The sequence below is a fragment of the Stenotrophomonas sepilia genome (assembly GCF_003244875.1).
GTDB lineage: Bacteria > Pseudomonadota > Gammaproteobacteria > Xanthomonadales > Xanthomonadaceae > Stenotrophomonas > Stenotrophomonas sepilia.
In genome coordinates this window covers 1-55547 of the sequence record NZ_LXXZ01000073.1, presented here as the reverse complement: position 1 = coordinate 55547, position 55547 = coordinate 1, and the positions used below count along the sequence as shown (strand labels likewise).

Here is a 55547-nt window from a genome sequence, read left to right as displayed (position 1 = left end):
CAGGGCGCTGCACAGAGTGCCGAGTCCGCCAACCAGTCGGCACAGCAGGCCAACCAGCGCCTGGACCAGATCGAAGGCCGCGTGCAGCAGCTTGAAAGGGCACCCGTCGGACGCAAGCCGCGCGGCTGATCGCTCCCTCACCGTTTGAATTGATCCACCTCTGTATCGGGAACCAGTGGCCCTCGCCGGCCACTGGCCTCCTTCCACCAGGATTGCATTGCCAGGAGCCTTCCCATTCGTACCTCCTCCTCCCCTGCACGCCGCGCCTTCCATGCCGCTCTGGCCATGGCACTGGCCGTTGCATGCAGCGGCGCAGCCAACGCCAGGGACAAGGACGCACCCGCAGCACCGGCGGCCGCCGTTGATGAACTTCCGCCCGACCAGAGCGTCTCCGAAACAGTGATCGAGCTGGCCGGCTGGGTGGTCGCCAGCAAGGACAATCAGGGTTATCCGTTCGCGATCATGGACAAGGCCGCGGCGCAGGTCCTGGTCTTCGGCGGCGACGGCAAGCTGCGCGGCGCCGCGCCGGCGCTGTTCGGTTCGGCCATCGGCGATCATTCCGCACCCGGCGTCGCCAAGCTTGCCCTGAGCGCGATTCCCGGCCACGACCGCACCACGCCTGCGGGCCGCTTCATCGGCGCCTATGGCCCCTCCGACGATGCCGGGCGCGTGCTGTGGGTGGACTATGATTCCGCCGTGTCGATGCATCCGCTGCCGCCGGGCACCCCGAAGGAAAAGCGCGCCGAACGACTGGCGACGCCGACGCCGGACGACAACCGCGTCACCCACGGCTGCATCAACGTCTCGCCGGCGTTCTACGAGCAGATCGTGCACTCCACGTTCGAGAAGGGCGGCGTGTTCTACATCCTGCCGGACAAGGATTCGATCGCGAAGACCTTCCCGGCGTTCGCGCAGAGCCGTGGCGATGCAAAGGACGAGAACAGCAAGGGCGCGCAGCGCGCGAGCAGGTAGCGCGCGTGCTGGAACTCAGGAAGCCGTAGCCCCTGCAGCCCGCGCCAATGCCGCGGCGTGCGCGTCGCCCTTCCGCTCGCTGTAGCGGTCCACCAGGTAGTCCGACCGGCCCCGCGTCAGCAGCGTGAACTTCACCAGTTCCTCCATCACGTCCACCACCCGATCGTAGTACGGCGAGGGTTTCATCCGGCCGTCGTCATCGAATTCCTGCCAGGCCTTGGCCACCGACGACTGGTTGGGGATGGTCAGCATGCGCATCCAGCGGCCGAGCACGCGCAACGTGTTGACGGTATTGAACGACTGCGAGCCGCCGCTCACCTGCATCACCGCCAGCGTCCTGCCCTGCGTGGGCCGCACGCTGCCATCTTCCAGCGGCAACCAGTCGATCTGGTTCTTGAACACGCCGGTGACCGTGCCATGCCGCTCGGGGCTGACCCAGACCTGCCCTTCCGACCACTGTGACCATTCGCGCAGTCGCTGCACTTCGGGGTGATTCCTGTCCACGCTGTCCAGCATCGGCAGCGCATGCGGATCGAACACCCGGGTTTCGCACCCCAGGTGGCGCAGCAGCCGCTCGGCTTCCAGCGCAAGCTTGCGGCTGAACGACTGGGGCCGCAGCGAGCCGTAGAGCAGGAGAATGCGTGGCGGCCCCAGATCTGCCGCGGCGAGCTGGTGATGATTGGGCTGGGGCAATGACGATTCCAGCAGGTTGGGCAGGTCCAGGCTTGTGATTGGCTCATTCATTCGACTATTCTAGAAATATGGAAACATCGAATGCAATCACCGCCCTGACCGCCCTCGGCCATGCCACCCGCCTGGCTGCCTTCCGACTGCTGGTGGAGGCGGGCCCGGCAGGGCGGATGGCGGGCGACATCGCCACGGCCCTGCAGGTACCCCCAGCCACGCTCAGCTTCCACCTGAAGGAGCTGGTGCAGGCCGGGCTGGTGGAGAGCGAAAGCCAAGGCCGCCACGTCTGCTACCGCGCCAACTTCGATGCGATGAACGGCTTGGTCCAGTACCTGACGCACAACTGCTGCGCGGGCTCCCCGGATGAGCGGTGCACGGTGAACGAACCGGCATGCAGGTGCTGAGATGAAACCCGATCCGTTGATTCGTACCGGCAAACGCGACGACCTGTCCTACATCCGGGACCTTCTGCGGCAGGCGCAGTTGCCCGTGGCCGATCTGGAAAGCAGCGAGGTGGCGTTTCTCGTCGCAGACCTCGAAGGTGTTCCCGTGGGTGCCGTTGGATTGCAGATCTTCGGCGCGTCGGCCCTGCTTCGCTCCCTGGTGGTGTCCGACGACCGACGCAATACCGGCCTTGGGCGCGCGTTGCTGTCAGCGGCCGAGGACATGGCCCGCCGCATGCAGGTCAGGGAACTGGTGCTGCTGACGACGTCGGCAGGCCCGTGGTTCGCGCGGCACGGCTATGCCGGATGCGATCGCGCGCAGATAGCGGAGGCGATCCGCAGCTCTGCCGAGTTCACTCGTCTCTGCCCGGCCAGCGCGCTGTGCATGTCCAAGCCACTCACTGACCACGGAAGCCACATGACCCGCAATGTCCTGTTCCTCTGCACCGGCAACAGCGCGCGCAGCGTGCTGGCTGAAGCCACCCTGCGCGCCTGGGGCGGCGATCACTTCAGCGCATTCAGTGCGGGCAGCCAGCCCACTGGCCAGATCAATCCCTTCGCGCTCGCCCAGCTGCAGGCCGAAGGAATGCCCGTTGAAGGGCTGCGCAGCAAGTCGTGGGATGAGTTCGTGGATGCAGCCCCGATGGATCTGGTGATCACCGTGTGTGACGCGGCCGCTGCCGAAGCCTGCCCTGTGGTGTTCGGTGACTTCATCCGCAGCCACTGGGGCCTGCCTGATCCGGCCGCCGTGGCAGGCAGCGATGCCGACAAGGCCGCGGCCTTCGCACTGGCCCATGCCATCGTGAAAACGCGCCTGCGTGCGCTGCTCGCACTGCCCGAATCGGTGTGGTCCGAACGCGAAGCGCTGCAGCACGCGCTGGACCGGATCGGCCAGCTGCTGCCGACCGACGGCGCACAATGACGGTGCCACTGCCATGAGCCTGTTCGAGCGACACCTGACGCTGTGGGTTGTGCTGTGCATTGCGATGGGCACGCTGCTGGGCCACGTCCTGCCCGATGCCTTCGCGGTGCTGGCCTCCGCCGAAGTGGCCAAAGTCAACCTGCCGGTTGCGGTGCTGATCTGGCTGATGATCATCCCGATGCTGCTGAAGGTCGACTTCACTGCGATGCGCCAGTTGCAGCAGCACTGGAAGGGCATCGGCGTGACACTGTTCATCAACTGGGCCGTGAAGCCGTTCTCGATGGCGCTGCTGGGCTGGCTGTTCCTGCGCCATGCCTTCGCGGACTGGCTGCCCGCAGCACAGATCGACAGCTACATCGCCGGTTTGATCCTGCTGGCGGCCGCGCCCTGCACCGCCATGGTGTTCGTGTGGAGCAACCTGTGCCGCGGTGATGCCAACTTCACCCTGAGCCAGGTGGCCTTGAACGACGCGATCATGGTGGTCGCGTATGCGCCGGTGGTTGCGCTGCTGCTGGGCCTGTCGGCGATCACTGTGCCCTGGGACACGCTGCTGTTGTCGGTTGGCCTCTACATCGTGGTGCCCGTGCTGGTGGCCGCGTTGCTGCGGCGCTGGATGCTTTCGCGCAGCGGCGAGGCGGGCCTGCAGCGCGCGCTTCGACGGCTGGGCCCGCTGTCCCTGTCCGCGCTGCTGCTGACGCTGGTGCTGCTGTTCGGGTTCCAGGGCCAGCAGATCGTGAAGCAACCGCTGGTGATCGCGCTGATTGCGGTGCCGATCCTGATCCAGGTCTATTTCACTTCGGGCCTGGCCTACCTTCTGAACCGCCGTCTGGGCGTGGCGCATTGCGTGGCCGGCCCGTCAGCGCTGATTGGTGCGAGCAACTTCTTCGAACTGGCTGTGGCCACAGCGGTGGGACTGTTCGGCGTGCACTCGGGAGCGGCGCTGGCCACCGTGGTGGGTGTGCTGATCGAGGTACCGGTCATGCTGTCCGTGGTGCGGATCGTGAACCGTACGCAAGCCTGGTACGAGAGACGCGAAGAGCACTGACAGATCAAAGTGTGTGGGAGTCGAATTGCGTTCTTCGCCCCGCACTGTCGTCATCGACTTGGTGGGGTGCCCGTACGCCACGTCATCAACTTCGACCCATGTCGCATATTCCCCATGCCGCTACGGCCGTTGCGGCGCCTGCGTCTGCGACAGCTTAACAGCGTGCAAAAATGCCGAAAGCGTCTTTGATCAAGCGTTGAATGCAACTGTTCTGATTGGCACCGCGCAGCAGCACGCGTACAGATGACGTGCCATCGAAAAAGGATGGCCGGGCTTCGAAAACCCGTGCGCTTGTTTAACAACGCTTGCCCGCCGGCGTCACCCCTCGTGGCGCCGGCGGGCAATCCGTCTGCCGGCTATGGCGGGCGGAGCGTGGAGGCCCTGTGCCTGCCGGTTTCAACAAGCGCCCGGTTTTCGAGCCACGTCTCCGCCCGCCACCTTTGTGTGGCGGCTGCCGTCTGTCCTGCACGGAGCATTGCCATGAGCACACCCGAATCCTCCCGACTACGCACGCAATACGTGCCCGCCAACGCGGACGCGCCTTCGGAAGCACCGCACCAGCAGGATCCTCTCGGTTTCATCGCCACCCTCGACCGCATCGGCAAGGGCGCCGCCGCCGACGGCCAACCCTGGCCCGAACGTCATCAGATGCCCGGCCGCCGCATGGCGCTGGCCGACGCGGATTGCGCATTGACCGGCCTGCGCGTGGCGCTGGAAATGCTGCTGGCTGCCGAGCGCGTGCGCCAGAACGGTCCCGACGAGGAGTACGTGGGCGACCGCGTGATGGAGGGCCTGATGATGGCCAGTCTGTCGCTGACCGCACAGGTCAGCGCACGCATGCGCCCGGAAGGGTGACACGGGGAACAACGCTCACTGCAACGCCGGGCACGGCCCGGCGCTGCGGCGCGCGCCACATCACCCGCAAAGCGCGCTGTCTTCCTTCAGCGCGGCATCCTGCAGTGGCTGGCGCTGTTCGATCTGCACACGCTGTTCCGCCGTCGGCTCGCCCAGCCACCACACACGGCAGCGCGCAGTAAGACGGCCGACCATCTTCGCCTGCGTGGGTGAGTACAGCATCGCCAACGCGGTGCCGGGGCAGTCGTGGGCCTGGCAGGCGGTGTAGAACCACCACGGCTCGCCCTGCAGCACTACCAGTTCGCCAGGACCGCTGGGCCCGCTCAACAGGCGTTCGCGCAGCGATGGAATCTCCTTGTCGGCGGATTCGGCTGCGGCCGTGTTCTTCATCAGGGCGTTGAACGCGGCCAGCACCTTCGGATCCTTGCGGCCACAGTCGTCCACGGTGTTGCCGCCCACCAGGGTGAAGAAGTGGGTCGCCAGCGGGTTGTCCGCGCAGGTCAGTTCGCCGCCGGCGCCCGGGTCTTCCGGTTCGCCTTCGTTGTCCCACACCGAGGGGGCCACGCCGTCTTCGGCGGACGGTTCCTCCTCGACCACCGTCGCCGCGGCGGCCGGTGCTTCGGTGGTCGGCGCTGGCGCCGCAGCAGGTGCAGTCCCGCCAGTCTTCTCCGGTGCCTGTCCGCAGGCTGCCAGCAGCGCGGCCATCATCGCCATCCCTGTGATTCGCATCTTCATTCCGTGTCCTTGTCTGATCTGCGCTGCGTCCGCCAAATCGGCGGCCGCGTGATTCTAACCAGCACCGCGCCAGGATGCGTTCGCAGCTTCCCGTCATCGCCTGGAGCCGGACGCATGCGCCGTACACCACTCGCCATGATCTTCTGCAGTGCCCTGCTGATGGCATCGCCGGCAAATGCCCACGATGCAGAAGGCGCGGAGCCCGCACAGCCGCTTCCCGATATCGCGCTGCCCGCACCGCTGGACCGTGTACTGCGCGACTACGAGCAGGCGTGACGCACGGGTGATGCCAAGGCACTGGCTGCGCTGTTCGCCGAGGATGGCTTTGTGCTGCAGAGCAACCAGCCGCCGGTGCGCGGCCGCAGTGCGATCGAGGCCGCGTATGCCGGCCAGGGCGGCAGCCCGTTGCGGCTGCGTGCGCTGGCGTATTCGATGGAGGGCAACACGGGCTACATCGTCGGTGCGTACAGCTACGGCAACAACGTGGGCGATACCGGCAAGTTCACGCTCACGTTGAAGCGCGTGGACGATGGGCCGTGGTTGATCTTTTCGGACATGGACAACACCAGCGCGCCGCCGCGGGCGCGGTGATTGCTGCCGCCGGGCGCCAACCAAGGTTGGCAGCTACCAGAAGCGGGTTCGGCAGTAGATCCACGCCATGCGTGGATAGGGCACGCACATAAAAAAATCCCGGCGCGTGGCCGGGGTTTTTCGATTCACTTGAACAGCGTGTCCGGATATTCCGGTTTCTGTTCCCGCGCCAGCAGTGCGCGCAAGCCTTCTTCCGGGGTCTGCTCGCCATGCAGCACGGCACGCACACCGTCGGAGATCGGCAGGTCGATGCCATGACGGCGCGCCTGTCGCATCACTTCGTCGGCGGTCTGCACCGACTCGACCACCTGGCCGATCTCGCGCACTGCATCCTGCAGCGTCTGGCCGCGGCCCAGGGCCAGGCCCAGGCGGCGGTTGCGCGACAGGTCGCCGGTGCAGGTCAGCACCAGATCGCCCAGGCCGGCCAGGCCCATCAGCGTTTCCGGCTTGGCGCCGATCGCAGCGGCCAGGCGCAGCATCTCGTTCAGACCACGGGTGATCAGGCCGGCACGGGCGTTGAGGCCCAGCTGCATGCCATCGGCCACGCCGGTGGCCACGGCCAGCACGTTCTTCATCGCGCCGCCCAGCTCGGCACCGACCATGTCGTCGCCGGTGTAGGCGCGGAACGCCGGGCCATGCATCGCCTCGGCCACCGTCTGCGCGAACTCGGGCACGTCGCCGTGCACGGTGATCGCGGTCGGCAAGCCCTGGGTGACTTCCTTGGCGAACGACGGCCCGGTGACGACGGCCAGCGGCACATCCTCACCCAGCACTTCGCGCGCCACTTCATGCAGGAAACGGCCCGAACCGGGTTCGAAGCCCTTGGTGGCCCAGGCCACGCCGGCACCGGCCGGTCGCAGCGGCGCCAGCGCACGCACGGTCTCGCCGAACGCGTGCGACGGCGTCACCACCAGGATCCAGGCCGCGCCCTGCACCGCCGACGCCAGATCGGTGGTGGCACGCAGGCTGTCCGGCAGCGGGATGCCCGGCAGGTAGCGCGGGTTCTCGTGGCGCTGGTCGATGGCGTCGACCACGGCCGCGTCGCGCCCCCACAGCACGGTCGGGTGACCGTGCCGTGCGAGCAGGCTGGCCAGGGCGGTTCCCCAGGAACCGGCGCCGAGCACGGCGATCTTGTCAGCGGGAGTGCTCATCCGTGACGTCGCGGCAGGAATCAGGCGTTGCCGGCCGGCTCGGAGTCAGCCAGCGACGGTGCGTCGCCCTGCTCCTGGCGCTGGCGCAGGGTTTCTGCGTACAGGCCTTCGAAGTTGATCGGCTGCAGGAAGAACGGCGGGAAGCCGCCGGCCTGGATCAGGTCGCTGATCAGCTGGCGCACGTACGGGAACAGGATGTTCGGGCACTGGGTGCCGAGCAGCACGTCGATCGACTGCGGGTCCAGGCCGACCAGGCCGAACACGCCGGCCTGCTTCACTTCGGCCACGTAGGCGGTGCGCTCACCGGCCTGGCAGGTCAGGGTCACGGCCAGCACGACTTCGAAGGCGTTCTCACCCAGGCGCTGCACCTGCTGGTTCAGGTTCAGCTGCAGCTCCGGCTGCACCTGGTCATTGAAGATGGTCGGCGCGTTCGGCGACTCGAAGGAGACGTCCTTGACGTAGATCTTCTCGACGGTGAAAGCGGGGCCGGTAGCGGCATCGACCGGCGCAGCGGCGCCGTTGGTGATCTCTTCGGACATTTCCAGTAACTCCAGGTGAATGCAATGAAAACGATGGTCTAACTACTGCGATGGGGGCGGGACCCGGCCCAGACAAGGCGGGATCCGCCACCTGCGACAATCAGTTGCGGCCCTTGACCAGCGGCAGTTCGGCCTGCTGCCAGGCGGGAATGCCGCCGTTGAGCACGTAGACCTTTTCGAAGCCGGCCTTCTTCAGCGCCTTGGCGGCGGTTTCCGAGGCGTTGCCGCTGCGGCACACCAGCACCACCGGCGACTGCTTGGCGTTGGCCACCAGCTTGTTTTCCGGGCCGAAGGCACTGGCCTGGGCATTGCGGCTGCCGGCAATGTGGCCCTTCTCGAAGTCACCGCTGGCCGACAGGTCGACCACCACCGTGCCGCCCGCGTTGATCAGCTGGGTCAGTTCGGCGGGCTTGATGCCCTTGAAGCCCCGGAACAGGCGGCGGATCTCGGTGACGATGATGGCCACGGTCAGGCCGACCAGGGCCGCGGACAGCATCGGGTTTCGGCCTGCAAAGGCCAGCAACTCTTCGTAATTCACTCAGGTCACGGGTCGATTAAGCGGGCGCCGATTGTCGCACAAGCCGGACGCGGCCCGTCACTGCCCCTTCCACAGGTCCGGCAGGCCGGCGGTCTGCCACCAGCGCTTGGCCTCCGGGTCCCAGCGCCAGCGCTCGACCACGACCACGGTGCGCTCGGCCTGGGTGTTCTGGTTTATCACCCCGATTTCGACCCGGCGCTCGACCAGGCCACCGTCCAGCGAGGCGCTGCTGCGCTCGCGATAGGACGACACGCGCAGCTGCGCGTAACGGTTGAGCTCGAACTCGGTCGGCGGCTTTTCCTTGCGCAGCTTGGGGTCGAGGTAGCCGATGGCATCGTCCATGCTGCCCCAGCGGATGGTCGCCCCGTAGGCGATCTGGGTCTCTTCCAGCAGCTTGCGCTGCTTGCGGCTGAGGTCGTCGGCCGAGGCCACGGCACTGGCCAGCAGCAGGGAATACATCAGGAACTGGATGAGGCGGCGCATCGGTGGTTTCCCCAGGACGTCAGCCTGCCATCCTACCCTTTGGCGAAGGCAACAAAGCGACCGCTGAATTCGGCGGCGGGCTTGCCATCGGCACCGGGCTGGGTGGCGATGATGCTGATGCGGGCCTTGCGGCGCTGCCGGAAGGTATTCAGGAAGGCGTCCCAGCCGGTGGCTTCGGCCGCTTCGGCGTGGGCGTGCAGGTCCTCATAGACCGGCGCCAGATAGCGCAGGTTGCTGTCGGCCACATAGACCTCGGCATCGTGGCCGGCCAGGCGCAGGCGCAGGCTGACCAGCGCCCAGCCGGACAGGGTCAGCACCGAGGCCAGGCTGCCGCCGAAGGCGTTGCCCTTGTCATTGACGTTGGCCGCCAGCGGCGCGGTGATGCGCAGCACGCCATCGGCATAGCCGTCGAGCTGGATCTGCATGGCGCGCACCGCCGGCATGCAGTCCAGCACGTCCTGCAGGGCGGCCAACGAGGAAGTCAGGGCATCAACGGACATCGGAGCAGCGACCACGACAACGAAGGGCCCGCATAATGCAGGCAATGGTCGACCATACGATACCCACTGGCGCCAGCCGTTCCGGCCCACGCTGGACCCTGATCTCGCTGCGCCCGCGGGGCCAGAACGTGGCGCTGCGCCGCGCCGTTGCCGGGCTGGGCGGGAATGTCCTGGCCCTGGCGCCCTGGCGCCTGCAGCGCCTGCATGGCACGGCTGTGGTGCGCCAGCTGCAACGCGCGCTGAACTGCGACCGGGTGGTGTTCACCAGCCCGGCCGCCGTTGCCGCAGCCGCGTCCCTGCTGCCGCTGGCCGGCGTGCAGCGCAGCCCGTGGCTGACCGTGGGCGAAGGCACTGCGCGCGCATTGCAGGCACATGGCATCACCGAGGTGCACGCGCCGCAGCGGATGGACAGTGAAGGCCTGCTGGCGCTGCCGGTGCTGGCCGACGTACAGGGCCTGCGCGTCGGACTGGTGACCGCGCCCGGCGGGCGTGGCCTGATTGCCGCGCAGCTGCAGGCGGCGGGCGCCACGATCGAACGTGCCGACGTCTACAAGCGTCGCCTGCTGCGACTGCCCCCGCGAACGCTGGCGCGGTTGGCGCATTCAGCACAGCCGTGGGTACTGGCCGTGAGCAGTGGCGAAGCGCTGCAGCATTTCTGGCAACAGCTTCCGCCGGCCGGGCAGCAGCGCCTGCGGGCGTCTGCCCGCGTGGTGGTTGCCAGTGACCGCCTCGGCGAACAGGCGCAGGCGCTCGGCCTGCAGCGCATCACACGCAGCGCCGGCCCCACCGCTGCGCAGCTGGTGGCCGCTGCACACGCCACGCTCACCGTCCCGGCAGCGACCTGAACAGGGACGTGGGTCACGCTTGCCGCTGTCGTCGGCAACGGTGATGCTGTGCACAACGCGGCCTGCCGGCCCCCGACCGGCGACGTTGCCGACAAGGAAGCCCGATGAACGATACTCCGCCATCCCCACCCCATCGACCCGTGCGCTGGCTGCTGCCGCTGGCCGCCGTGGTCGTGCTCGGCGCGGGCGGCTATGCCGGCTGGTACGTCTGGCAGCAGCAACAGCGCGAACAGGAAGCGCAGGCACAGACCACGGCCGTACAGCTGAAGGGCCTGGAGGCCACGCTGGATGCGCTGCGCCGTGACCAGCGCGCGACCAGCCAGCGCCTGCAGGATGCGGCGACCACCAACCGCGTGCTGCGCGACGAGATGCTGGGACTCTCACAGCGCAGCGCGCTGCTGGAAGAGAACGTGGCCAAGCTGGCCGACAGTGCCAACCAGGGCCGCCAGGCGGTGCAGCGCGATGAGGCCGAGCTGCTGCTGACCCAGGCTGCGCAGCGCCTGAACTACGCCGACGACGTGGACGGCGCACGCCGCCTGTATGCACAGGCCGCCATCGCGCTGGCCGATCTGCCCGACGCCGACGGCCTGAACCTGCGCCAGGCGCTGGTGCAGGAGCGCGAGGCACTGGATGCGCTGGGCAGCGGCCCGCGCGTGCAGTCGCTGCAGCGCCTGGATGCTGTGGCCCGGGCGCTGCAGGGCCTGCCCTCGCAGATCACCGGCACGACCGGCAGCAGCACCGCCAAGCCCTGGTGGCAGGCCACGCTGGCACCGTTCGTGGACATCACCCCGAGCCGCCAGAACGGCCCGCTGACGGCCGCCGAAAAGCGCAACGCCGACGATGCACTGCAGCTGGAATTGACGTTGGCGCGCGCCGCGATCGAGCGCGGCGACCGCGCGGGCCGCAACACCGCTCTGGACCGCGTGGAGCAGTGGGCACAGCGGCGCTGGCCGGATTCACCGGCCCTGCGCGCGCAACGTGCTGAACTGAAGGCCTTGCGCGAACTGCCGCTGCAGGCCAACGACGCTGTCCTTGGCAGCACCCTGCAACAACTGCGCACCCAGACCGACCGGAGGTAAGCCCGCATGAAACCCCTGCAATCCCTGGTCGTGCTGTTGCTGGCCGTGGCCATCGGCGTGGTCGCCGCGCAATGGCTCGGCGCCGATGACCTGAACCGCTTCGGCGAAGTGACCCTGCGCTACGGCGGCTACGACTATCACAGCAACCTGCCGAAGGTAGCGCTGCTGGCGGTGATCACGGTGCTGGTGCTGTGGCTGCTGTGGAGCCTGATCGCTGCACCGTTCCGTGCCTGGGGCCGCTACCGCCGCAAGCAGGGCCGGGTGCGCCTGATCGACGGCCTGCAGGCCTACGAGCATGGCCAGTGGCAGCGTGCGGAGAAGCTGCTGGACGGCGCCGCCAAGGACCCGGAAGTGAGCGCGGTGGCACTGGCCACCGCCGTGCGCAGCGCGCAGGCACGGGCCGACGGCCCCGCCGGAGAGGCGCTGCTGCAGCGCCTGGGTGAAAGCGACGCCACCCTGCAGGCGCTGCTGCGCGCCGAACAGCTGCTGGCGCGCGATCTGCCGGTCGATGCGATCAATGCGCTGGACGTAGCGGCGATCCAGCCGCTGCCGCCGCGCGGCCTGTGGCTGCGTACCGAAGCGCTGGCACAGGCCGGCCGCGCCCACGAAGCGTATGGCCAGCTGGGTGCGCTGCGCCAGAGCAAGGTGCTGCCGGCCGACGCGAACAGCGAACTGGAAGCACGCCTGGCCGCACAGGCGCTACTGGAAGCGGCCGACGTCAACGCGCTGGCCGCACAGTGGGAGGCCACCCCGAAGGCACTGCGCCCCACCCCGGACGTAGTGGGCGCCTATGCCAGCCGTGCGGTGGCGCTGGACTGGGATGAGCCGGCGCTGCTGGCGCTGGAACAGGCACTGGACCAGCGTTGGAATGACGATCTGGTGGCGCTGTATGGCCGCCTGCCCGCCGAGCGCCTGGCCACCCGCCAGGCCAATCTGGCGCGCTGGCGCAACGTGCACGATGACTCGGCCGCCCTGCGCCTGGCACAGGGCCGCGTGGCCCTGGGCCAGCAGCAATGGGATGCCGCCGATGCGTTCCTGCACGAGGCCATCGCCGCGGGCGCCGGTGCACCGGCGTGGGAAGCGCTGGGTGAAGTGTTCGCCCAGCGTGGCGAACACGCGCTGGCCGCGCAGTGCCTGGCCAATGCGCTGCGCCTGCAGCGCGGCGAGGACAGCGTGGAACTGGTGCGTGGCACCGAGACGCCGCTGCGCGCCACGGTGGAGGAGCAGCCCATCGTTGCACAGCCGCCGGTGTATGACGCCAACGAAGAGCGCGACGAGTTCGGCAACCCGCGGTTACCCTGATGGGTAGTGCCGGCCGCTGGCCGGCATCCACCGGTGAATTTGGCACCCACCAGAGCAACAATCCGAACAAAAAAAACGCCGCCCGATGGGCGGCGTTTTCAGTTCCAGGAGTGCCGGCCGGATCGTGCCGACCAACGGTCGGCACCCACCGATGGATGCGATCAGCGTTCGACGATCGCCACCACGCCCATGCCGCCGGCGGTGCAGATCGACACCAGTGCGCGGCCACCGCCGCGTTCGGCCAGTTGCTTGGCTGCCGTGGCGATCACGCGTGCGCCGGTAGCGGCGAACGGGTGGCCGGTGGCCAGCGACGAGCCCAGCAGGTTGATCTTGTCCGGGTCGATGCGGCCCAGCGGCGCGTCCAGGCCCAGACGGTTGCGGCAGTAATCCTCGCTCTCCCACGCACGCAGGGTGCACAACACCTGCGCGGCAAAGGCTTCGTGGATCTCGTAGATGTCGAAGTCCTGCAGGGTCAGGCCGTTGCGCTTGAGCATCTCCGGCACCGCGATGGTCGGTGCCATCAGCAGGCCTTCGCCATGCACGAAGTCCACTGCCGCCACGTGTGCGTCACGCAGGTAGGCCTGCGGCTCATGGCCATGCGCGCGCGCCCACTCTTCGCTGGCCAGCAGTACCGCAGCGGCACCGTCGGTCAGCGGGGTGGAATTGGCGGCGGTGAGCGTGCCACGCCCGGAAACCTTGTCGAACGCCGGCTTCAGCGTCGCCAGCTTTTCCAGCGAGGTATCCGGGCGCAGGATGTTGTCGCGCTCGACGCCACGGAACGGTGCGATCAGGTCGTTGAAGAAGCCACGCTCGTAGGCGGCAGCCAGCTTCTTGTGCGACGACACCGCCCACTCATCCTGCGAGTCGCGCGAGATGTTCCATTCCTTGGCCATGTCCTCGCAGTGGTCGCCCATGCTCTTGCCGGTGCGCGGCTCGGCCACGCCCGGGAACTCGGGCTTGAGCTCGGAGAACTTGAAGCCGGCGGTGAGCGCACGGATCTTCTCGCCGGTGCTCTTGGCGCGGTTGGCCGCCAGCAGGCGTGCACGCAGCTTCTTGCCGTAAACGATCGGCACGTCGGAGGTGGTGTCCGAACCACCGCCGATGCCCGATTCGATCTGGCCCAGCGCGATCTTGTTGGCCACGGTGATGATGCTGTCCAGCGAGGTACCGCAGGCACGCTGCAGGGTGATGCCCGGGGTCAGCGGCGACAGGCCGGACGACAGCGTGGCTTCGCGGCCCAGGTTCCAGTCGCTGGAATGCTTGATCACCGCGCCCATCGCCACTTCACCCAGCTGCTGGCCATGCAGGCCGAACCGTTCGACCAGCGCACCCAGCGTACGGACCGACATGCCGAGGTTGCCGACATCCGAATACGCGGTGTTCTGGCGGCAGAACGGAATGCGGACGCCACCGAGGATGGCGACGGGACGAGCGTTGGGCATGGAGATACCTGGCATGGATGAGGGTGTCTGCAACATGGCCTGCACGACGGAGCAGGCATAATGGAGCCAAGTGTAGCTGCCGCCCTGTGATGGGCCAACCGTGGAACCATGAGCAAACCCGACCCCGCGATGAATGCCCTTGGCGTGCTGGCCCTGGAACTGGCCGGCGGCGAAATCCCCCGCCAGGCGGTGCTCAGCGCTGAACAGGCCGGTGAACTGGCCGAACGCGTCGGCCGCGACCTGGCCAAGCTGGTGCCGCAGGTCGCCGAGCTGGACCTGGTGTTCGCCGCCGCGCATTTCGACCCGGCTGAAGTGCTGCGCCCGGGCTGGCCGATCCATCGCCGCCTGGAAGAACTGCAGATGCGTGCCCCGGGCCGCAACCAGGGCCCGCGCCTGCTGGCCTTCGGTACCGATGCCGAGGGTGACGTGCCACTGCCGTTCCAGGCCGATGCCACGCTGGTGGGCGGTGGCCTGCGCGTGGTGCCGTTCCTGCTGACCGGCAGCGACGTGGCCACCACCAGCGCGGTCGCCGATGCGCTGGAAGAAACCTTGCTGGCCAACGGCATGGCGCACGCCGACACCGCGCTGATGGCGCAGAACACCTTCGGTGCCCGCATCGAGCACGCGCGCTATTTCACCGTGAACGACCTGGCCGCGATGATGTCGATGCAGTACGACAACCAGGGCCTGGCCGCACTGTGGCCGCTGATCGAGACCGCGATCATGGCGCCGGGCGAGGACGAGTGGCTCAATGCCGCGCCCGAGCCGCTGCTGCGCTATACGCATGGCGAAGCACGCATGGCGCTGTTCGACCCGGCCGGTTGGTGCGCGCACTACAGCCACAGCAAGAACGACTGCGATCGCCTGAAGGGCATCTACGAGCAGTTCCTGATGCGCCAGCGACAGATGGCCGCGGTGCTGGAAGCACATGGCGTGCCGGTACTGTTCGTGCACTGCGAGGCCGGGCAGGACGCGCGCGAACTGCTGGCGCGCTGATCCGGGTGATATGTGGGTAGTGCCGGCCGCTGGCCGGCACCCTCCGGATCTGTGATTGCCGGCCAGCGGCCGGCACTACCCATCAGGAAAAACGCCGGCTTGTGCCGGCGTTCTTTGTTTCTTACGGGGCCTTCTGGATCACCGCACAGGCCAGGCGCGCGCCGGCGTTGCCGGTCGGCTGGGTCTTGTAGTCGTCCGCGTCGGCGTGGACGATCAGGCCGCGGCCGATGATGTCGAAGTCATCACCCTTGCCGATGTTGACGTTGCTCGACACCGGGCCGTCGATGGTGGCCACGCCCTTGTCGTCGGCCTTGATGTTGGGCATGTCGCCGCCGTGGTGCGGATCGGTGGCGACGTTGCCGTGATCCTGCTTGCCCGGGTTGAAGTGGCCGCCGGCGCTCATGCCGTCCGGCGCGCTGCAGTCGCCCTTCTCGTGGATGTGGAAGCCATGTTCGCTGCCCGGCTTCAGGCCGGTGATCTGGCCGGTCACGTGGACCTTGCCATCAACCACCTTGAAGGTGACGCTGCCCTTGGTCTCGTTGCCCTGGGTCGGTGCCAGTTCGGCCGTTGCCGAAGCATCGCCCGTCGGTGCCGCCGCCGGTGCCGGGGCTGCAGCCGGCTCGGTGGTGGCGCCGTCAGCCGGCGCGGCCGGCGGGGTTTCAGTCTGCGGCGCGGCGGGCTGCTGGTTGCAGGCCGCCAGGCCCAGCGCGGCGATGGCCGCAAACAGCGAAGTGTGGATCAGACGCATTGGAATCTCTCCCTCGATGATGCCTGCAGTGATCAGCGGACGACCCGGATCACGCCACAGGCGATGCGGACGCCGGCATTGCCGGCGGGCTGGCTGCGATAGTCGTCGGCGTTGGCATGCACGACCAGTGCGCGTCCGGCGATATCGGTGGCGGCGCCTCCGCCAAGGGTAACCCCCTTGAGGTGGATATCGACGTTGGCGCGGCCCTGGGCATCGGCACGCAGATTGTCCATGTCGCCCAGGTGGTGCTTGCCGGTGCCGGCGCGGCCATGCGCAGCACCACCGGGATTGAAGTGATTGCCGGCACTGCTGGCATCCACCGCACTGCAGTCGCCGCGCTCATGGATGTGGAAGCCGGCCTGCTGCATCGGCTGCAGGCCACCGACCAGGCCGGTGATGTGGATGCCACCGGGCTCCACCATCAGCGCGATGCGGCCACTGACGATGCTGGCCGAGGCCGGTGCAAGATTGGCCTCGCCCTGCTTCGCTGCGCTGACCACGGTCGGCGGCGGCGGAGTAGGTTCGGTCTTTTTCGGCGCGCTGCCGCAGGCAGACAGCAGCACGGCGGCGGACAACGGCAGGATGGCAAAGGACAGACGCATCAAAGACTCCTTGCAGATGACACTAAGCGTTGCATCGTCCATGAACGATCAACGGTTCGGCAAGCGGGCGCGAGGATCGCGTGCATGGGCCGTTCAATGGCCCCCGCGGCGGCGTCCGGCGCCCAGCTTGCGGGTAAGGGTATTGCGGCCAAGGCCCAGGCGGGCCGCGGCTTCGGCACGGCGGCCGTGGGTGATCTGCAGCGCGGCCTCCAGCAGGGCATGGTCGACCCGCTCGCGCACCTGCGCGTGCAGCCCTTCCACGCCTTCGGCCAGCTGACGGCGTGCCCATTCGGCCAGCAGCGCTTCCCACTGCCCCGGATCGGCGATGGTGGTGCTGCTGCGACGACCGCGCGTACGGTTGAGCGCGGTATCGACGTCGGCCACGCCGATGGTGTCGGCGGCCGCCAACGCCGCCATCCGCCAGCACACGTTTTCCAGTTCGCGCACGTTGCCCGGCCAGTCGTGTTCGCGCAGCGCCTGCAGTGCGGCCGCGGTCAGGCGCTTCGGCGGCGTATCCAGCTTGCGCGCGGCGGCGGCCAGGAACGTACTGGCCAGCTGTGCGATGTCCTCGCGGCGCTCGCGCAGCGGTGGCAGCTGCAGGCGCACCACGTCGAGGCGGTGCAGCAGGTCGGCGCGGAACTTTCCTTGTGCAACCAGCCCTTCCAGGTCCTGGTGGGTGGCGGCGACCACGCGCACATCGACGCGGATCAGTTCGCGGCCACCGACGCGGAAGAACTCGCCCTGCGCCAGCACGCGCAGCAACCGGGTCTGCAACGGCAGCGGCATGTCGCCGATCTCGTCAAGGAACAGCGTGCCACCGTTGGCCTGCTCGAAGCGGCCGATATGGCGGCGCTGCGCACCGGTGAAGGCACCGGCCTCGTGGCCGAACAACTCGCTTTCCAGCAGCTCGGATGGGATTGCAGCGGTATTGAGCGCGACGAACGGACCCTGCGCGCGCGGCGATTCGCGATGCAACGCATTGGCCACCAGCTCCTTGCCGGTGCCGGTCTCGCCGGTGATCAGCACCGCCAGCGGTGCCTGCGCCAGGCGACCAATGGCGCGGAACAGCGCGCGCATCGGCGGGGTATCGCCCACCAGTTGCGGCGGTTGGTCGCTATGCGCTTCGGCCGCAGGTGTGGCCGCCGCCAATGCCGGTGCGACGGCCGGCAGCACCCGTTGCGCCAGTGCCACCGCATCGTCCAGATCGAACGGCTTGGACAGGAATTCATGCGCACCACCGCGGAACGCGCCGGCCGTGCTGGCTACATCGGTATAGGCCGACATCACCACCACCGGCAGCTGCGGCAGCGCGGCCTTGAGCTTGTCCAGCAGCACAAGGCCATCGTCGCCGGGCATGCGCACATCGGTGAACAGCAGCGCCGGTGGCGGGCCTTCGCTCAACGCCTGCAGGGCGGGTGCGGCGCTGTCGAAATCGAGGACCTGGTAGCCCGCCTCGCGTAGCGCGGTGCACAGCACGAAGCGCACGGCCCGATCGTCATCGACCACCCAGATGCGCTGCGGGGACGAAGAAGACTCAGACATCGCGCGGGGCCTCCTCGGCCGGGGCGGCGCCGTTGCCGATCGGCAACAGCAGGGTGAACACGGTATGGCCCGGGCGCGAGCGGTAGGTCAGCGTGCCGCGATGCTCGCGCGCCACCTGCTGGGCCAGCGCCAGGCCCAGGCCAGTGCCTTCGGCGCGGCCACTGACCAAGGGCAGGAACAGGTGTTCAGCCAGTTCCTCGGGAACGCCACGGCCGTCGTCGGCGATTTCCAGGCGCAACGCCAGCGTGTGCAGCTGCTCGGCAATGCGCACGCCATGCTCCACGCGGGTACGCAGGGTGATGTTGCCGGCGCCGGCCTGGATCGCGTTGCGCACCAGGTTCCAGACCGCCTGGGTGAGGCGGTCGGCGTCACCATGGAATTCGGGGATGCTGGGGTCGTAGTCACGCTGCAGGCGCACCGCCCAGCCGGCTTCGCTCTCGGCCAGGCGCAGCACGCGTTCCAGCGCGGCATGGATGTTCAGTTCGGCATGCGGCGCGGCCGGGGCCGGCGACAGCAGCTGGTCGAGCAGGCCGTTGAGGCGCTCGATCTCCGAGCCGATCAGTTCGATCAGCTCACGTTCGCTGGCATCGCGCTGGGCCGCGCGGCGGGCCAGCAGCTGGGCCGCACCCTTCAACCCGGCCAGCGGGTTGCGCAGCTCGTGGGCCAAGCCCTTCAGCGCCGCGCTGAGCGCGCTGGGCAGGGCCTGGGTCGGGTCCAGCCCGGGGAATTCGTCGACCGGATGCGCCTCCAGCAACCAGCCGCCATCGTCGCGGCGGCTCATCCAACCCTCGGCGAAGCGCGGCGCCTCGCCGGGCACCGCCAGCGCCAGCCGGTTCAGGCGCAGGCTGTCGCGCTCGTCGCGGGCCAGGAAATGGGCCAACGCCTCGCCCTGCACTTCCAAGGCGGCCAATGGCCGACCCAGCAGGCGCCGGACGCTGACGCCCAGCCAGCGGGCGAAGGCCGGATTGCAGCCGGCAATGCAGCCATCGGCCCCGGCCCAGGCCAGCGGCGTGCCCAGGGCATCGAGGGTCGGCGGCGGTGCGGGGTCGGACATTGCACCAATGTAGTGCAAAACGCGGGGTTCGGGGTCGGATCCCTTTCCGCCTGGAAAGGGCTCTGACCCCCTGCTGCAGGTCGAGCAAGCTCGACCACTACCAGATGCGTGGCCGGTTACAGCTTCATGTTGAGGCCGACGAACACGCTGCGACCCGGGGCCGGCGAGAACATCGGGCGGGCGCTGTCCCAGAAGAAGCTGTCGTACCAGGCGTAGGCGTACTCGCGGCCGGTAACGTTCTTCAGCTGCAGGTCCACGCTGAAACGCGGGGTGAGCTGGTAGGCCGCGCTGAGGTCGAGCACGGCGAAGCCTCCGAACTTGCCGGCCACGTTGCGCTCTTCCAGGTAGTAATCGCCCTGTGCACGCGCCTGCAGGCCCAGCCGCAGCGCATCCGTGGCGCGGTAGTCCACGCCCAGGTTGCTGATGTGGCGCGGGGTGGCGGCCACTTCCCGGCCCTGCAGGGAAATGCTGGCATCGCGGTCGTCGCGGGTGATCTTCGCTTCCTGGTAGGCGTGCGACGCCCATACCGTCCAGTCGTCGCCCAGCTGCAGGCTCAACTGCGCATCCACGCCGCGCCGGCGGGTCTTGCCCAGGGTGACCGTGGTGCCGGGGGCCGGCATGTTGGACACCTCGTTTTCCGCGTCCTGCTGCCACACCGCCAGGCGTGCCTGGCTGCCGGCAAGCGGCTGGAATTTCAGGCCCAGCTCCATGCCGGTGTTGGTGGACGGCTGCATCGGTGCCTGCCCTGGGGTGAGGTAGGCCGGTGCGGTGGAGCCGGTCAGTACCTGGAAGGTGCGACCCCAGTTCGCGTAGACATGGGTGGTCTGGCCCAGGCTGTGGATGACGCTCAGCTTGGGCTGGCCGATGCTGCCGTAGTCCTGCAGGCGGCCGCTGACGCCGTTAATCAGGTGCGTGCTGCCACTGAAGCGATCGATACGATAGGCCGGCACGATCTTCCAGGCCTCGACGGGCTGGTAGACGGCCTGCACGTAGGCGCCCCAGTTGTCGAAGCTGTGGCGATCATTGTTCTGCACCCGCGCTGGGGGCTGGCTGAAATCAGTGGGTTCGGCGTAGGCGTAGCGCTCGCGGAGGTAGCCGTTGTCCTGCTGCTCGTAGTTCAGGCCACCTTCGACGGTGAGCGTGGGGCTGGCCTGCCAGGTGAGCGTGCTGAGCAGGCCATGCTGCCGCTCGTCCCATACGCGGCGCTGGCGCGGCAGGTTGCCGGTGGGCAGGTCGCTGAAGGTCACGCGGCGGTCGTCTTCGTAGCGGTTGTAGTACAGCCGGGTGCCGAAGGTGATTGCGTCGGACAGTTTCATGTCCAGGTGCGCAGCAAGCTGGCGCATGTCGCGGTCATCGCCATCGTTGCCGTTGCGCAGCTCGCTGCCACGGCGGTGCGTGCGCAGCTCGTCGGCGGTCATGAAGCCGGGTTCGTCGGCTTCGTGGTGGTACGCACGGGCGGTCAGACCCACGCGCAGGCCGTCGTCCAGCGAGCCGAAGAACCACTTGCCGCCCAGTGAGTACTTCTTCGAGGTGTCGTGGTCGCGGTAGCCATCGCTTGCCTGGGTGCCGACAAAGTAGTTCTGCGCGAAGCCATTGGCTTCGCGGCCAATCGCCAGCTGCGCATCACGGGTGTTGTAGCTGCCGTAGGCCAGGCGCGCATCGGTGTAGCTGCCACCCTGGCGCGTACCGAAGTTCACGTTGCCGCCGATGTTGTGCAGGCCATAGCGCGGATCGTTGGTCCCGCGCACTACTTCGATGTAGCTGATGTCCAGCGGGAACAGCATGTCGATGAAGCGCTGGTTGCCGCTGTTGACGTTGCTGGGAATGCCGTCGATGAGGGTCTTGATGGCGTTGAGGTAGCCCTCGCCGTTGAAGGCGCGGAAGCTGACCTTGCCCGATTCGGCGCCCTGCCGGGTTTCGGTGAGCTGGATGCCGGGCATCTGCCCGAGCAGTTCCCAGCTGTGCGAGACGTTGCGGTTTTCGATCTGGTCTGCACCCAGGACGTCCACCGAGGTCAGCACCTGGTGCGCACTGAGCTGGCCTTCGCCGTGCTGGTGTACCTGCACCTTGCCGAGGGTGAGCGCGGCGTCGGCCGACTGCGCGAAGGCTTCAGGGGCGAACGGTGCGGCCGCGAGGGCGGCCACCAGGGTGGGAGTCTTCATGGGAAGGGGCGGTTACAGTGAAATGTAATCATATAACATTTCACATGCCCACTTTTGCAGCGTCGAGCAAGGCTCGGCACTACAAGGGCGGGTGCCGGGGGGATTACACCGGGTAACCGGTGGCTTCCCGTGCCTTCTTCCAGGCGGCTTCGAATTCACGCGCGGAGATTTCGTCGTCCTCGTCGAAATCCAAGAACGACACTGGCTGGTCGGCCAGCAGGAAGCGGTCGTCGCTGTGGGCATGCTCGTCGGCCCAGACCATCTTGGTGCCGTAGATTTCCACCTGCCGCACGATCTTCTCGCCGCGCGCTTCCATCAGCACGTTGCCCTTGCCCAGGCCCGATTCGGCCCAGTGCTTGTAGTACTTCTTTGCGGCGGATTTCGCGCCGGATTTTGCGTTGTGCTTTGCGTAGGTCATTGCAGGAGCCCTGGCCGCAGGCGCGGCCGGAAAGTACGGAATGGCGCCATTATCAGGCATCCGGGGTCAGAGCCCTTTCCTTTGGAAGGGATCCGACCCTTGCCGGTTCAGTTCGGCAGGGGCACGCCCTTCGGCCACAGCATCCAGATGTTGCCCTTCTGCTTCATGTCGCCAGCCAGCTTGCCGGCGGCATCGCCGCTGCCCCAGTACAGGTCGGCGCGCACTTCGCCGGCGATGGCGCCGCCGGTGTCATGCGCAGCCACCGGGCGCACCACCGGGGTGCCGTCAGGGCGCGTGGTGGACAGCCACAGCAGGCTGCCCAGTGGCACCACGGTGCGATCCACTGCCACGCTGTAGCCGGCGGTGAGCGGCACGTTCAGTGAACCCCGCGGGCCCTCCGGGCTGTCCGGGTTGCGCACGAAGAACACGTAGCTGGGGTTGCTGCGCAGCAGTTCCGGCACGCGCGCGGGGTTGGCCCGTGCCCAGGCGCGGATCGCGTCCATGGTGACGTCTTCCTTCTTCAGCTGGCCCTGGTCCACCAGCCAGCGACCTATGGGGCGGTAGGGATGGCCGTTCTGTTCCGCGTAGGCCAGCCGCACCTGCTTGCCATCGGCCAGGCGCACGCGGCCGGACGCTGCAGGTCCATCGGGTCGGTCAGCCACGCCAGCACCGGGGCCTTGGCGCCCTTGGCCGCGATGGTGCCGGCGTCGTCATAGGGCTTGAGCACCTTGCCTTCGACGCGACCGCGCAGGCGCTTGCCCTTCAGTTCCGGGTAGAGGCTGTCCAGCTGCACCACCACCAGATCATCGGGCGTGCCGTAGACCGGTACCGTCGCCTTGTCGGTGCGGGTGAGGCTGCCGGGGTAGATCGGCTCGTAGTAGCCGGTGATCAACCCGTCGGCCTGATGGCCACCGGCACGCAGCGCGTAGGCATCGAGGTCGCGCTGCAGGAACTGGCGGATCGCGGCCGGGTCCTTGTCTGACACCGCTGCGGCGGTGGCGCAGGGTTTGGCCCAGACCGCGTCGTTTTTCAGGCGGGCGCAGCTGCTGCGCCAAGCCACGAAGCCCGCCTGCAGATCAGCGTCGGAGACTGCGGGCAGGGCTTTCCAGTCGACCTTGGCGTAGGTGGCCGCCGGCGGCGGGGTCGGCGTGGGCGCTTCGGAGCCCGTGCGGGGAGCGGTGGTGGCGCAACCGGCGAGCACCGCCGCTGCCAACAGGGTCCAGTGCTTGCGCTTGAAGAAGGTAGCGGAATCGATCATGCCGCCATGGTGGAGTGCCGGCCGCTGTGCGGCAACCCAGCGCGGGGTCAAGCGTTCATGCGCGGTGTCACGGCATCTGCAGCAGCAACGAATGCAGGATACGGGCGTCCTCGGCATCCAGCGTCTTCGGCAGGTCGTCGCGGCCACGGAACCGGCGGTGGAAGGCGGCGACGGTGGCGTCGCGGTTGTCGAGCGGATAACCGAAGCGGGCCAGCGCATTCCACCCATCGAAGCCTTCCGGTGCGGCACCATCGGCCGCGCGCGGCCAGACGCCGAATCCGGCCTCGGCCAGCTGCTGCCATGGGAAGAAGCGGCTCGGATCCTGCTTGCGCGTCGGCGCCAGGTCGGCATGGCCGATCACCTGGCGCGGCGGGATGTTCAGGCGCGTGGTGAGATCGCGCAGCAGCACGATCAGCGATTCGATCTGCGCTGCACTGAACGGGCTGCGGCCATCGTTGTCGAGCTCGATACCGATCGAAGCCGAGTTGAGATCGGTGATGGTGCCCCAGCGCCCGGCGCCGGCGTGCCAGGCGCGGCGCTCATCAGCGACCAGCTGGTAGCGATGGCCATCGGCGCCGATCAGGTAGTGCGCACTGACCGGCCCACCGCTGTTGGCGGTACGCAGCGTATGCAGGCTCTGCTGCACCGACTTCTGCTCGGTGTGATGGATGACGATGATGAGCGGGGTACGCGCGTTCTGGTTGGGTGACGGCACCCAGGTGGCGAGCGGGTTGTGCTGTACGGGCGCGGTAGCCGTGCAGGCCGAAAGGGCCAGCGCCAGCAGTGCGGAAACCAGAAGGCGGGGGCTGATCATGGGCAGATTGTAACCATGGACTGCGGCCGTGGTTCGACGCAGCGTACCGATCGACATCGCCGGTGGCTCCGCAGTCCGCGTGCTGATGGCTGTGCCTGATCATGAAGATGTAGCGAATCACATGGAAAGAGCGAAGCGGCACTACGAGGCAGCAGGACCCGGAAAGATCAGATCCTGCCCAAATCTTGCGGCATAGATGCTCTCGAACTGGAAGGAAAGCACGAACCGCGATTCACATGCCGCAGCATAGCGCTTGATGAAACGGCAAATTTCCTCCCAAGCGCATTCAAATCCGCCTGCGCGGAAATGGAACGAACCCATCAGCCCCACACGCCACTCGGCCTCCTGCCCTTCCGCGACGACAGCCTCCGGCGGTTCAACGATACGGAAACCGAATCCCGTGTTGGACGCTGGGAGATACCGCTGTAGCTTGTCCAGATCATCGGAATATGCGAACTGGATAGAATCCAAGGCTTGTAGCACGACCTCGAGGCTGGAACCGACCTCGACTTCGAGCGAAATGCTCATCGTCGAACCTTTATAGCGGCGCCATCATCAAAGATCTTGTGCTGCGGCAGAGCGGTCTCATCCGCCTATCGGGCAATCGGACGCAATGATCCTCTTATCCGCTGATCTTACCCATGAATTCCGCAATCAACGCCCGATCCGAATCATTCTTTCCAGCCCGATCCAGAACTGGACCAATATGGTAGGCAAGAAGGTCACGATAGGCACCGGCCTCTGGAATGAAAGCATCAAGACAACTCAAGAACGATCTCACCGACATAAACGAAAGAAACACCTCGTAGGGATATGAGCTCGCAAAAGGAACACCCTGCAAATAGTAGTTTGCCAGCTTCTTTTGCTCTGCCCTTGGCCAAGAGCGGCACTTCATCAGAACAAATGCATCCCGATAATTGTCCGACTTCAATGGCGCGTAACTCATCAACCACTCTGATGCGGCCGTAGCGTCCATTGCAGACATCTCAGCGCAGAGCTTTCTAATTCTTTCATCCATAGATCTGCAGCCCGACTTGATGATTGCCTCGTTGTAGATTGCTTCATTCCCCCGCTTCGGCATCAACTGCTGTTTGTGCCCCCTCCTTTGCGAGGTCGCCCAACAGCGCATGTGGGTAGCAATCATCCTTCGACAGTAGATACATACACCACCCGGCACTTAGATCACCGCGCCATCGCGATCCGGAATCCTGAAAAGTCACTCGCAAGAGTGGACTTTGGCTTCAAAACACTACCCCGCTTTTGTTCACGCCAAGCGAGTTGATTCAAGGGCTGTACCCGATGAAGTCCACGCTCAAATCAGGTCCAGGCGTCTCCCTCAGGCGTGATCCAAACCAATCCAAACGGAGCATCCGTAAGAAACCAGAATCCATCCTCATCGAGATCTTCCTGATCTCTTGTAGCAGGCCAAGCGTGACGCATAACACCCAATTGCGCATCGATTTCGCCATCGGCGAAGACACCATCCGAGGCAAGCTTCAGCTTCCCTTCCTCCATCAACATCCTAAGCATCGAGAAGAACTCTTCCGTCTGCTGCTCAAAATTCATACCGCCCCCCTCAAACTCCATATTCATATTTCTCCATAGGACTCCCATGGAGTATCCATAGGAGTAATGAAGAACATTCCTGATCGCGCCAGTCATCATTTGAACTTGATCTCCACGATTCTATTGTTGCTAATCAGAGGATGCCTGACTTCAGTAGTCCACATTGCGCCTGTCTGCTGGGCTGATGAAGAGAAGCTTCGCAGAGTAAACTTTGAACCGTCAGGCCGAGTTGCAACGTAGACACATCTGCCAGATTCCACTTCTCGTTCGGCGGCAAGCCCCTGCATCTTCTGCAGGCGACCGTCAGACTTGCGCGGCGTCGACGCTGTTGAGCAGATCGGTCAAGGGCGACTTGACCCGTGCGAAGGCGCCGAAGATAACACCGCCATCAACCATTAAAATTCAATCATTGTAGGCTGCCAGGAAAGCTCTTGCGGCCTTCTCAAGGTCGCCTCCATCCACGGCCCACGCCTGCAAATCACGAACCGAAATCAATCCCTCACCAAGATTCGATATAAACTCATGTGCTTGGATCGAATCTCTAACTGCAAGGACACCCAGCTCCTCGCAAACACTTTCAAAGCCGATCCAACGCCCCTCCAGATCACCAAAGATGACAGGATATCCTAGGTCCATCAAATTATCTTCATAAGCATCAGCGGCCGAATCAAATGCCCGCCCGACGCAAGAATTATCAATCACCAAAACTGAATTCAAATCAGACGATCGAGAGAATTTTACAAAAATACCTGAACCAAAAGTTCTTGATGAACTTTCAATTAAATTTGACATAACGTCATCATCCAACAGAACTGGCCTCTCAAAGAACCTGAAGCGCCAGCCAGCCCCCCTAAAAACCATTTGCGGAAGACCCATTTCAAGATCAACCAGACGAGGAACGAATCCCGCCACCTTTTCTTTTATTTCAAGAAGATAATCATTTTCCATTTTCATTCCCGACGAAACCAATCTTCAGAACAGGCTGTTTCCGGTCAGAAATGGTGAGCGATGCAGATGGGACAGCATCGGAAGAGGAACTCGGATAGGTCCTGTAGATATTGTTACCTTTCTGCAAAACGACCACTGCCCCATCCTTGGAAACGGCCGTGGAATATTCATTACCATAAAGAGCTCCGATCGCATCACCAACGGAAACGTCTGTTTGCGTCTGATCCGCACTGTATCTGGACTGATCCTTTGAGAACTTGACATCGGTCAGAAGTAGATTTTCCCACAATGTCACAAGCTTGGGCTGAGGAACGCCTCGCCCCACTGCTGCCGGGTCCTTTGTCACCCCACTTCGAGAGCGTGTTGATTTCGGGCCAAGGCGACCGCAGCTCCACCACATCCCATGCAAGGGATCCAATTTGATTGGTTGCGGGAATTGTTTCCGGACTTGCCCCCCGAGCGTAGAAGCATGCTGGGCATTGCAGAGACAGGACCCAACACCGCCATTTCCAAACGATTCCTGCCTGCAAGACGCATGCCCGCTGGTATTCCGCCAGCCAAGGCACCAACCCAACAGCCCACCCGCCAGCGCACCCACCACCTGCGACAGCGCCAGCACCACCTCCTTCTGTTCCGGGCTCAGCTTGGAGGGGTCTCCGCCGGTCAACGTATTGGTCAGCACCTTCGCGGCCAACTCGCCACCGGCCGCGGACACCGCCCCGGTTCCCGCATTGCCACCATTGGCTTCCGCCAGCAGCGCACCCAAGATCGCATGCGACAGCAATTGCAGAGTCGCATTGGGATCGCTGCCGTGGTTCGGGTCCAGCTTGCTGCCGATGAAGTAAGCGGCATAGGCCGCCAGTGCATTGGACGCGACCTGACCAGCGCCCTGTCCCGCCACACCACCCACCAGCGCCGTCGTCACTGCGTTCAGTGCACGGTTGTACTCATCGAGGCGCCCCACTTCCCCGCGCCGCTGTTTGCCTGGCTGTTTGCCGCCGCCACCTTGCTGCGCACAGGCACCCGATTCCATCGCCCTCAGTCACAAGGCCGTGTTGACCTTCAACATTCGTCCAATCCGCGGCCAGATCAACATGTAGAAGGCACCCACGGCCAACCCGATGAAAAGCATGATGCCAGCGCGCCTGGGAGCCCACCCAAACCAAAAGGAAGGACTGGTCCAGACCTTTATCCAAGCGCCAGGAGAGAAGGCACCCTCGAACGCGAGCCACGCCAACAAGGCACAGATTGGTGCAGCTACAACATGACGAGCTTTGAACCGCGGAAGAAATTTATCCACAAGCATAACCCCGGGCACACCGAAGATGAGGCCCAACACGGCGGCTATGGCGCAAACCAGCGATGTGAAAATTGCAGCCTGCGAAAAGCTGCCTATCCGAGAACTCAGCGGAATGCCTATGAATAGAGCCGCTCCAAGCACGGAACTGGCAATCACAGACACAATCTTTGCCCCCAACTCACGCTCACTCACTGGCAAACCTCCACCATCTTTCCATCAGGGCCCCGGTAGCTCATGCATTTCTGCCTTGAGGGAAAAGTACTCCAAGGCCACTGCAACTTGCCAACTTCGCTACCAATATCGCGCGTATTGGGACTCCACACTTCTCTATCGGCCCACGAATTCGAGTTGCACATTGGGCGCGAGCCCGTACCCCAGCCTCTGGTTGAGACTGAGAATCCACCGAATCCATCCGGAAGCACCTGTCGGAACACAAAGCCCGGATCCAATGCATGTGCTCCAGGCACCGTGATGTTGATCAGACTGCTGGTGCTCGGATCGACGAGGCGCGTTACGTAGCCAGTAGGGTCATCCCGTCACGCTCCGGACTATTGCAAACCCTGAAGCGCTTTTGTGCGGCGATTGCCCCATAGGAAAGATCAACCCTGTAACTCAGGAGAATGTGGACACCACTCGCTGTCAGTTCCACCTTATCAACCTTGCCTTCAAGCCTGGAGAAAACCTCCTCCGGTCCGAACCCAAGCGCGTCGCTGCAAAACCGGCATCCCAGAACTGGGCAGGGTACATCGTCAGGATGTTCTTCCTCCCATCGACATCTTGACTCCAGCAGCTTTCAGATCCTCAAGTGTTGGCCCTTCTCGGCCCACACCGTCCTGATAGTCCATCGAATACATACCGCACGTGACCTTCACTCTGTACGCACCGAACGCCTCGGCAACAGAAGCGACGCCGTTCCTCAGAACGCCCGGATAGTCCAGTGCCTTGTTGCTGCTTCCGAACCCATACAGAATGATCTCGTCCAACGCAGCCACATCCGCGTACTCGCGCCCGGGCCACCTGTACCGATGATCGACAGACCTTTCAGTCCAGTCTTGATCTCATAGCTTGCCAGCAGTTCTTCTCCACGTCGGGTACAGGGGGCAGCTCGAGACCACGGAATCCCAATGGGCACTCGATTGCCGACATCCTATCCATGACATGGAGATGCCTCTCGGCAATCGAGATGGATCTGTCAGGCCGTGCCTGGAGATGGATTGCAATGCGCTCAGTACTCACTGATTCCTGATCCTTACAGAAATCACATCGTCCATACCACTTTGTCGGATGAAGTAGTGAGCTTCGGCCGCAACCTTGATGATCGGCGTGCGCGCGTTGTGGTTGGGCGATGGCACCGAGGTGGCGAGCGGGTTGTGCTGCGCGGTGGCGGTGCAGGCCGTCAGCGCCAGCAGTGCGGTAATCAGAGGGCGGGAGCTGATCATGGGCAGATTGTAACCATGGACTGCGCGACCTGGTCAGGCCGGCGCTCGGCCGGCCGGCATGCCGCTCAGCTTCTGAAGAACGACAGGTTGTACAGAAAAAAGGCCCCAGACCGCGATCGCGATCGCGAGTGGGATCTCGTAGAACGCGGAACGGTCCCGCAATGCCATCCGGATGAACATCACCACGGTCAGCATGGGCTGCCCGAAGAAGCAGCCCCAGAAGAGCGCTTCTACACCCGGAGTGGACAACTCGTAGATTCCGAGGGAGTTGTCGGTGTTCCGATTGAAAGTGACCACACCCCAAAGGGCGAGCAGGAAAAGCCGGGCCAGTGCGCTGACGCTTGATAGAAGCAAGGTCCACCTACCTGCGCTACATTCCCGTCTCCGTTCGAGTTGACTGAACCCGTACCGATCAATGACCGATGCATACGCTGCCCGGACAGATTTCCGCGATCCACGCCTCATGCCCTCCATGCCGTTCCTTCGCGCAGCGCACATGCGCGGGCGTATCAGGGTGCTGGAGCCGCATAGCTGTCATTCAGTACTCCGGCCCAGCATCCATCTCCGGGTCGAAGCAGCCCCCGGCCTGTGTGAACCATCGGATCGCCTCTTCACCCTCGGCCTCGTACTCGATGGCAAACGGCATGGGCGGACGATGCTTCTTCTGCGGATTCATGCTTCGAAACACTGCATAGCCCTCAAGCACAGCCAATATCTGGGGTCGCGTCAACAAAACGACGTCCTGGGAGTTCCATCGCGAATACACCAGGAAGAGATCGGCTGCCCGCAGGACGGCATGCCCCTCTCCATAGTGGACGCATGCGCTGCCCTCGTCACCCTTTGTGGGCGCAGCAAAGGCACTGCGGGTCCGCAGTTCGCTGCCGCGGCCGAGATGGCCGAAGTCTCCATCCAGCCACGCTGCGATTTCACCGACACCCCGCCCCTGCCCGTGGTGGATGACCGGCGCGTCACCGATCTTCTCTTCTCCGGAAGGAACGTGGCAATCGCCGGTCCAGTAGGGGAAAAGAACTGCATGGATAGTCATTCGAAACCCATTCCCTGGTACCGCAACGGAAACCCCTGTCCCACTTCCGGTCTACCCGACCTGATCAAAGGTCACGTCAGTCACGCCTGCCCGCTCAAGGCGTGACTTCACTTCCTCACTGGCGATCAGTGCAGCACCGAAGTTGTCCACATGATCCACATCACCCAGCACCCATTTGCTGCCAATGCCGATGCATGGACGGAGACTGAAATAGTTCGCGCCTGCCCCTTGCGCACTGGTCGCCGTTCGGAATCTGGAGCGACACCCGCCCCGGCAACGGGACAGGTCATCGTGATCCAGAGCATAGCTTGAAGGAAAAAGGCATCTTCTACGAGAAGCCGTTCCACAAAAGGCGCTTCAGGCGATGGGGAACAGCGGCCCACGACTCCAGGGCACTCCGGCATCGGAGAACATCCGTTCGATCTCATCCTGGAATCCTGGATGAAATGTCGTCTCACCGCTCGACTGCGAACGGAGGTAACGCGAGACCAGATCCAGGCACAGCTCCGTCGCTTCCATGTAGGTATCCAGCCACAGCAACTGCCCCTCGTCGGAAAGCTGATCTGGGCGGACAACCGAGAGCTTGTGGCAGAAGGCATCGATGCTGGGAAGCCCGAGCTCCGCAGGCAGGCCGTAAGTTAGCCGCCACAGACCGGCGGAAAGGCAGCGATAGGTGAGCTCCACGGCGAAGCTCCAGCGCTCTGGATCTGCTGCGCCAGCCACGCCGCCCACGAATGCATGCGGACTGTAGTCGTCCAGGGTCAGCAGGTAGACATACCATTCGATGTCTTCCATCACTGCTGCGGATGTCGCCTGGATCACACCTGCTCCGTTCTGTAGTCCATCGAAGTCGTTGGAGGCGAACACGCACGCCTGCAGACAGCCATTGAAGCAGGAACGGTAGAGCCACGCCATGCGTGGCTGAGTCGCCGGCAGTGCCAAGCAAGCTTGGCACCCAGCAGAACAGTAGAAGTGCCGACCAACGGTCGGCATCCACCATGGCGGTGGCAGGCGGCCCCGCAGGGCCGCCCGTCATGCCTCAGGCCTCGTAGGCAGACTCGCCGTGCGAAGTCACATCCAGGCCGGTGCGTTCAGCCTCTTCGGTCACGCGCAGACCGACCACGACCTTGACCACCAGCAGGATGACCGCGGTCACCACCGCCGACCACAGTACGGTCAAGCCGACGCTGACCACCTGCACCCACAGCTGATGGGCGATATCCAGATCGGCCTTGGTGCCGCCCAGCGACTGTGCACTGAACACGCCGGTGAGGATCGCGCCGACGATGCCGCCGACACCATGCACACCGAACACGTCGGCCGTGTCGTCCACTTTGAGCAGGCGCTTGAGGCCGGTCACGCCCCACACGCAGACCACGCCGGCGACGAAGCCGATCACGATCGCACCGAGCGGGCCAACCGTGCCGCAGGCCGGTGTGATGCCGACCAGCCCGGCCACCGCACCCGAGGCCGCGCCCAGCGCCGACGGCTTGCCCTTGCCGATCGCCTCCACCAGGGTCCAGCCAAGCACGGCAGCAGCGGTGGCCAGCACGGTGTTGAGGAAAGCCAGCGAGGCCACCGTATCGGCGGCGGCGGCGGAACCAGCATTGAAGCCGAACCAGCCCACCCACAGCAGCATCGCGCCGATGTAGGTAAACGGCACGTTGTGCGGCTTCAGCGCGGTCTGGCCGTAGCCCAGGCGCTTGCCGACGAACCAGGCGCCGACCAGGCCGGCCACGCCCGCATTGATGTGCACCACGGTGCCACCGGCGAAGTCGATCGCGCCCAGCTCACCCAGGTAGCCGCCGCCCCAGACGATGTGTGCCATCGGGATGTAGCTGAGGGTGAACCACAGTGCCGAGAACAGCAGTACCGCACGGAACTTGATGCGCTCGGCGAAGGCACCGACGATCAGCGCAGTGGTGATGCCGGCGAAGGTCGACTGGAAGGCGACGAACAGGTAATCCGGCAGGCCCTTGATCGGCGTGTTGCCCACCGAGTCGGGCGTGAAGCCCTTGAGGAAGGCGAACTCGGTGAACGAACCGAAGAATGGATTGCCGGCGCTGAACACCGCGCTGTAGCCATAGGCCACCCACAGCAGCAGCACCAGCGAGAACACCACCAGGATCTGGCTGAGCACCGACAGCACATTCTTCGAACGCACCAGTCCGCCGTAGAACAGGGCCAGGCCCGGCACCACCATCAGCAGCACCAGCAACGTGGAGGTAAGCATCCAGGCGACGTCGCCACGATCATACGCGGCGGCCGCTTCGGCCACGGCCGGCGCAGCGGCGCTGGCGGCCGGATCGTGCAACGGCTCGACCGCCACGCTTTCGCTCGGCAACGGCGAGACCTGGGCCTGGGCGTGGGCGCTGCCCGGCCAGGCACCGGCGGCCAGCGCGCTGAGCAGCATCAGCAGGCACACCAGGTGGAACCGGGCTTGCCACCCGGTGAGAAGGCGCATCTTCATGGGGGGAATCTCCGGAAGGGGGTTACAGCGCGTCGGCACCGATTTCGCCGGTGCGGATGCGGATGACCTGTTCAACGGCGGTGACGAAGATCTTGCCGTCACCGATCTTGCCGGTGCCTGCCGACGACTGGATCGCTTCGATCACCGCGTCGGCACGCTCGTCGGTGACCACCGTTTCGATCTTGATCTTGGGCAGGAAATCGACGACGTACTCGGCGCCGCGATACAGCTCGGTGTGGCCCTTCTGGCGACCGAAACCTTTCACTTCGGTCACGGTGATGCCCGACACGCCTGCATCGGACAGGGCCTCGCGGACCTCGTCGAGCTTGAACGGTCGGATGATGGCGGAGATCAGTTTCATGCGCATGTCCCGAGGGTGGATGGGGCCAGCGCGCCAGCGCGCGTTGGCATCAGGCAACCACGGGTCATCAGGGTGATGACCGTGGCTGTTGCACCGGACACGTACAGGGCCGGGACGGCCGTGCCTCTCTCCTTGCACGACCGACGCGGGAGGGAGGGCAGCCCTGGTCGCGTATCCGGTCTCTCTTGCCCCTGTTTCAGCGGACCGGCAGTCCGCTGTACTGCAGCGGGCCAGCGACCCGCTCTACAACGGCGGGCCTGCGCCCGCCTTGCGGCTCCCCAGCCGCGAGAACGGAGGCGATGGCGGCGGGTGGGAGGGGGAACCCACCGCCATCGCGCCCGGTCAGCTGGCGTAGTACAGCTGGTATTCCAGCGGGTGGGTGGCCGCGCGGAACTTGGTCACTTCCTGCATCTTCAGCGCGATGTAGCCGTCGATGAAGTCATCGCTCATCACGCCGCCGGCCTTCAGGAACTCGCGATCCTTGTCCAGTGCTTCCAGCGCCTGGTCCAGCGAGGAGCAGACCTGCGGGATCAGCTTCTCTTCTTCCGGCGGCAGGTCGTACAGGTCCTTGTCGCTCGGTGCACCCGGGTCGATCTGGTTCTTGATGCCGTCCAGACCGGCCATCATCAGCGCGGTGAAGGTCAGGTAGCCGGACTGGATCGGATCCGGGAAGCGCATTTCGATGCGGCGCGCCTTCGGGTTGGAGACCCACGGAATGCGGCACGACGCCGAACGGTTGCGGGCCGAATAGGCCAGCATCACCGGCGCCTCGAAGCCCGGCACCAGGCGCTTGTAGCTGTTGGTGCCCGAGTTGGCGAAGGCATTGATGGCCTTGGCGTGCTTGAAGATGCCGCCGATGTACCACAGCGCCAGCTGGCTCAGGCCACCGTAGCCGTCACCGGAGAACAGGTTGGTGCCGCCCTTGGACAGCGACTGGTGCACATGCATGCCGCTGCCGTTGTCGCCGACGATCGGCTTGGGCATGAAGGTAACGGTCTTGCCGTTGCGGTGCGCGACGTTCTTGATGACGTACTTCATGCGCAGCAGCTCGTCGGCCTTCTGCACCAGGGTGCTGAACTTGGTGCCGATCTCGCACTGGCCGGCGGTGGCCACTTCGTGGTGCTGCACTTCCACTTCGATGCCAACCTGTTCCAGGGTCTTGCACATTTCCGCGCGCAGGTCATGCAGGGTGTCGGTCGGCGGGACGGGGAAGTAGCCGCCCTTCACGCCCGGACGGTAGCCGCTGTTGGCGCCGTCATACTTGGCGCCGCTGTTCCACGCCGCTTCTTCCGAGTCGACCTTGAAGAAGGTGTTGCCCATTTCGTTGGCGAAACGGACCGAGTCGAAGATGAAGAACTCCGGCTCCGGGCCGAAAAACGCGGTTTCGGCGATGCCGGAGGACTTCAGGTAGGCCTCGGCACGCTTGGCGATGCCGCGCGGGCAGCGGCCATAGGCCTGCATGGTGGCCGGATCGAGGATGTCGCAGCTGATCACGATGGTCGGATCGGCGTAGAACGGATCGACGTACGCGCTGGACGGGTCCGGCAGCAGCACCATGTCCGATTCGTTGATGCCCTTCCAGCCGGCGATCGAGCTGCCGTCGAACATCTTGCCTTCTTCGAACAGCGACGGTTCGACGATGCTGACCGGGAAGGTGACGTGCTGCTCGACGCCACGCATGTCCACGAAACGCAGATCGACGAACTCGATCTGGTTGTCCTTGATCAGCTTCTCAACGTTTTCCACGGACATCGGTACGACCTCGGATGGGGATGAATGCCTGCTGAGGTACAGCAATGACCGTGCCAACTTTTTGATTCCCGCAAGTTGTTGATTTCAATATGGCTGCTCCGCGCCGGTGCAGAACGGTGCGCACCAAACCGGTGCACCCGCCATCAGACGCACCCGTTTGGTGCAGCAGGGATCGTCTATCCTCTCGACCTCCTTCCTTCCGCCGCCCGTGCCCGCACCGTCCATGTCCGACCTGCTCTCCGCCCTGCTGCTGGGCATCCTCGAAGGCTTGACCGAATTCCTGCCGATCTCCAGCACCGGCCACCTGCTCATCGCCCAGCACTGGCTGGGTGCCCGCTCGGACTTCTTCAACATCGTCATCCAGGCTGGCGCGATCGTGGCCGTGGTGCTGGTGTTCCGCCAGCGCCTGCTGCAGCTGGCCACCGGCTTGAACCAACGCGAGAACCGTGAGTACGTGTTCAAGCTGGGCGCCGCCTTCCTGGTCACCGCCGTGGTCGGCCTGGTGGTGCGCAAGGCCGGCTGGTCGCTGCCGGAGACGGTCAGCCCCGTGGCCTGGGCACTGATCATCGGTGGCGTCTGGATGCTGCTGGTGGAGGCCTACACCGCGCGCCTGCCCGACCGCGACCAGGTGACCTGGACCGTGGCGATCGGCGTCGGCCTGGCGCAGGTGGTGGCGGGCGTGTTCCCCGGTACCTCGCGCTCGGCCTCGGCGATCTTCCTGGCCATGCTGCTGGGCCTGAGCCGCCGCGCCGCTGCCGCCGAGTTCGTGTTCCTGGTCGGCATTCCCACCATGTTCGCCGCCAGCGCCTACACCTTCCTGGAACTGGCCAGGGACGGGCAGCTGGGCAGCGAGAACTGGACCGAGGTGGGCGTGGCCTTCCTTGCCGCGGCCATCACCGGCTTCGTCGTAGTGAAGTGGCTGATGGGCTACATCAAGTCGCACCGGTTCACGGCCTTCGCCCTCTACCGCATCGCGCTGGGCGCGGCGCTGCTGCTGTGGTTGCCCTCCGGCAGCTGAACAGCACTGGGGCACGGTAACCCCATGGCCGGCCCCACCCCGTTTCCCCCACGGTTCCCCAAGGAGAATCACCATGAACCGCAAGCTCACCCTGCTCCTCCCGCTGGCCCTGATGGCCGCCTGCAGCCAGACCCCGGCCCCGGCCGGCAATGGCGGCGACGACGTGGCCCCGGCCGCGACCAAGGCAGCGGACCAGCAGACGCTGGCGCACCTGGATGCGCAGCGCCTGCAGAGCCAGCACTGGCTGCTGCAGCAGGCCACCGGCGCCGACGGCAAGCGCATCGACGCGCTGTTCGCCCGCGAAGACAAGCCGGTCACCCTGGACTTCGCTGATGGCCGCCTGTCGGTCAGCAACACCTGCAACCGCATGGGCGGCGGCTACACCCTGGCCGACGGCAAGCTGACGGTCAGTGCGATGGCCTCGACCATGATGGCCTGCACCGACAAGGCGCTGATGGCGCTGGACGAAGCCGTGTCGAGCCGCCTGCAGGGCGAACTGAAGGCCGAGCAGGATGCCGATGGCAAGCTGACCCTGACCAACGCCAAGGGCGACGTGCTGGTGTTCAACCCGGAACCGACCGCTGAAACCCGCTACGGCGGCGCCGGCGAAACCGTGTTCCTGGAAGTGGCCGCGAAGACCGAGAAGTGCTCGCACCCGCTGATTCCGGACTACCAGTGCCTGCAGGTGCGCGAAGTGAAGTTCGACGACAAGGGCCTGAAGCAGGGTGAGCCGGGCAAGTTCGAGAACTTCTACGGCAACATCGAGGGCTACACCCACGAAGACGGCGTGCGCAACGTAGTGCGCGTGAAGCGCTACGAAGTGAAGAACCCACCGGCCGATGCGCCGTCGCAGGCCTACGTGCTGGACATGGTGGTCGAGTCGGCCATCGAGAAGTGATGTAGAGCCGACTGTTAGTCGGCTGGCTCTTGAAGGGCGGCCGCGAGGTCGCCCTTCTTCGTGGTGGGTAGAGCCGGCCGCTGGCCGGCTGCCTTGCGGAGCACCGCCAACACGCGGATGTTGCCGGCCAACGGCCGGCACTACCCGCATGCATCAGGGAGATCGGCATGAAGCACGTCCCCGCCCTCATCATTGCCGCGCTGCTGGCCATGTCTACGGATGTGGCCGCTGCCAGCACGCCCACCACCGGGCAGCTCGAGGCACATCCGTGGCAACTCGCGCGCGCCACCGACGCGCAGGGCCGGCGCATTGATGCGTTGTTCGTGCGCGGTCGACCGCCCTACACGCTGCGCTTCCAACCCGGCTACATGAGCGAGTTGAACCTGTGCAACCAGTCAAGCAGCACCTATCACCTGCAAGGTGACCGGCTGCTTCTTGAGGGCGGCATCATCACCACAGCCGCTTGCATGCGGGCCGAGGTGGCCGAACAGGAACGTGTCGCCGGCACGCTGGTGAATGCACGCGCAGAGATGACGCTTGCGCTGGATGAGCGTGGCCGCCTGCTGCTGCGCAATGCGCATGGCGATGTGCTGGTGTTCGCGCCGGTAGCCGGTACGGACGAATGAAAAGGGCGGCCGCAGGGTCGCCCGTCTTCGCCAGCGGTAGAGCCGGCCGCTGGCCGGCTGCCACGGGCGGATGCAGCAACACACGGACGTGGCCGGCCAGCGGCCGGCACGACCCGTTATGCAGCCTCAGCCCAGCGCCGGATTCAACGTGTAGGTGCCGTGCAGTGCCGCTTCGGCCAGCACGTGGCCGTGCATGGCCCGGTACGCGTCGGCGGCGGTGAAGCGTGCCGGCAGCTGCAGCGATGCCACGTCCAGCGCGAACACGCGGAAGAAGTAGCGGTGCACGCGCTCGTCATTGAACGGCGGATAGGGGCCGTCGTAGCCCAGGTAGTCACCGGCCATGTCCGGGTTGCCGGCGAACCAGCCGGTGAAGTCGTTCAGGCCCTGGCGGCTGCCGGCCGGCCCGGCCGGCGTGGTCTTGCCCTTCACCACGAAGCCGTCGCTGCAGCTGCCTGCGGCAATCTCGCGCACCGAAGCCGGAATATCGGCCATCACCCAGTGCACGAAATCACAGCGGGGCTGGTCGCGTGGCACGCTCATGTCGGTGCGGCCGACCGTCTCCGGCACGGTCGGCACGTCCGGATCGACGCATACCAGCAGGAACGAACGGGTGCCATCCGGCACATCGCTCCAGGCCAGGTGCGGATTGCGGTCCGGTGCGAAGCCCGCGGCATCGCCTGCGGCGAATTCGCGGTCGATCGGTGCACCGTTGGTCAGGCTGTGGCTGCTCAGTTGCATCGGCGTGTCCTCACTCTTCCGGGTAACCCAGGCGCACCGCGATCGGGGTGAGCTTGGCGAAGGCGGCGCTCATCACGTCGCGGTAGTTGCGCCAGTGGCCCGGCGGGAAACGCGGCGCGCCCAGCTGCGCGGCCGGCGGCATCGGCCGCTCGAACAGTCGGCCCAGCAGTTCGGCCATCGCCTGCGGATCGTTGCCGATCTGGTCGATGCGCAGCAACACCTGCGGGTACAGATCGTCCTCGTGCAGGGCGGCGACCTGGGCCAGCGCGCGCGCCAGCCATTCGCTGGCTTCGGCCAGCGAGGTCATCGCCAGCGGCGCGGCCGCACCGTAGGCCACCCAGTCCAGCAGCATGTCGCGCGGATCGCGCAGCACCACCAGCAGGCGGCCCTGCGGCAACTGCGGGCGCAGCGCCCACAGCAGCGCGTTGTCCCACCACAGCAGCCAGTCGATGATCGCGTCGTCCTGCACGCCGCGCGACGGCAGCTGTTCGCGCCAGCGCTGCACCAGCCGCTCCGGCGTCAGCACGCCCGAAGCGAGGTCCTGCAGCGTGTGGTAGTTCTGGAACGCGTCGTCGGGTGCGTTGGAGGTATAGCGGTCGCTGCGCAGTACCGGGCTGGCCGCAGCCAGGCCGGTCGCCACGCGCTCCACGCCCGACCCCGGCGCACCCCACAGGAAGATCGGTGCGGAAGTGGCATCACCGTCGATCTCGCCCTTGTCCGGCCAGCTCGGCGGTGCCTTGGCCTGCGGCGGCAGCGGCAGGCGCTGCGGGGCCTGGTCGGCCTGCAGGGCAAGCCAGGTCTGCAGCGCGTCTTCGTGCTGCCCGGCGCGATCCTGGATCTCGCCCAGCCAGGTGCGCAGGTCGGCACGGTGGCCTTCCGGCGCCATGCCGATCAGCGCCTGCACGCGGGCGACGGCAGCGGCCGGATCGCGCTGGAGCAGGCCTTCGACCAGGCGGGTTTCGCCACTGACACGGCCCGGTTCGAGGCTGACGATACGCTCGGCGATCGCTTCGGCCTGCGCGTGTTCGCCCACCATGTCGTGCAGCCGCAGGCGCGCTTCCAGCGCCGGCAGGTGGCCCGGCATCGCGTCCATCCAGCGCTCGACCGTGGCGGCGGCGGTGGCACTGCCGACCTCCTCCACCGCCAGGCGTGCCAGCCACAGGTCGTGCAGCTGCGGGTGCTGCTCCAAGGCGGCATCCAGGCGTGCGCGGGCCTCGTCTTCGCGACCCAGGCGCTGCCAGGACATCAGCAGCAGCTGCAGCACGTCGCGGTCATCAGGCAGCGATTCCAGCAACGGCAGCAGGTGTTCCAGCGCCTGCAGCGGCTGGCCGCTGCGCAGTGCCAGTTCACCAGCCAGGCGGCGCATCGAAGGCGTATCCAGGCCTTCCTGCTGCAGCGCGATCTGCATCGCTTCTGCCGCAGCTTCCAGGTTGCCCTGGCGCATGGCCAGCTGCACCACCAGGCCATGCAACGAGGCGATGGTCGGGTTCAGTTCCAGCACGCGGCGGAACGCCTGCTCGGCGAAGGCCAGCATGTTCTTGCCCAGGTAGGCGAAGCCCAGTGCGTAAAGCACGCGGATGTCGTTGGGCAGGGCCTGGTTGGCGGCCGACAGCAGCGTCAGCGCGCGATCGGCATCATCGCGGCGCAGCGCGATCATGCCATCGATGGTCAGCAGCTCCGGGTGGTCCGGCTCGACACGCGAGGCCAGCGTGGACAGGCGCTGCGCTTCATCGAAATCGTTGCGACCGATCGCCAGGTGGGCCTGCATCAGGTACGCGGCGAATGCGTTCGGGTCCAGCCCGGTGGTGCGCGTCAGTGCTTCGCCGGCGCCGTCGAACTGGCGCAGGGCCAGCAGCAGGCCGGCGTGCTGCAGGTGCAGCTGGGCGTTGTCCGGGGCCAGCTGCAGCGCCTGCTGCAGGGCTTCCATCGCGTCCTCGGCCTTGCCCTGCTGCTGCAGCGCAAGCGCCAGCCAGCGGTGGGCCTCGGCCTGGCCGGGTTCATCACGGGTCCACGCCTGGGCCAGCTGCACGGCCTGGTCGGCCTCGTTCTGGCGCAACGCTTGGATGATCTGGTCTTGCATGGCGGTCCGGTTCAAGGGCAAACCCGCATTGTAGCGGCCTGCGCGCCCGTGCCGGTTCAGCCTTGCAGCACGCGCTGCAGGCGCTGCGCCACCCAGCGCTCGGAGAAGCCGTCACCGCGCCAGTTTTCCAGGAAGCCACAGTGTCCGCCCCAGCTGGCGGTTTCCAGATGCGCCTGGTGCGGCAGCTGCCAGTCGCTGAAGGTCGCGTAGGGGATCACCGGGTCGTCCTGCGCCATCAGGATGTCGGCAGGCACCTGCAACGTGGACAGCCGATCGCCGGCAATCGAGTAGCCATCGAAATAGGCCTGCAACGAACCGAAACTGGTGTGGCGCTCGACCAGCCAGGCAGTCAGCGCGCGGATGTCCAGTTTCAGTACGCGGTCGTCGCAGTCGCTCAGTTCGGGGAACAGGTCGCGCTTGCGCCGCAGCGAACCGGCCCACTTGCGGCGGAAGTACCAGTCGTACATCGCCGGGCCGTTCTCGATGCTCTCCATGGTCAGCGCCGGATCCAGCACCGGGCATACCGAGGCCACGCGCAGCAGCGGCACGCCGGCCGCTGGCGCGCGCTGGGCCAGGCGCAGCACGAAATTGCCGCCCAGCGAGTAACCGGCGGCCACCAGCGGCAACTGCGGCCAGCGCTGGGCGATATCGCCCGCGGCATGCACCACTTCGTCGATCAGGTTGGAGTGGAAGATGCCGGGGTTGAGATGATGGGTATTGCCGTGGTCGCGGAAATTCAGCCGCACCACGTCAAAGCCCTGTTCGAGCATGCGCGCGGCCGCCATGCGCATGTAGCTGGATTCGGCGCTGCCTTCCCAGCCGTGCAGCAGCAGGGCCATGCCCTTGGGTTCGCGGCCTTCGATGTGGCTGTGCCAGCCCTGCAGGCGCACGCCATCACCGCCGTCGAGGATCAGTTCTTCGCTGATCGCGCCGGTCGCGGCCAGCAGCAGCAGGCCGCGCTGCAGGCGCATGCGGCTGGAGCTGAGCATCGACTGCAGATGCGGATTGCGCAGCCAGCGCGGCGGCTGGTAGTCAGCCGCGTGCAGCGTCGGCGTGCCGGCGTCCAGGACGGGTGGCGGGATCAGGGCCACCGCACCCTCACTCGGAGCTCATGGCCGCCACGATGCGCGCGCGCGACGTCTCCGCGATGCGCCGACGGCCTTCCAGGTCCTGCGCACCGATCGGTGCCAGGAAGTGCACTTCTGCACGCCGCGCCGGCTCACCGAGCAGGCGCAGGAAATTGGCGAAGAAACTCTCGCCGGGGCCGAACGCGACAATGGTCTGCGCATCGCCCTTGAGCCCGTACACCAGTGCCACCGGCTGCACCGGCACGCCGGTTTCAACCGCGGCCTGGAAGATGCGGGCATGGAACGGGCCTACTTCGTGGCCGCCGCGGGTGCGCCCTTCCGGGAACACGCCCACCGCCTTGCCTTCGCGCAGGCGATCGGCCATCACCTGCATCACGCCACCGAGCGATTCGGTGTTGCCGCGCTGGTGGAAGATGGTCTGGCCACGCGCGGCCAGCCAACCGACCAACGGCCAGCTGGCGATCTCGCGCTTGGCGACGAAGCCCATCATGCGCTGGCTGTGCAGGATGCAGATGTCGACCCAGCTGACGTGGTTGGCGACGAACAGCACGGCGCCGGGCAACGGCGTACCGATCTGCACCAGGCGGAAGCCGAAGATCCACATCAGCCCGCCCTGCCACCAGTTGACCACTTTGGCCCCCAGGGTCGCCTCGCCCACGCGCAGTTCGCCCCACGGCCGAAGCATGCCGATCAGGATGAGCGGCAGGAACACAACGATGTGGACCAACAGCAGCGGTACGCGGTACAGGTAACGGCACACACGCGCCACGCCGCCGCGGGGGGCCGGAGTGGGGGAAGTCATCCGCGCACGATACCGGAGGGCCGTCATCGCTGCCAGCCGATTTAGGCCATAACACCCATCGACCGGGGCAATCGGCGGGGAACGCTGGGTTCCGCTGCCGTCACCGGCCGTCCGGGGCTCAGCCGTGGCCGGCCGCCACCACCGCCAGGGTCAGCCGCGAGATGCACACCAGGCGGCCCTGCTCGTCCTCGATGCGGATCTCCCACAGCTGGGTGCTGCGGCCGACGTGCAGTGCACGTGCGGTGCCGGTCACGGTGCCCGAGCGAACGGCGCGTACATGGTTGGCGTTGATCTCCAGCCCTACGCAGATCTGTTTGGCCGTATCCACGCACAGGTTGCCGGCGCTGCTGCCCAGGGTCTCGGCCAGCACCACCGACGCGCCGCCATGCAGGATGCCGTAGGGCTGGCGGGTGCGCTCGTCCACCGGCATGGTGGCCTGCAGCCAATCGTCGCCGGCCCCGCTGAAGACGATGCCCAGCGACTCGATCGCGGTGTTGCGGCTGAGCGTGTTGAGCTGCTCGAGGGAAACGACTTCGCGGAACACCAGGGTCATGCGGGCACCTTCAGAGGATGGGAACGAGGCCGGCGCCGAATGCAGTGAGCATGCGGACCAGCAGCCATTTCGGGCCGACATTGACCTCGGGGAAATCGCCCACGGCGACATAGCAGCGGTGGAAGTCCGGGTCCTGCCGGGGCAGCGGCCGCGGACAGTCCGGGCCGGGCTTGAACTCGTAGTCGGTGGCATAGCGCCACGGCCAGAAGTCGAGGATCGGCAGTGCCTCGGAGGCCTTGCCGACGCTGTAGTTGAGCCCGGACAGCACCGGCGGCTTGGCCCGCGGCGCCACCGTCCACGAGTTCTGCGGGTGGATATCGCGCAGGATGCTCTCGGCCAGCTGCTCGGCGAAGGCCGGGTCATCGATGATCACCGCACCTTCGGTGTTGTAGTTCTCGCTGCGCGGATCGAAGTTGTGGGTGCCGACCACGCCGATGCGGCGGTCGACCACCAGCGACTTGGCATGCAGGCCCATGCGCGCGCCCTTGCGGGTGACCGGCAACGGCTTGTTGACCGCCTTGCTGCCCAGGAAGGAGGGCCGGGTCTCGGTGCGCAGCAGGCGGGTCTCGACCTCGCTGCCGGCCGCGCGGCGGCGCTCGCGCGCGTTCTGGTAGGCACTGCCGGTGCGCGGGTTCACCGCCAGCTGCTTGCCGGTGGGTGCCGGATGCTCATCGCGATCGCGGCTGTCGCCGGCATTGCTGCCCGCGGCGCTGCCGCCGATCAGCGGATTGCGCCCGCCGTCGTCGTCACCCCCGGGCGCGGCGATCGGATCAGGCAGCAGGTTGCGGTAGTCGACCGGTGCATCCAGCGGGAACGGCTTGTACTCGAAGATGTTGAAGCCCAGTTCGCGCATGTTGCGCCGCTTGTACTTGTACGACAGCGCATACACGATCGGGTTGTCGGTGGCGGCCAGGCTGTTGCTGGACACCACCACCCGCGGCGGCTGCGGGCGCTTGCGCAGCTCGCGGAACAGCTTCTGCGCCGGCTTGGACAACACCAGGTATGGCGTCTGCAGGATCACTTCCTCCTGCGCGCCGGCGATCAGCGCATCCAGCTGCGGCTCGGTCACGTGCTGGCCCGCCAGTGGCGCATCGGCCTTCTCGCGCCGGTGCTTGCGTGGCAGGTCGGCGACATAGCGCACCGAGGCCACCGGCAAGGCGGTATCGACGAAGGAACGGCTGACGAAGTCCATGTCATTGGCTTCGGCACTGACCCGCTGCACCCGCTCGGGGCGGCGGAAGCTGGCCGGCGGCAGGGTCGGCACGCCCTCGCGCAGCAGGGTGCGGCCGACATCGTTCAGGCGCTCGGCCGGCACGCTGCGCCTGGCATGCCAGAAGGCATCGAAGTTGGCGGCCATCGCCCGCGCCTCCGGGCCGGCGATCAGCACGTCGCGGTCGCGGAAGTTGTACTCGCGGTCCCAGTCGTAATAGTCGTCCTGGTAGTTGCGGCCGCCGACCACGCCGATCGCATCGTCGATCACCAGCAGCTTGTTGTGCATGCGCTGGTTGAAGCGGCGGAAGCAGCACAGCACGCTGCCGGCATAGTCGAAGTAGTTCAGCCGGGCCTTGCCGAAGGTCGGGTTGTAGACCCGCAGCTGGAAGTTCTGGTGCGCGCCGGACAGCGCGCCGAGGATCTGCAGGTCGGAGATCGCCGAGAGCTGGTCGATCAGCACGCGCACCTTCACCCCGCGCCGCGATGCAGCCAGCAGCTCGTCGATGACCAGCCGGGCGCTGTCGTCCTTGTCGAAGATGTAGGTCTGCAGGTCGATGCTGCGGGTAGCGCTGCGCAGCAGGTTCAGGCGCGCCACCAGCGCACCTTCGCCCTCGTCGAGCAGGGTGGCGTAGTGGCGCGGCTGTTCGGGGGTGGATTCGGTGAACGCCCGGCCGGCCAGCGCACGCAGCGGTGAGTCCTGCGCGCAGCGGTCGGCGCGCTGGCAGCCGACCACGGTCGAGCGCGCCTGCACGGCGATCGCTTCGGCACGGTCGCGCTCGGCATGCGAAAGCGATGCACAACCGCTGCCCAGCAACACCGTTGCCAGCGCCAGTAAACGCAGCAGGAGGTTCACGGTTTCGGCGCCTCGCTCAGGCGCGCACGTAATACGAAGGTCACTCGGTCACTCAGGGCTAGCTGCCAGCTGTCCATTCCATACCGGCCTCGCTGCACGGTACCGCGGCTGACGACATCGCAATCATAGCCGGGTCGGGCGCACTCCGCCTTCTCGACCCGCAGCGACTCGGGATGGCTGACGCCGCGCAGGGTCAGCCGGCCGTTGATGTCGCCACCCTGTTCCACCGTCTCCGGCCAGTATGGCAGCGAGTCGAACTCGACCACCGGATGGCGCCCTGCATCGAAGAACTCTTCGCCGCGCATCCAGCCGGTGTAGCGCGCCTTGCCAGGGATCTCCACCGAACGGGTGAACATCTTCAGGTGCACCTGGTGGCGCCCGTCGGACAGGATCTCGATGCGCCCCTCGAAGTGCGGGAATACGCCTTCGATGCGCTGGCCGAAACGGGTCCGCACCTCGAAACCGATCCGCGAGCGCTGGGTATCCAGGCGCATTACCCGCGGTGCTTCGGCGGACACCGGCGGCAACGGCGTTGGTGGGGGCACGGCGGCCCAGGCCGGGCCAAGCGCCAGCAACGCGGGCAGCAGGAAGCGGCTGCGCCGCGCCTGGCTCATCGGATCACGGCCACCAGAACGCGTTCAGGCTGGCCACGCCCGGCTCGATCGAGACCTCGCGCGGGAAGCCGAGGACGGCCACGCCGCCCGGCGGCATGCCGCGGTAGTCGCTGCTGGTGCCGTCGGTCATCAGGGCCACCAGCTGCTCCAGGCCCGGGTTGTGGCCCACGATCAGCACCCGGTCCAGGTCGCGACGCTCGTCCACCAGCGCCGCCAGGGTGCCCGGGGTGGCTTCGTAGATCCGGTCTTCCAGGCGCTTCTCGACATAGCCGATGGCCGTCATCACCGCTTCCAGGGTCTCACGGGTACGTCGCGACGGCGAGCACAGCACGCAGTCCGGCAGCAGCTTGTTTTCCTTCAACCACTTGCCGGCAGCTTCAGCTTCGGCCAGCCCCACCGGCGACAGCGGCCGGTCGAGGTCGGCCTGGCCGGAAACGGCGGGTTCGGCATGGGCATGGCGCAGCAGGATCAGTTCACGCATCGCGGGTTTCCATGGAGAGGAGGATGCAGCAGGAGAAGTGAGGCAGGCATCAAAGCTTGAGCCAGGACAGCAGCGGCTCCCAGTCGGCCTGGTGTTCGCGCACCTGGGCGGAGCGATAGTCGAACAGGCTGCGGCCCAGGCCGGTCATGACCACGTAGCTCTGGCTGTCACGCAGCTGCGCGACCACCGGGTACGGCCATTCGGCCAGCATCTGCAATGCCTGCTGCGAGGTCTGGGTCCAGGGTTTGGTGCGGTTGAGGACCAGCCCTACCGGCAGCTTGCGGCTGTGCACGCGCGGGTTCTGGGCCAGGCTGTTGAGGAAGCCGACGATGGCTTCGATATCCAGCGCCGAGGGCAGCACCGGCACCACCACGGCGTCGGCCGCGTCCAGGAAATGGGGGATATCGTCGGCCAGCGCGCCGGCGGGTGCATCGATGATGACGGTATCGGTACCGTCGGGCAGCTTCTGCGCCCACTGCTTCTTCCGATACACATCGATGGGGAGCACCGCGCTTTCCAGCCCGGCACGCCGTTGTGCCCAGCGGGTGCTGGAGCCCTGCGGGTCGGCATCGGCGATCACCGTGGCCTTGCCCTGCAATGCCGCGTACGCGGCCAGGTGGGTGGCGACGGTGGTCTTGCCCACCCCGCCCTTGGAACCGGCCACCAGGATCGTCTTCATGCCAGCCTCGCTTCCGGGTACGTGCCCCGAGCGTACACCGGCGGTGGTGACGGGAGGTAGCGCCGTGCTGAACCCGTGGCCATCGCCTTTGCTATCGTGGCGCCCCCGAAGGATCGAACCGGCATGAGCGAACTGCAGGACCTGAGCGCACTGATCCGCGCCAATACCCCCCTGATCGTCATCGAGACCCAGGACGAGGGGCGCATCGTTGAACTGTTCCGGCAGACGCTGATGCACGTGTGGCGGGCCCTGCACCGCTGGTCCATCACCGAGGGCCTGCGCCGCATCGACCTGGACCGCGAGGATCCGCCGGTCGGCCCGCCCGATGCCAGCGCCGCGCTGCAGATGATCCGCCAGGCTGATCAGCGCGGTGTCTACCTGCTGCTCGATTTCCACCCCTACCTGGGCTATGCCAGCCACCAGCGCGCACTGCGCGACCTGATCCAGCGCCGCCACAGCGAGCCGCACGTGCTGGTGCTGATCGGCGCCAAGGTCGAGCTGCCGGCCGAGCTGGAAGCACTGGCGGTGCGCTTCAACCCGCGCCTGCCCGATGCCAACGCCCTGCTGAAGATGCTGCGCGAGGAGGCCGACGCCTACGCACGCGAGCACGGCGGCCGCCGTGTCGAGGTCGACAGCGAGGCGGTGAAGAAGATCCTGAAGAACCTGCAGGGCCTGAGCCTGGTCGATGCCCGCCGCATTGCCCGCCAGCTGATCTACGCCGATGGCGCGCTGCGCGACGACGACCTGCCGCAGCTGGCACGGCTGAAGTTCGAGCTGCTCAACCGCAGCGGCCACCTGTTCTTCGAGCACGACAGCGCACGCTTCGGCGACGTGGCCGGCGCCAACCGGCTCAAGCGCTGGATCAGCCAGCGCCGGGTGGCCTTCATCGCCGGCTCGGCACCGGCCGGCCTGGACCCGCCGCGCGGCATGCTGCTGCTGGGCGTGCAGGGCTGCGGCAAATCGATGCTGGCCAAGGCCACCGCCGCCGGCTTCGGTGTACCGCTGCTGCGCCTGGACGTGGGTGCGCTGTACAACAAGTACCACGGCGAGACCGAGGCCAACCTGCGCCAGGCGCTGGCCTCGGCCGAGCAGCTGGCGCCCTGCGTGTTGTGGATGGATGAGATCGAGAAAGGCTTGGCCAGTGGTGGCGAGGACGGTGGCGTATCGCGCCGCGTGCTCGGCTACCTGCTGACGTGGATGGCCGAACGCAAGGCGCCGGTCTTCATCGTCGCCACCGCCAACCAGGTGCACGAACTGCCGGCCGAGCTGCTGCGCAAGGGCCGTTTCGACGAGATCTTCTTCGTCGACCTGCCCCCCCCCCGAAGTGCGCGTGGAACTGCTGCGGCTGCACCTCGGGCGACGCCAGCTCAATGGCGACGACTTCGCGCTGCCGGCGCTGGCGGCCGCGGCGAATGGTTTCTCCGGCGCGGAGATCGAGCAGGCGATCGTGGCCGGACTGTACGCAGCGCACGCCGAAGGCCGGCCGCTGGACACCGAGCTGCTGATGAATGAGATCCGCACGACGCGGCCGCTGTCGGTGCTGATGGCCGAGCAGGTAGAGGCACTGCGGGCATGGGCGTCGGGGCGGACGGTTTCCGCGGACGATTGAGGTTCCCGCGAACGGCGCAGCCCCTCGTGGCGGCTGGTTGGCTGTGAACATCAAAAGCCGCGCTTGGCTGGCTGCTTTTTGTCGAGCCGAGCCCACGCTCGGCTGCCTTTCGATCAGATATCGGATACTCGATTCCGATGCAGATTCATCCACGCATGGCGTGGATCTACCGTGTCGCCCAAGGTCGACACCTACCAACAGCAGCGTCGAACCGTCAGAGGTGGGGCGGTGTGGGTTGGCAGGACCGTTGGCGCCATGGGCCCGAGGCATGCGTCGGGCGGGTTGGTCAGGACGCCCAACCCCGGTCTTGCCGTGTGCGCAGGACTGCGCACACGAGCAAGGCGCCATCGAGCCCCCATGGGTGAGGGCGCTTTGCTTGCGAAGCACTGCTTCGCAAGCGCCCGAACGCCCAGCCTCCAGCGGCTGGGCCGGGCCGCGGAGCGGGGTTTACGGCGTGTCCTGCCAACCCACACCACCCCGCCATCCCGCCCGCGGATTGCCCGCTGTTGCTGTTGCTTCGGCTGTTGCTTCGGCTGTTGCTTCTGCGGGTGCCGGGTGCAACCCGGCCGCCCCCTACCCTCAGGGCCAGGCCGGCGGCGCGGCCGCCCACGCCTGCTGCACTTCCGCCAGCGAGGCACGCTCGTCGTCTCGCCACAACGGCAACAACTGCGCATAGCGGCTGCTGTCGCTCCATTGCGTCGGCTCGGTACGCACTGCGGCGGCATACCACTGCACCGCCTCCTGCTTCCGCCCGGCCCGCCACAGCGCCAGCGCATAGGTCGGTGGCAACCAGCCCGGCTTGCTCAGCGAACCACCGGCAGCGGCCTGCCATTGCTCCAGGGCGGCTTCGGGCTGGCCCTGACGCAGCAGGTCCCAGCCGTAGTTCCAGCGCACGCCACGGCCCAGGCTGCCCTGCACCGGCGCATCCTTCAGCGCTTCGCGATACAGCTGTTCACCCAGTTCGGTACGGCCCTGGGCAATGGCCACCGACGCCAGCTGCACGGTGGCCTCCACGGTCCGCCGGCCGCGCTCGCGCTGCTTGAGCAGCTGCGCCACCAGCTCATCCCCGTCGGACTGGACCACGATCATGGGCACGGCGGCCGCATCGCTGTCGAAGTAGAACTCCTGTGGTGCCGGCACCGCCGGCGCGGCCCACACCGGGGCCGTTCCCGAGACCAGCAACATGCTGCCCAGGATCTTTCCTGCAACTGACATCCCTTCTCCCCAGGCCGCAACCGCAGCCCCCTCTCTCTCTCCCCGATCCTAACCCCAGCATGGCCGCCGGCGCGAGTGCCGGGGCGGCCGGGCCTCGCTGCTACAATTCGCGCCTTTCCCGCCGCGTGCCTGCACGCGGCCGGTGCCAGCCGATCCTGACCGGGCCAGCCATGACCAGTACCGCGCAACTCACGTCGCCCTCCTCCACCGACCTGATCGACCGTGACTACACGCTCGACCACAAGTACACCCGCGACGAGGGGCGGATCTACCTGAGTGGCGTGCAGGCGCTGGTGAAGCTGCCACTGATGCAGCGGCTGCGCGACGCACACGAAGGCATCGACAGCGCCGGCTTCGTCAGCGGCTACCGCGGCAGCCCGCTGGGCGGCTTCGACCTGGAGCTGTGGCGCGCACGCAAACACCTCGACGCGGCCAAGGTGAAGTTCACCCCCGGCCTGAACGAGGACCTGGGCGCCACCATGGTGTGGGGCACCCAGCAGACCAACCTGTTCCCCGGCGCCAACGTGCAGGGCGTGTTCGGCATGTGGTACGGCAAGGGCCCGGGCGTGGACCGCTGCGGCGACGTGTTCAAGCACGCCAATGCCGCCGGCACCTCGCGCTACGGCGGGGTGCTGGCACTGGCCGCCGATGACCATGCCTGCCGCAGTTCAACCCTGCCGCATGGCAGCGAGGACGAGTTCGTCAGCGCGATGATGCCGGTACTGAATCCGGCCGGTGTGCAGGACATCCTCGACATGGGCCTGCTGGGGTGGGCGATGAGCCGCTATACCGGGCGCTGGGTCGGCTTCAAGACGATCGCCGAGACAGTCGAATCGTCGGCCTCGGTCGAGGTCGACCCGATGGCGCGCCGCATCGTGCTGCCGGAAGACTTCGAGATGCCTTCGGGCGGTCTCAACATCCGCTGGCCGGACCCGCCGCTGGACCAGGAAATGCGCCTGCACCGCTATGCGGTGAAGGCCGCACAGGCGTTCGCCCGCGCCAACGGCATCGACAAGGTGGTGATGGACGCGCCGCGCGCGCGGCTGGGCATCGTCACCACCGGCAAGAGCTACCTGGACGTGCTGCAGGCGCTGGAATACCTGGGCCTGGACGAAGCCGCCTGCGCCGACATCGGCATCCGCGTGTACAAGGTCGGCATGACCTGGCCGCTGGAGCCGCAGGGCATCGCGCGCTTCGCGCAGGGCCTGGAAGACATCATCGTGGTGGAGGAAAAGCGTGCCTTCATCGAGCGTCAGATGAAGGAACAGTTCTTCAACTGGCCGGCCAGCTGGGGCCAGCGCCCGTCCATCGTCGGCAAGTATGACGAGACTGGCGAATGGATCCTGCCGTCCACCGGCGAGCTGACCCCGGCCACCATCGCCGGCGTGATCGGCCGCCGCATCCAGAAGTTCTTCAACAACGCATCGATCGAGCAGCGGCTGCAGTGGATGCAGGAGAAGGAAGCCGAGCTTGCGTTGCCGCGCGCCAGCTTCCCGCGCGTACCGCATTACTGCTCGGGCTGCCCGCACAACACCTCCACCAACGTGCCGGAAGGCTCGCGTGCGCTGGCCGGCATTGGTTGCCATTACATGGTGACCTGGATGGACCGCAGCACCGACACCTTCACCCACATGGGCGGCGAAGGCGTGACCTGGGCCGGGCAGGCGCCGTTCACCGATACCCCGCACGTGTTCCAGAACCTCGGCGACGGCACCTACTTCCACAGCGGCTCGCTGGCGATCCGCCAGGCGGTCGCCGCTGGCGTCAACATCACCTACAAGATCCTCTACAACGATGCGGTGGCGATGACCGGCGGCCAGCCGGTGGACGGTCCGCTGAGCGTGCCGGACATTGCAAAGCAGATGCGCGCCGAAGGCATCCACACCATCGTGGTGCTGTCGGACAACATCGGCAAGTGGACCGGCCAGCGCGAGCACTTCCCCAGCGACGTCGAGTTCCATGACCGCAGCGAACTGGACGAAGTGCAGAAGCGCCTGCGCGAAGTAAAGGGTGTGTCGATCCTGATCTACGAACAGACCTGCGCCACCGAGAAGCGTCGCCGCCGCAAGCGAGGCAAGCTGGAAGACCCGCAGAAGCGGGTGATGATCAACTCGCTGGTCTGCGAAGGCTGCGGTGACTGCGGGAAGAAGAGCTTCTGCGTGTCGGTGCTGCCGAAGGAAACCGAGTTCGGGCGCAAGCGCGAGATCGACCAGTCCAACTGCAACAAGGACTATTCCTGCGTGAACGGCTTCTGCCCCAGCTTCGTCACCGTGCACGGTGGCCAGCCGCGCAAGGGCAGCAAGCGCGATGCGTCCACGCTGCTGGACAACCTGCCGGCGCCGACCCTCCGCGACAGCCTGGAACAGCCCTGGAACATCCTGATCACCGGCGTCGGCGGTACCGGCGTGGTGACCATCGGTGCGCTGCTGGGCATGGCCGGTCACCTGGAAGGCAAGGGTGCAACCGTGCTCGACCAGACCGGCCTGGCGCAGAAGGGCGGCGCGGTGACCACGCACATCCGCATTGCCCGTCGCCCTGAAGACATCCATGCCGTGCGCATCGCCGCTGGCGAGGCCGACCTGGTGCTGGGCTGCGACATGGTGGTGGTCAACGATTACTGGGCGCTGTCGAAGGTCCGTGCCGGCCGTTCGCAGGTGGTGCTGAACACTTACGAAGCGATGCCAGGCACCTTCACCACTCGCCCAGACATGCAGTTCCCCGCCGCCGACATCATCGCCGGCGTGCGCGTGGCACTGGGCGGCCAGGAGCCGTTGCTGCTCGATGCCACCCAACTGGCCACCGCGCTGCTGGGCGATGCCATTGCCGCCAACCTGTTCATCCTCGGCTACGCCTGGCAGCAGGGCCTGGTGCCGCTCTCGTTCGAGTCACTGATGCGCGCCATCGAGCTCAATGGCGCCGCCGTGGCGATGAACCAGCAGGCGTTCGCCTGGGGCCGACTGGCCGTGGTCGATCCGCAGGCGGTGCAGCAGGCCGCCGGCCTGGTGCGCAACCGCCATACCGATACCGAATCCACCCCGGGCCCGCTGCATCCGCTGCCGCCAGGCGAGTGGGAGGGCAATGAATGGGGTGCCACTGCGGCACCGCGCAACACCGGCGACGAACGCGAACTGCGTGGCCTGCCCTCGCACGGTGGCGACGTGGCGTTCCTGCCGCTGGACGACGCCCGCCTGTCGCGCTCGCTGGATGAAATGATCGAGCGCCGCGCCGCGTTCCTGGTCGAGTACCAGGATGCCGCCTACGCCAGGCGCTACCGTGACCTGGTAGCGCGCGTACGCGCCACCGAAGCCGACCGCATCGGCGGTTCCACTGCGCTGACCGAGACCGTGGCGCGCTACCTGTTCAAGCTGATGGCCTACAAGGACGAGTACGAAGTGGCGCGCCTGTACACCAGCGGCGACTTCCAGCGCCGCCTGCAGCAGCAGTTCGAGGGCGACTACCAGCTGCGCTTCCATCTGGCACCGCCGCTGTTCGCGAAGAAGGACGAGCAGGGACGGCTGCTGAAGAAGGAATACGGCCCGTGGATGTTCAAGGCCTTCGGTCTGTTGGCGAAGCTGAAGTTCCTGCGTGGCGGCCGCTTCGATGTGTTCGGACGCACCGAGGAGCGCCGCATGGAGCGCAAGCTGATTGCTGATTACGAGGCGACGGTGCAGGTGCTGCTGGACGGGCTGGAGGACGACCGTCTGTCGCTGGCGGTGGAGATCGCCAGCATTCCCGAGCACATCCGCGGCTTCGGCCATGTCAAGGAAGCCCACTTCGCGCAGGCCAAGGCGCGGGAAGCGGCCCTGCTGGCGCAGTGGCGCAACCCGAAGGCGCTGCATATCGTGCAGGTGGCTTGAGAAAGGACGCAAGAAGCGGGGCAAGCTATAAGTTGCATTCCAAATAAGAAAGCTATAGGTTGCATTTCAAATAAGAAAGCTATAGGTTGCCTTACAACGAAGCAACCTATGGATTGCTATCGTCGAGCGCAGGGTACTGACTCGTTTGCAGCGGAAGGGCTTGTATCGGCGCGCCTACCACCCGCGCTCGCCTGACCAGCGCATCGCCGATGAAGGAGAAAGCTCTGTGGCAGTCAAGTTTGTTGTCCGAACTCCCCAACAGTTGGGCTCGCTCATGAAAGCGTTTCGCAAGCAGGCGGGCCTGACACAGACAGATCTTGGCAAACAACTGGGTATCAGCCGCCAAGCGGTGACAGCTCTGGAGCACGAACCAGAAACAGCTTCGTTTGGGCGCCTGATGAAGGTGTGGGCGGTACTAGGAATCGAGGTGACTCTACAGCAGGGGACGGAGCGCTCAAGCAATCAAGATATGGAATGGTAGCGATGAGTGAGCTAGCGATCTGGATGAACGGTGTAGAGGTAGCGAAATGGCAGCAGAACTCGAACAGCTCTCCGCGCCTTACCTACACCCAAAACTGGCTTGAGTCTGGTTCGCCACGCCCTATTTCCCTCTCACTCCCATTGCTGCCACTTGGTGAAAGTCACCGTGGACAGAAGGTTGTCGACTACTTCGACAACCTTCTTCCTGACAACAGCGAGATCAGAAGCAGGCTACGCGATCGCTTTTCAACCCGCTCAGCGGGAACCTTTGACCTTCTCGAGGCCATCGGTCGGGATTGCGTTGGCGCTGTGCAGCTGCTACCCGTTGCAGCCACACCCAACGATCTGCAGAGCATCCAATTCCGGCCATTGAATGAGGGCGAAGTTGCGGACATCCTGCGAGGAGTTACTGCACCCGCACTGCCAGGATCAAGGCACCATCCGAGTGACGAGTTTCGAATCTCTATCGCCGGTGCACAGGAGAAGACAGGGCTACTTCTGCACGAGGATCAGTGGTGTATTCCCATCGGCAGCACGCCTTCTACTCATATCTTCAAGTTGCCCCTAGGCCTGGTCGGCAACATGAGGGCAGACATGCACCAGTCAGTCGAGAACGAGTGGCTGTGCATGCATCTGCTTTCCGCCTTCGGAATTCCCGTTGCAGAGACGCAAATGGGACGTTTCCAGGACCAACGCGCGCTCATTGTTGAGCGATTCGACCGCCGTCTGTCTGCGGACCGCCGATGGTGGCTGAGGTTGCCACAGGAAGACATGTGCCAGGTCTTTGGTCTGCCCGCCGCCAGGAAATATGAATCGGATGGTGGCCCAGGCATCGTGGCCATCATGGATCTGCTTCGACAATCCGAGCATTCCGAGGACCGCGCGACCTTCTTCAAGACGCAGATTCTTTTCTGGATGTTGGCTGCAATCGATGGCCATGCCAAGAACTTCAGCGTTCACATTGAAGCTGGCGGCCGCTTCAGATTAACGCCCATCTATGACGTGCTTTCGGTCTACCCCATTCTCGGCCGCGGACCCGGCCAGCTGGAGCCTCGTGATGCGAAGCTCGCCATGAGTATCAACGGACGGAATCGACACCGAAGTCTGCTGGATATTCGACGACGGCATTGGAACGAAACAGCTCGCGTCTGCGGTGTAAGCGATGGCGCAGAACCATGGATCGAGACACTGCTGGAATCCGTGGAACCTGCCATCGCACAGGTCACGCGTCAGCTCCCGGATGATTTCCCTTCCAACGTGTCCGGACCTATTTTCCAGGGACTGCGTGCTGCTGCGGCACGCCTTTCCAGCATGGCACCGGAGGCCTGATCACCCCAACCGCCACAGCAGCAACCGGTTATTGGCCGGCATCGCCACGTCACCCAACCGGGTAAACCCGTTGTCGGCCGCCAGCGCCTGCACCGCTTCGCTGTCGCGGATACCGCTGCGCGGGTCGCGCGCCTTCAGCCAGGCATCGAACTGCGCATTGCTGTCACTGGTATAGCGGCCGCCATAGTTGAACGGACCGTAGATCGCCAGCAGCGCACCGTGACGCAACAGTGGCGGCAGCGCGCCGAACAGCACCTGCACGTACTCCCAGCCCATGATGTGCAGCGTGTTGGCGCTGAATGCGGCGTCGAACGTGCTGCTTTCTGGAAGGTCCAGGCCCGTCGCCGGGGGCAGCTCCACCTGCAGCGCCACCGGCGGCAGCAGGTTCAGCAGCGCGGCCTCCGCACGCCAGGCTTCGATGCCGGGCAGATGGTCCGGATGGTCGCTGGGCTGCCAGCGCAGCCACGGCCAGCGCTCGGCGAAGAAGGCTGCGTGCTGGCCGGTACCACTGCCGATCTCCAGCATCCGATGGCGGTCGCCCATCCACGGGTCGAGTGCGGTGGCGATGGGTTCGCGGTTGCGCTCGCAGGCTTCTGAATACGGCTTGCTCGACATCAGGACGGTGTCCAGGCGGGGTCGGCCCCATTGTGCACGAGGGGGTGTCTGCAGGGCTTGCAGCCCTGCACCCGCAGGAGCCGGAGCCAGAGCCAGAGCAACGTCAAAAGCTGGCATTCCGTGGGTTGGCGGGGTGGGCCCGGTTGCGGGGGGCGCCGTAAATACGTCCCTGTAGGCTCGGTCGCCGCATCCATGC

At 66.0% G+C, this 55547-nt stretch carries 55 protein-coding genes and 4 pseudogenes (1 of these 59 running past the window's edge); 19 read left to right on the top strand and 40 right to left on the bottom strand.

All coding sequences use genetic code 11. The annotated features are described in order from the left end of the window. Both A7X97_RS15480 and A7X97_RS15475 read left to right on the top strand, forming a co-directional pair. Nucleotides 1–129, top strand: the end of a protein-coding gene (locus A7X97_RS15480) for a hypothetical protein (protein WP_005420910.1). It extends 144 nt beyond the left edge of the window; 129 of the gene's 273 nt are visible here — the last part of the coding sequence; the start codon falls outside the window, past its left edge; it ends in the stop codon at nt 127–129. Between the two features lie 156 nt (nt 130–285). Continuing rightward, on the top strand, nt 286–972 hold the full coding sequence (locus A7X97_RS15475) for a L,D-transpeptidase family protein (protein WP_088496695.1): 687 nt from the start codon (nt 286–288) through the stop codon (nt 970–972). A gap of 15 nt (nt 973–987) precedes the next feature. Here A7X97_RS15475 and arsH read toward each other — a convergent pair whose 3' ends face one another. After that, nucleotides 988–1716, bottom strand: coding sequence for an arsenical resistance protein ArsH (gene arsH / locus A7X97_RS15470; protein WP_065185559.1), 729 nt, complete (start codon nt 1714–1716; stop codon nt 988–990). Nucleotides 1717–1733: 17 nt separating this feature from the next. Here arsH and A7X97_RS15465 point away from each other — a divergent pair, with 17 nt between their 5' ends. The 5 genes and pseudogenes from A7X97_RS15465 (at nt 1734) to A7X97_RS15450 (ending at nt 4924) form a co-directional block, all read left to right on the top strand. Continuing rightward, complete coding sequence (locus tag A7X97_RS15465) at nt 1734–2063, top strand: ArsR/SmtB family transcription factor (RefSeq protein ID WP_065178712.1); 330 nt, start codon at nt 1734–1736, stop codon at nt 2061–2063. Between the two features lies 1 nt (nt 2064). After that, a pseudogene (gene arsN2, locus A7X97_RS22160) lies at nt 2065–2484 on the top strand (arsenic resistance N-acetyltransferase ArsN2); the annotation flags it as partial. Between the two features lie 36 nt (nt 2485–2520). Further along, nucleotides 2521–3024: an arsenate reductase ArsC gene (locus A7X97_RS22155; protein WP_043034987.1), complete on the top strand. Its 504-nt coding sequence runs from the start codon at nt 2521–2523 to the stop codon at nt 3022–3024. A gap of 13 nt (nt 3025–3037) precedes the next feature. After that, the gene (gene arsB, locus A7X97_RS15455; protein ID WP_088496693.1) at nt 3038–4069 is read left to right on the top strand and encodes an ACR3 family arsenite efflux transporter; all 1032 of its coding nucleotides are present in this window, start codon (nt 3038–3040) and stop codon (nt 4067–4069) included. 480 nt (nt 4070–4549) lie between these two features. Then, entirely contained in the window at nt 4550–4924 is a 375-nt protein-coding gene (locus tag A7X97_RS15450) for a hypothetical protein (RefSeq protein ID WP_053497779.1), read from the top strand. A gap of 60 nt (nt 4925–4984) precedes the next feature. On the opposite strand, the gene A7X97_RS15445 is transcribed toward A7X97_RS15450, so the two are convergent. Continuing rightward, entirely contained in the window at nt 4985–5659 is a 675-nt protein-coding gene (locus A7X97_RS15445; RefSeq protein ID WP_088496692.1) for an Ivy family c-type lysozyme inhibitor, read from the bottom strand. A 135-nt stretch (nt 5660–5794) separates the two neighbouring features. Between A7X97_RS15445 and A7X97_RS15440 the strand changes: the two are divergent. After that, nucleotides 5795–6250 (top strand): annotated as a pseudogene (locus A7X97_RS15440) (YybH family protein). A 125-nt stretch (nt 6251–6375) separates the two neighbouring features. Here the strand turns inward: A7X97_RS15440 and A7X97_RS15435 are convergent. The 5 genes from A7X97_RS15435 to A7X97_RS15415 all read right to left on the bottom strand — a co-directional run bounded on the left by A7X97_RS15435 (nt 6376) and on the right by A7X97_RS15415 (nt 9461). Then, nucleotides 6376–7401, bottom strand: a complete 1026-nt coding sequence (locus A7X97_RS15435; RefSeq protein ID WP_049416568.1) for an NAD(P)H-dependent glycerol-3-phosphate dehydrogenase — start codon at nt 7399–7401, stop codon at nt 6376–6378. A 20-nt stretch (nt 7402–7421) separates the two neighbouring features. Next, nucleotides 7422–7940, bottom strand: a complete 519-nt coding sequence (gene secB / locus A7X97_RS15430; RefSeq protein ID WP_005407596.1) for a protein-export chaperone SecB — start codon at nt 7938–7940, stop codon at nt 7422–7424. A 100-nt stretch (nt 7941–8040) separates the two neighbouring features. Further along, entirely contained in the window at nt 8041–8478 is a 438-nt protein-coding gene (locus A7X97_RS15425; RefSeq protein WP_111008156.1) for a rhodanese-like domain-containing protein, read from the bottom strand. Between the two features lie 57 nt (nt 8479–8535). Beyond that, entirely contained in the window at nt 8536–8961 is a 426-nt protein-coding gene (locus A7X97_RS15420; protein WP_061479368.1) for a hypothetical protein, read from the bottom strand. A gap of 32 nt (nt 8962–8993) precedes the next feature. Next, nucleotides 8994–9461 (bottom strand): YiiD C-terminal domain-containing protein, encoded by a 468-nt coding sequence (locus tag A7X97_RS15415; protein ID WP_005407593.1) that lies wholly within the window; start codon nt 9459–9461, stop codon nt 8994–8996. Between the two features lie 35 nt (nt 9462–9496). Here A7X97_RS15415 and A7X97_RS15410 point away from each other — a divergent pair, with 35 nt between their 5' ends. The 3 genes from A7X97_RS15410 to A7X97_RS15400 all read left to right on the top strand — a co-directional run bounded on the left by A7X97_RS15410 (nt 9497) and on the right by A7X97_RS15400 (nt 12687). Further along, the gene (locus A7X97_RS15410; RefSeq protein WP_088496691.1) at nt 9497–10306 is read left to right on the top strand and encodes a uroporphyrinogen-III synthase; all 810 of its coding nucleotides are present in this window, start codon (nt 9497–9499) and stop codon (nt 10304–10306) included. A gap of 104 nt (nt 10307–10410) precedes the next feature. Further along, nucleotides 10411–11385: a uroporphyrinogen-III C-methyltransferase gene (locus tag A7X97_RS15405; protein WP_088496690.1), complete on the top strand. Its 975-nt coding sequence runs from the start codon at nt 10411–10413 to the stop codon at nt 11383–11385. A 6-nt stretch (nt 11386–11391) separates the two neighbouring features. Further along, nucleotides 11392–12687, top strand: coding sequence for a heme biosynthesis HemY N-terminal domain-containing protein (locus tag A7X97_RS15400; protein WP_072167353.1), 1296 nt, complete (start codon nt 11392–11394; stop codon nt 12685–12687). A 161-nt stretch (nt 12688–12848) separates the two neighbouring features. On the opposite strand, the gene A7X97_RS15395 is transcribed toward A7X97_RS15400, so the two are convergent. Continuing rightward, the gene (locus A7X97_RS15395) at nt 12849–14144 is read right to left on the bottom strand and encodes an acetyl-CoA C-acetyltransferase (RefSeq protein WP_088496689.1); all 1296 of its coding nucleotides are present in this window, start codon (nt 14142–14144) and stop codon (nt 12849–12851) included. Nucleotides 14145–14237: 93 nt separating this feature from the next. On the opposite strand from A7X97_RS15395, the gene A7X97_RS15390 reads away from it, so the two are divergent. Next, on the top strand, nt 14238–15125 hold the full coding sequence (locus A7X97_RS15390) for a hypothetical protein (protein ID WP_065178704.1): 888 nt from the start codon (nt 14238–14240) through the stop codon (nt 15123–15125). Between the two features lie 121 nt (nt 15126–15246). On the opposite strand, the gene A7X97_RS15385 is transcribed toward A7X97_RS15390, so the two are convergent. The 21 genes and pseudogenes from A7X97_RS15385 to glnA form a co-directional block, all read right to left on the bottom strand. Continuing rightward, on the bottom strand, nt 15247–15873 hold the full coding sequence (locus A7X97_RS15385) for a superoxide dismutase family protein (protein WP_053497798.1): 627 nt from the start codon (nt 15871–15873) through the stop codon (nt 15247–15249). A gap of 32 nt (nt 15874–15905) precedes the next feature. Further along, nucleotides 15906–16475: a superoxide dismutase family protein gene (locus A7X97_RS15380; protein ID WP_072167354.1), complete on the bottom strand. Its 570-nt coding sequence runs from the start codon at nt 16473–16475 to the stop codon at nt 15906–15908. 93 nt (nt 16476–16568) lie between these two features. Next, nucleotides 16569–18017, bottom strand: a complete 1449-nt coding sequence (gene ntrC / locus A7X97_RS15375) for a nitrogen regulation protein NR(I) (RefSeq protein WP_072167355.1) — start codon at nt 18015–18017, stop codon at nt 16569–16571. After that, the gene (locus A7X97_RS15370) at nt 18010–19071 is read right to left on the bottom strand and encodes a two-component system sensor histidine kinase NtrB (protein ID WP_088496473.1); all 1062 of its coding nucleotides are present in this window, start codon (nt 19069–19071) and stop codon (nt 18010–18012) included. The genes ntrC and A7X97_RS15370 overlap by 8 nt, the downstream gene beginning before the upstream one ends. 116 nt (nt 19072–19187) lie before the next feature. Next, on the bottom strand, nt 19188–21233 hold the full coding sequence (locus A7X97_RS15365; RefSeq protein ID WP_111008155.1) for a TonB-dependent receptor: 2046 nt from the start codon (nt 21231–21233) through the stop codon (nt 19188–19190). A 103-nt stretch (nt 21234–21336) separates the two neighbouring features. Further along, on the bottom strand, nt 21337–21651 hold the full coding sequence (locus tag A7X97_RS15360; RefSeq protein ID WP_053461818.1) for a hypothetical protein: 315 nt from the start codon (nt 21649–21651) through the stop codon (nt 21337–21339). A gap of 107 nt (nt 21652–21758) precedes the next feature. Then, nucleotides 21759–22909: pseudogene (mltA, locus tag A7X97_RS15355) on the bottom strand (murein transglycosylase A). Nucleotides 22910–22976: 67 nt separating this feature from the next. Continuing rightward, complete coding sequence (locus A7X97_RS15350) at nt 22977–23723, bottom strand: N-acetylmuramoyl-L-alanine amidase (protein ID WP_088496500.1); 747 nt, start codon at nt 23721–23723, stop codon at nt 22977–22979. A 141-nt stretch (nt 23724–23864) separates the two neighbouring features. Next, nucleotides 23865–24251, bottom strand: coding sequence for a hypothetical protein (locus A7X97_RS15345; RefSeq protein ID WP_069138134.1), 387 nt, complete (start codon nt 24249–24251; stop codon nt 23865–23867). Nucleotides 24252–24345: 94 nt separating this feature from the next. Further along, the gene (locus A7X97_RS15340; RefSeq protein WP_141653565.1) at nt 24346–24867 is read right to left on the bottom strand and encodes a hypothetical protein; all 522 of its coding nucleotides are present in this window, start codon (nt 24865–24867) and stop codon (nt 24346–24348) included. A gap of 173 nt (nt 24868–25040) precedes the next feature. After that, nucleotides 25041–25316: a DUF596 domain-containing protein gene (locus A7X97_RS15335; RefSeq protein ID WP_172412110.1), complete on the bottom strand. Its 276-nt coding sequence runs from the start codon at nt 25314–25316 to the stop codon at nt 25041–25043. Nucleotides 25317–25691: 375 nt separating this feature from the next. Then, nucleotides 25692–26237 carry a hypothetical protein gene (locus A7X97_RS21740; protein ID WP_143592509.1) on the bottom strand — a complete coding sequence of 182 codons (546 nt, stop codon included), beginning with the start codon at nt 26235–26237 and terminating at the stop codon, nt 25692–25694. Then, nucleotides 26227–27270, bottom strand: a complete 1044-nt coding sequence (locus tag A7X97_RS15330; RefSeq protein WP_072167375.1) for a VENN motif pre-toxin domain-containing protein — start codon at nt 27268–27270, stop codon at nt 26227–26229. Before A7X97_RS15330 ends, A7X97_RS21740 begins: the two co-directional genes overlap by 11 nt. A 1016-nt stretch (nt 27271–28286) precedes the next feature. Further along, nucleotides 28287–28520 carry a hypothetical protein gene (locus A7X97_RS21735; RefSeq protein WP_141653567.1) on the bottom strand — a complete coding sequence of 78 codons (234 nt, stop codon included), beginning with the start codon at nt 28518–28520 and terminating at the stop codon, nt 28287–28289. Between the two features lie 249 nt (nt 28521–28769). Continuing rightward, complete coding sequence (locus tag A7X97_RS22150; RefSeq protein ID WP_227836873.1) at nt 28770–28976, bottom strand: hypothetical protein; 207 nt, start codon at nt 28974–28976, stop codon at nt 28770–28772. 33 nt (nt 28977–29009) lie between these two features. Beyond that, nucleotides 29010–29330 carry a hypothetical protein gene (locus A7X97_RS15315; RefSeq protein ID WP_072167376.1) on the bottom strand — a complete coding sequence of 107 codons (321 nt, stop codon included), beginning with the start codon at nt 29328–29330 and terminating at the stop codon, nt 29010–29012. A 184-nt stretch (nt 29331–29514) separates the two neighbouring features. Further along, complete coding sequence (locus tag A7X97_RS15310; RefSeq protein WP_088496476.1) at nt 29515–30021, bottom strand: hypothetical protein; 507 nt, start codon at nt 30019–30021, stop codon at nt 29515–29517. A gap of 357 nt (nt 30022–30378) precedes the next feature. After that, nucleotides 30379–30936, bottom strand: coding sequence for a hypothetical protein (locus tag A7X97_RS15305; protein ID WP_088496477.1), 558 nt, complete (start codon nt 30934–30936; stop codon nt 30379–30381). A gap of 124 nt (nt 30937–31060) precedes the next feature. Continuing rightward, entirely contained in the window at nt 31061–32491 is a 1431-nt protein-coding gene (amt, locus tag A7X97_RS15300; RefSeq protein WP_088496478.1) for an ammonium transporter, read from the bottom strand. 22 nt (nt 32492–32513) lie between these two features. Continuing rightward, nucleotides 32514–32852 carry a P-II family nitrogen regulator gene (locus tag A7X97_RS15295; RefSeq protein WP_004134334.1) on the bottom strand — a complete coding sequence of 113 codons (339 nt, stop codon included), beginning with the start codon at nt 32850–32852 and terminating at the stop codon, nt 32514–32516. A 342-nt stretch (nt 32853–33194) separates the two neighbouring features. Then, entirely contained in the window at nt 33195–34604 is a 1410-nt protein-coding gene (gene glnA, locus A7X97_RS15285) for a type I glutamate--ammonia ligase (protein ID WP_005420964.1), read from the bottom strand. 223 nt (nt 34605–34827) lie between these two features. Here glnA and A7X97_RS15280 point away from each other — a divergent pair, with 223 nt between their 5' ends. The 3 genes from A7X97_RS15280 (at nt 34828) to A7X97_RS15270 (ending at nt 37146) form a co-directional block, all read left to right on the top strand. Then, entirely contained in the window at nt 34828–35622 is a 795-nt protein-coding gene (locus A7X97_RS15280) for an undecaprenyl-diphosphate phosphatase (RefSeq protein WP_065195965.1), read from the top strand. A gap of 73 nt (nt 35623–35695) precedes the next feature. Continuing rightward, the gene (locus A7X97_RS15275; RefSeq protein ID WP_005420968.1) at nt 35696–36520 is read left to right on the top strand and encodes an META and DUF4377 domain-containing protein; all 825 of its coding nucleotides are present in this window, start codon (nt 35696–35698) and stop codon (nt 36518–36520) included. Nucleotides 36521–36687: 167 nt separating this feature from the next. Further along, the gene (locus A7X97_RS15270; RefSeq protein ID WP_072167381.1) at nt 36688–37146 is read left to right on the top strand and encodes an META domain-containing protein; all 459 of its coding nucleotides are present in this window, start codon (nt 36688–36690) and stop codon (nt 37144–37146) included. Nucleotides 37147–37272: 126 nt separating this feature from the next. On the opposite strand, the gene A7X97_RS15265 is transcribed toward A7X97_RS15270, so the two are convergent. The 9 genes from A7X97_RS15265 to A7X97_RS15225 form a co-directional block, all read right to left on the bottom strand. Beyond that, nucleotides 37273–37884, bottom strand: coding sequence for a YbhB/YbcL family Raf kinase inhibitor-like protein (locus A7X97_RS15265; RefSeq protein WP_088496479.1), 612 nt, complete (start codon nt 37882–37884; stop codon nt 37273–37275). Nucleotides 37885–37894: 10 nt separating this feature from the next. Next, the gene (locus A7X97_RS15260; RefSeq protein WP_072167383.1) at nt 37895–39964 is read right to left on the bottom strand and encodes a tetratricopeptide repeat protein; all 2070 of its coding nucleotides are present in this window, start codon (nt 39962–39964) and stop codon (nt 37895–37897) included. A gap of 56 nt (nt 39965–40020) precedes the next feature. After that, a complete protein-coding gene (locus tag A7X97_RS15255; RefSeq protein WP_061479400.1) occupies nt 40021–41010 on the bottom strand; it encodes a YheT family hydrolase in 990 nt (329 codons plus the stop codon). A 52-nt stretch (nt 41011–41062) separates the two neighbouring features. Next, a complete protein-coding gene (locus A7X97_RS15250) occupies nt 41063–41854 on the bottom strand; it encodes a lysophospholipid acyltransferase family protein (protein ID WP_061479384.1) in 792 nt (263 codons plus the stop codon). A 118-nt stretch (nt 41855–41972) separates the two neighbouring features. Further along, the gene (locus tag A7X97_RS15245; RefSeq protein ID WP_072167384.1) at nt 41973–42407 is read right to left on the bottom strand and encodes a hotdog fold thioesterase; all 435 of its coding nucleotides are present in this window, start codon (nt 42405–42407) and stop codon (nt 41973–41975) included. Nucleotides 42408–42417: 10 nt separating this feature from the next. Continuing rightward, complete coding sequence (locus A7X97_RS15240) at nt 42418–44472, bottom strand: phospholipase D family protein (RefSeq protein WP_088496480.1); 2055 nt, start codon at nt 44470–44472, stop codon at nt 42418–42420. After that, complete coding sequence (locus A7X97_RS15235) at nt 44469–45086, bottom strand: YceI family protein (RefSeq protein WP_065178694.1); 618 nt, start codon at nt 45084–45086, stop codon at nt 44469–44471. Before A7X97_RS15235 ends, A7X97_RS15240 begins: the two co-directional genes overlap by 4 nt. A 4-nt stretch (nt 45087–45090) precedes the next feature. Then, nucleotides 45091–45567, bottom strand: coding sequence for a SixA phosphatase family protein (locus A7X97_RS15230; RefSeq protein ID WP_061479387.1), 477 nt, complete (start codon nt 45565–45567; stop codon nt 45091–45093). Between the two features lie 49 nt (nt 45568–45616). Further along, a complete protein-coding gene (locus tag A7X97_RS15225) occupies nt 45617–46246 on the bottom strand; it encodes a ParA family protein (RefSeq protein WP_005420986.1) in 630 nt (209 codons plus the stop codon). 123 nt (nt 46247–46369) lie between these two features. Here A7X97_RS15225 and A7X97_RS15220 point away from each other — a divergent pair. Further along, a pseudogene (locus tag A7X97_RS15220) lies at nt 46370–47855 on the top strand (AAA family ATPase). Between the two features lie 579 nt (nt 47856–48434). Here the strand turns inward: A7X97_RS15220 and A7X97_RS15210 are convergent. Next, complete coding sequence (locus tag A7X97_RS15210) at nt 48435–49070, bottom strand: tetratricopeptide repeat protein (RefSeq protein ID WP_061479389.1); 636 nt, start codon at nt 49068–49070, stop codon at nt 48435–48437. Nucleotides 49071–49240: 170 nt separating this feature from the next. Here A7X97_RS15210 and A7X97_RS15205 point away from each other — a divergent pair, with 170 nt between their 5' ends. The 3 genes from A7X97_RS15205 (at nt 49241) to A7X97_RS15195 (ending at nt 54736) form a co-directional block, all read left to right on the top strand. Further along, nucleotides 49241–52927, top strand: coding sequence for an indolepyruvate ferredoxin oxidoreductase family protein (locus A7X97_RS15205; protein ID WP_111008151.1), 3687 nt, complete (start codon nt 49241–49243; stop codon nt 52925–52927). A gap of 226 nt (nt 52928–53153) precedes the next feature. Further along, complete coding sequence (locus A7X97_RS15200) at nt 53154–53408, top strand: helix-turn-helix domain-containing protein (RefSeq protein WP_227836869.1); 255 nt, start codon at nt 53154–53156, stop codon at nt 53406–53408. Between the two features lie 2 nt (nt 53409–53410). Further along, nucleotides 53411–54736, top strand: a complete 1326-nt coding sequence (locus tag A7X97_RS15195; RefSeq protein ID WP_072167388.1) for a type II toxin-antitoxin system HipA family toxin — start codon at nt 53411–53413, stop codon at nt 54734–54736. Here A7X97_RS15195 and A7X97_RS15190 read toward each other — a convergent pair whose 3' ends face one another. Next, complete coding sequence (locus A7X97_RS15190) at nt 54737–55351, bottom strand: DUF938 domain-containing protein (RefSeq protein WP_088496483.1); 615 nt, start codon at nt 55349–55351, stop codon at nt 54737–54739. Nucleotides 55352–55547: the final 196 nt, after the last annotated feature.

Coding starts and splice junctions, on each gene's coding strand:
- A7X97_RS15475 (WP_088496695.1), top strand. CDS start 286: ATGGCACTGGCCGTTGCATGCAGCGGCGCAGCCAACGCCAGGGACAAG.
- arsH (WP_065185559.1), bottom strand. CDS start 1,716: ATGAATGAGCCAATCACAAGCCTGGACCTGCCCAACCTGCTGGAATCG.
- A7X97_RS15465 (WP_065178712.1), top strand. CDS start 1,734: ATGGAAACATCGAATGCAATCACCGCCCTGACCGCCCTCGGCCATGCC.
- A7X97_RS22155 (WP_043034987.1), top strand. CDS start 2,521: ATGACCCGCAATGTCCTGTTCCTCTGCACCGGCAACAGCGCGCGCAGC.
- arsB (WP_088496693.1), top strand. CDS start 3,038: ATGAGCCTGTTCGAGCGACACCTGACGCTGTGGGTTGTGCTGTGCATT.
- A7X97_RS15450 (WP_053497779.1), top strand. CDS start 4,550: ATGAGCACACCCGAATCCTCCCGACTACGCACGCAATACGTGCCCGCC.
- A7X97_RS15445 (WP_088496692.1), bottom strand. CDS start 5,659: ATGAAGATGCGAATCACAGGGATGGCGATGATGGCCGCGCTGCTGGCA.
- A7X97_RS15435 (WP_049416568.1), bottom strand. CDS start 7,401: ATGAGCACTCCCGCTGACAAGATCGCCGTGCTCGGCGCCGGTTCCTGG.
- secB (WP_005407596.1), bottom strand. CDS start 7,940: ATGTCCGAAGAGATCACCAACGGCGCCGCTGCGCCGGTCGATGCCGCT.
- A7X97_RS15420 (WP_061479368.1), bottom strand. CDS start 8,961: ATGCGCCGCCTCATCCAGTTCCTGATGTATTCCCTGCTGCTGGCCAGT.
- A7X97_RS15415 (WP_005407593.1), bottom strand. CDS start 9,461: ATGTCCGTTGATGCCCTGACTTCCTCGTTGGCCGCCCTGCAGGACGTG.
- A7X97_RS15410 (WP_088496691.1), top strand. CDS start 9,497: ATGCAGGCAATGGTCGACCATACGATACCCACTGGCGCCAGCCGTTCC.
- A7X97_RS15405 (WP_088496690.1), top strand. CDS start 10,411: ATGAACGATACTCCGCCATCCCCACCCCATCGACCCGTGCGCTGGCTG.
- A7X97_RS15400 (WP_072167353.1), top strand. CDS start 11,392: ATGAAACCCCTGCAATCCCTGGTCGTGCTGTTGCTGGCCGTGGCCATC.
- A7X97_RS15395 (WP_088496689.1), bottom strand. CDS start 14,144: ATGCCAGGTATCTCCATGCCCAACGCTCGTCCCGTCGCCATCCTCGGT.
- A7X97_RS15390 (WP_065178704.1), top strand. CDS start 14,238: ATGAGCAAACCCGACCCCGCGATGAATGCCCTTGGCGTGCTGGCCCTG.
- A7X97_RS15385 (WP_053497798.1), bottom strand. CDS start 15,873: ATGCGTCTGATCCACACTTCGCTGTTTGCGGCCATCGCCGCGCTGGGC.
- A7X97_RS15380 (WP_072167354.1), bottom strand. CDS start 16,475: ATGCGTCTGTCCTTTGCCATCCTGCCGTTGTCCGCCGCCGTGCTGCTG.
- ntrC (WP_072167355.1), bottom strand. CDS start 18,017: ATGTCTGAGTCTTCTTCGTCCCCGCAGCGCATCTGGGTGGTCGATGAC.
- A7X97_RS15370 (WP_088496473.1), bottom strand. CDS start 19,071: ATGTCCGACCCCGCACCGCCGCCGACCCTCGATGCCCTGGGCACGCCG.
- A7X97_RS15365 (WP_111008155.1), bottom strand. CDS start 21,233: ATGAAGACTCCCACCCTGGTGGCCGCCCTCGCGGCCGCACCGTTCGCC.
- A7X97_RS15360 (WP_053461818.1), bottom strand. CDS start 21,651: ATGACCTACGCAAAGCACAACGCAAAATCCGGCGCGAAATCCGCCGCA.
- A7X97_RS15350 (WP_088496500.1), bottom strand. CDS start 23,723: ATGATCAGCCCCCGCCTTCTGGTTTCCGCACTGCTGGCGCTGGCCCTT.
- A7X97_RS15345 (WP_069138134.1), bottom strand. CDS start 24,251: ATGAGCATTTCGCTCGAAGTCGAGGTCGGTTCCAGCCTCGAGGTCGTG.
- A7X97_RS15340 (WP_141653565.1), bottom strand. CDS start 24,867: ATGATTGCTACCCACATGCGCTGTTGGGCGACCTCGCAAAGGAGGGGG.
- A7X97_RS15335 (WP_172412110.1), bottom strand. CDS start 25,316: ATGAATATGGAGTTTGAGGGGGGCGGTATGAATTTTGAGCAGCAGACG.
- A7X97_RS21740 (WP_143592509.1), bottom strand. CDS start 26,237: ATGGAAAATGATTATCTTCTTGAAATAAAAGAAAAGGTGGCGGGATTC.
- A7X97_RS15330 (WP_072167375.1), bottom strand. CDS start 27,270: ATGGAATCGGGTGCCTGTGCGCAGCAAGGTGGCGGCGGCAAACAGCCA.
- A7X97_RS22150 (WP_227836873.1), bottom strand. CDS start 28,976: ATGATCAGCTCCCGCCCTCTGATTACCGCACTGCTGGCGCTGACGGCC.
- A7X97_RS15310 (WP_088496476.1), bottom strand. CDS start 30,021: ATGACTATCCATGCAGTTCTTTTCCCCTACTGGACCGGCGATTGCCAC.
- A7X97_RS15305 (WP_088496477.1), bottom strand. CDS start 30,936: ATGGCGTGGCTCTACCGTTCCTGCTTCAATGGCTGTCTGCAGGCGTGC.
- amt (WP_088496478.1), bottom strand. CDS start 32,491: ATGAAGATGCGCCTTCTCACCGGGTGGCAAGCCCGGTTCCACCTGGTG.
- A7X97_RS15295 (WP_004134334.1), bottom strand. CDS start 32,852: ATGAAACTGATCTCCGCCATCATCCGACCGTTCAAGCTCGACGAGGTC.
- glnA (WP_005420964.1), bottom strand. CDS start 34,604: ATGTCCGTGGAAAACGTTGAGAAGCTGATCAAGGACAACCAGATCGAG.
- A7X97_RS15280 (WP_065195965.1), top strand. CDS start 34,828: ATGTCCGACCTGCTCTCCGCCCTGCTGCTGGGCATCCTCGAAGGCTTG.
- A7X97_RS15275 (WP_005420968.1), top strand. CDS start 35,696: ATGAACCGCAAGCTCACCCTGCTCCTCCCGCTGGCCCTGATGGCCGCC.
- A7X97_RS15270 (WP_072167381.1), top strand. CDS start 36,688: ATGAAGCACGTCCCCGCCCTCATCATTGCCGCGCTGCTGGCCATGTCT.
- A7X97_RS15265 (WP_088496479.1), bottom strand. CDS start 37,884: ATGCAACTGAGCAGCCACAGCCTGACCAACGGTGCACCGATCGACCGC.
- A7X97_RS15260 (WP_072167383.1), bottom strand. CDS start 39,964: ATGCAAGACCAGATCATCCAAGCGTTGCGCCAGAACGAGGCCGACCAG.
- A7X97_RS15250 (WP_061479384.1), bottom strand. CDS start 41,854: ATGACTTCCCCCACTCCGGCCCCCCGCGGCGGCGTGGCGCGTGTGTGC.
- A7X97_RS15245 (WP_072167384.1), bottom strand. CDS start 42,407: ATGACCCTGGTGTTCCGCGAAGTCGTTTCCCTCGAGCAGCTCAACACG.
- A7X97_RS15235 (WP_065178694.1), bottom strand. CDS start 45,086: ATGAGCCAGGCGCGGCGCAGCCGCTTCCTGCTGCCCGCGTTGCTGGCG.
- A7X97_RS15230 (WP_061479387.1), bottom strand. CDS start 45,567: ATGCGTGAACTGATCCTGCTGCGCCATGCCCATGCCGAACCCGCCGTT.
- A7X97_RS15225 (WP_005420986.1), bottom strand. CDS start 46,246: ATGAAGACGATCCTGGTGGCCGGTTCCAAGGGCGGGGTGGGCAAGACC.
- A7X97_RS15210 (WP_061479389.1), bottom strand. CDS start 49,070: ATGTCAGTTGCAGGAAAGATCCTGGGCAGCATGTTGCTGGTCTCGGGA.
- A7X97_RS15205 (WP_111008151.1), top strand. CDS start 49,241: ATGACCAGTACCGCGCAACTCACGTCGCCCTCCTCCACCGACCTGATC.
- A7X97_RS15195 (WP_072167388.1), top strand. CDS start 53,411: ATGAGTGAGCTAGCGATCTGGATGAACGGTGTAGAGGTAGCGAAATGG.
- A7X97_RS15190 (WP_088496483.1), bottom strand. CDS start 55,351: ATGTCGAGCAAGCCGTATTCAGAAGCCTGCGAGCGCAACCGCGAACCC.